Source organism: Verrucomicrobiota bacterium JB022 (assembly GCA_030673845.1).
In the GTDB taxonomy this organism is placed as follows: domain Bacteria; phylum Verrucomicrobiota; class Verrucomicrobiia; order Opitutales; family Oceanipulchritudinaceae; genus WOUP01.
In genome coordinates this window covers 1-48,427 of sequence record JAUTCQ010000023.1, presented here as the reverse complement: position 1 = coordinate 48,427, position 48,427 = coordinate 1, and the positions used below count along the sequence as shown (strand labels likewise).

General features: G+C 61.5%; 51 protein-coding genes and 1 other RNA gene. 12 read left to right on the top strand and 40 right to left on the bottom strand.

The annotated features are described in order from the left end of the window. A partial coding sequence (locus tag Q7P63_17770) for an IS110 family transposase (GenBank protein MDP0501945.1) occupies window positions 1–169 on the top strand: 169 nt, incomplete at its 5' end. Between the two features lie 131 nt (window positions 170–300). Here Q7P63_17770 and Q7P63_17765 read toward each other — a convergent pair. From Q7P63_17765 to Q7P63_17715, 11 genes are all read right to left on the bottom strand, one after another. Further along, complete coding sequence (locus Q7P63_17765; GenBank protein ID MDP0501944.1) at window positions 301–1,545, bottom strand: hypothetical protein; 1,245 nt, start codon at window positions 1,543–1,545, stop codon at window positions 301–303. 6 nt (window positions 1,546–1,551) lie between these two features. Continuing rightward, window positions 1,552–1,980 (bottom strand): hypothetical protein, encoded by a 429-nt coding sequence (locus tag Q7P63_17760; GenBank protein ID MDP0501943.1) that lies wholly within the window; start codon window positions 1,978–1,980, stop codon window positions 1,552–1,554. A gap of 130 nt (window positions 1,981–2,110) precedes the next feature. Continuing rightward, window positions 2,111–3,085, bottom strand: a complete 975-nt coding sequence (locus Q7P63_17755; GenBank protein ID MDP0501942.1) for a DNA/RNA non-specific endonuclease — start codon at window positions 3,083–3,085, stop codon at window positions 2,111–2,113. 801 nt (window positions 3,086–3,886) lie between these two features. Further along, entirely contained in the window at window positions 3,887–4,747 is an 861-nt protein-coding gene (locus Q7P63_17750) for a class I SAM-dependent methyltransferase (GenBank protein MDP0501941.1), read from the bottom strand. A 7-nt stretch (window positions 4,748–4,754) separates the two neighbouring features. Then, on the bottom strand, window positions 4,755–5,258 hold the full coding sequence (locus Q7P63_17745; protein MDP0501940.1) for a peptidylprolyl isomerase: 504 nt from the start codon (window positions 5,256–5,258) through the stop codon (window positions 4,755–4,757). Between the two features lie 379 nt (window positions 5,259–5,637). Beyond that, window positions 5,638–6,528, bottom strand: coding sequence for an SPFH domain-containing protein (locus Q7P63_17740; GenBank protein ID MDP0501939.1), 891 nt, complete (start codon window positions 6,526–6,528; stop codon window positions 5,638–5,640). A 127-nt stretch (window positions 6,529–6,655) separates the two neighbouring features. After that, entirely contained in the window at window positions 6,656–7,837 is a 1,182-nt protein-coding gene (locus Q7P63_17735) for an MFS transporter (protein ID MDP0501938.1), read from the bottom strand. After that, window positions 7,834–8,361, bottom strand: a complete 528-nt coding sequence (locus Q7P63_17730; protein MDP0501937.1) for a TetR/AcrR family transcriptional regulator — start codon at window positions 8,359–8,361, stop codon at window positions 7,834–7,836. Before Q7P63_17730 ends, Q7P63_17735 begins: the two co-directional genes overlap by 4 nt. Window positions 8,362–8,499: 138 nt before the next feature. Then, a complete protein-coding gene (locus Q7P63_17725; GenBank protein ID MDP0501936.1) occupies window positions 8,500–8,874 on the bottom strand; it encodes a hypothetical protein in 375 nt (124 codons plus the stop codon). A gap of 3 nt (window positions 8,875–8,877) precedes the next feature. Then, a complete protein-coding gene (metG, locus tag Q7P63_17720) occupies window positions 8,878–10,425 on the bottom strand; it encodes a methionine--tRNA ligase (protein ID MDP0501935.1) in 1,548 nt (515 codons plus the stop codon). Between the two features lie 76 nt (window positions 10,426–10,501). Further along, window positions 10,502–10,885 carry a hypothetical protein gene (locus Q7P63_17715; GenBank protein MDP0501934.1) on the bottom strand — a complete coding sequence of 128 codons (384 nt, stop codon included), beginning with the start codon at window positions 10,883–10,885 and terminating at the stop codon, window positions 10,502–10,504. Between the two features lie 90 nt (window positions 10,886–10,975). On the opposite strand from Q7P63_17715, the gene Q7P63_17710 reads away from it, so the two are divergent. From Q7P63_17710 to Q7P63_17700, 3 genes are all read left to right on the top strand, one after another. Further along, the gene (locus Q7P63_17710) at window positions 10,976–11,203 is read left to right on the top strand and encodes a type II toxin-antitoxin system RelB/DinJ family antitoxin (protein ID MDP0501933.1); all 228 of its coding nucleotides are present in this window, start codon (window positions 10,976–10,978) and stop codon (window positions 11,201–11,203) included. Window positions 11,204–11,389: 186 nt separating this feature from the next. Beyond that, window positions 11,390–12,286 carry a 4-hydroxy-3-methylbut-2-enyl diphosphate reductase gene (ispH, locus tag Q7P63_17705; protein ID MDP0501932.1) on the top strand — a complete coding sequence of 299 codons (897 nt, stop codon included), beginning with the start codon at window positions 11,390–11,392 and terminating at the stop codon, window positions 12,284–12,286. Between the two features lie 5 nt (window positions 12,287–12,291). After that, entirely contained in the window at window positions 12,292–12,642 is a 351-nt protein-coding gene (locus Q7P63_17700) for a hypothetical protein (protein ID MDP0501931.1), read from the top strand. A 105-nt stretch (window positions 12,643–12,747) separates the two neighbouring features. Here Q7P63_17700 and Q7P63_17695 read toward each other — a convergent pair whose 3' ends face one another. Then, the gene (locus Q7P63_17695; protein ID MDP0501930.1) at window positions 12,748–13,278 is read right to left on the bottom strand and encodes a phosphatidylglycerophosphatase A; all 531 of its coding nucleotides are present in this window, start codon (window positions 13,276–13,278) and stop codon (window positions 12,748–12,750) included. Between the two features lie 8 nt (window positions 13,279–13,286). After that, window positions 13,287–13,865 carry a CDP-diacylglycerol--glycerol-3-phosphate 3-phosphatidyltransferase gene (pgsA, locus tag Q7P63_17690; protein ID MDP0501929.1) on the bottom strand — a complete coding sequence of 193 codons (579 nt, stop codon included), beginning with the start codon at window positions 13,863–13,865 and terminating at the stop codon, window positions 13,287–13,289. A gap of 83 nt (window positions 13,866–13,948) precedes the next feature. On the opposite strand from pgsA, the gene coaD reads away from it, so the two are divergent. Together coaD and Q7P63_17680 are read left to right on the top strand one after the other, a co-directional pair. Then, window positions 13,949–14,431, top strand: a complete 483-nt coding sequence (coaD, locus tag Q7P63_17685; GenBank protein MDP0501928.1) for a pantetheine-phosphate adenylyltransferase — start codon at window positions 13,949–13,951, stop codon at window positions 14,429–14,431. A 93-nt stretch (window positions 14,432–14,524) separates the two neighbouring features. Beyond that, entirely contained in the window at window positions 14,525–15,886 is a 1,362-nt protein-coding gene (locus Q7P63_17680; protein MDP0501927.1) for an MFS transporter, read from the top strand. A 16-nt stretch (window positions 15,887–15,902) separates the two neighbouring features. Here Q7P63_17680 and Q7P63_17675 read toward each other — a convergent pair whose 3' ends face one another. The 7 genes from Q7P63_17675 to Q7P63_17645 all read right to left on the bottom strand — a co-directional run bounded on the left by Q7P63_17675 (window position 15,903) and on the right by Q7P63_17645 (window position 21,944). Then, window positions 15,903–16,322 (bottom strand): secondary thiamine-phosphate synthase enzyme YjbQ, encoded by a 420-nt coding sequence (locus Q7P63_17675; GenBank protein MDP0501926.1) that lies wholly within the window; start codon window positions 16,320–16,322, stop codon window positions 15,903–15,905. Window positions 16,323–16,363: 41 nt separating this feature from the next. Then, window positions 16,364–16,765: a DCC1-like thiol-disulfide oxidoreductase family protein gene (locus Q7P63_17670; GenBank protein ID MDP0501925.1), complete on the bottom strand. Its 402-nt coding sequence runs from the start codon at window positions 16,763–16,765 to the stop codon at window positions 16,364–16,366. 111 nt (window positions 16,766–16,876) lie between these two features. Next, complete coding sequence (locus Q7P63_17665; GenBank protein MDP0501924.1) at window positions 16,877–18,262, bottom strand: class II fumarate hydratase; 1,386 nt, start codon at window positions 18,260–18,262, stop codon at window positions 16,877–16,879. Between the two features lie 114 nt (window positions 18,263–18,376). Continuing rightward, window positions 18,377–19,423: a S1C family serine protease gene (locus Q7P63_17660; GenBank protein MDP0501923.1), complete on the bottom strand. Its 1,047-nt coding sequence runs from the start codon at window positions 19,421–19,423 to the stop codon at window positions 18,377–18,379. A gap of 81 nt (window positions 19,424–19,504) precedes the next feature. Beyond that, window positions 19,505–20,152 carry a hypothetical protein gene (locus tag Q7P63_17655; GenBank protein MDP0501922.1) on the bottom strand — a complete coding sequence of 216 codons (648 nt, stop codon included), beginning with the start codon at window positions 20,150–20,152 and terminating at the stop codon, window positions 19,505–19,507. A gap of 10 nt (window positions 20,153–20,162) precedes the next feature. Continuing rightward, window positions 20,163–20,813, bottom strand: coding sequence for a sigma-70 family RNA polymerase sigma factor (locus Q7P63_17650; GenBank protein MDP0501921.1), 651 nt, complete (start codon window positions 20,811–20,813; stop codon window positions 20,163–20,165). 93 nt (window positions 20,814–20,906) lie between these two features. Beyond that, window positions 20,907–21,944: a polyprenyl synthetase family protein gene (locus Q7P63_17645; protein ID MDP0501920.1), complete on the bottom strand. Its 1,038-nt coding sequence runs from the start codon at window positions 21,942–21,944 to the stop codon at window positions 20,907–20,909. Between the two features lie 78 nt (window positions 21,945–22,022). On the opposite strand from Q7P63_17645, the gene Q7P63_17640 reads away from it, so the two are divergent. After that, the gene (locus tag Q7P63_17640; GenBank protein MDP0501919.1) at window positions 22,023–22,649 is read left to right on the top strand and encodes a CPBP family intramembrane metalloprotease; all 627 of its coding nucleotides are present in this window, start codon (window positions 22,023–22,025) and stop codon (window positions 22,647–22,649) included. Between the two features lie 82 nt (window positions 22,650–22,731). Here Q7P63_17640 and Q7P63_17635 read toward each other — a convergent pair whose 3' ends face one another. The 10 genes from Q7P63_17635 to rnpB form a co-directional block, all read right to left on the bottom strand. Then, a complete protein-coding gene (locus Q7P63_17635) occupies window positions 22,732–27,396 on the bottom strand; it encodes a CARDB domain-containing protein (GenBank protein ID MDP0501918.1) in 4,665 nt (1,554 codons plus the stop codon). Between the two features lie 36 nt (window positions 27,397–27,432). After that, window positions 27,433–29,175: a secretin N-terminal domain-containing protein gene (locus tag Q7P63_17630; protein ID MDP0501917.1), complete on the bottom strand. Its 1,743-nt coding sequence runs from the start codon at window positions 29,173–29,175 to the stop codon at window positions 27,433–27,435. Between the two features lie 43 nt (window positions 29,176–29,218). Then, window positions 29,219–29,773 carry a hypothetical protein gene (locus Q7P63_17625; GenBank protein ID MDP0501916.1) on the bottom strand — a complete coding sequence of 185 codons (555 nt, stop codon included), beginning with the start codon at window positions 29,771–29,773 and terminating at the stop codon, window positions 29,219–29,221. A 3-nt stretch (window positions 29,774–29,776) separates the two neighbouring features. Then, window positions 29,777–30,370, bottom strand: coding sequence for a hypothetical protein (locus Q7P63_17620; GenBank protein ID MDP0501915.1), 594 nt, complete (start codon window positions 30,368–30,370; stop codon window positions 29,777–29,779). 5 nt (window positions 30,371–30,375) lie between these two features. Then, a complete protein-coding gene (locus Q7P63_17615) occupies window positions 30,376–31,026 on the bottom strand; it encodes a hypothetical protein (GenBank protein ID MDP0501914.1) in 651 nt (216 codons plus the stop codon). Further along, the gene (locus Q7P63_17610) at window positions 31,007–32,062 is read right to left on the bottom strand and encodes a hypothetical protein (protein ID MDP0501913.1); all 1,056 of its coding nucleotides are present in this window, start codon (window positions 32,060–32,062) and stop codon (window positions 31,007–31,009) included. The genes Q7P63_17615 and Q7P63_17610 overlap by 20 nt, the downstream gene beginning before the upstream one ends. A gap of 205 nt (window positions 32,063–32,267) precedes the next feature. Then, window positions 32,268–32,366 (bottom strand): AURKAIP1/COX24 domain-containing protein, encoded by a 99-nt coding sequence (locus Q7P63_17605; protein MDP0501912.1) that lies wholly within the window; start codon window positions 32,364–32,366, stop codon window positions 32,268–32,270. A gap of 83 nt (window positions 32,367–32,449) precedes the next feature. Continuing rightward, window positions 32,450–33,268, bottom strand: a complete 819-nt coding sequence (locus tag Q7P63_17600) for a hypothetical protein (GenBank protein MDP0501911.1) — start codon at window positions 33,266–33,268, stop codon at window positions 32,450–32,452. A 27-nt stretch (window positions 33,269–33,295) separates the two neighbouring features. Further along, entirely contained in the window at window positions 33,296–33,547 is a 252-nt protein-coding gene (gene rpsT, locus Q7P63_17595) for a 30S ribosomal protein S20 (protein MDP0501910.1), read from the bottom strand. 112 nt (window positions 33,548–33,659) lie between these two features. Further along, an RNA gene (gene rnpB / locus Q7P63_17590) (RNase P RNA component class A) lies at window positions 33,660–34,026 on the bottom strand. Window positions 34,027–34,160: 134 nt separating this feature from the next. On the opposite strand from rnpB, the gene Q7P63_17585 reads away from it, so the two are divergent. Then, window positions 34,161–35,144, top strand: coding sequence for a hypothetical protein (locus Q7P63_17585; GenBank protein MDP0501909.1), 984 nt, complete (start codon window positions 34,161–34,163; stop codon window positions 35,142–35,144). Between the two features lie 17 nt (window positions 35,145–35,161). Here Q7P63_17585 and Q7P63_17580 read toward each other — a convergent pair whose 3' ends face one another. The 9 genes from Q7P63_17580 to Q7P63_17540 form a co-directional block, all read right to left on the bottom strand. After that, window positions 35,162–36,109: an AraC family transcriptional regulator gene (locus Q7P63_17580; GenBank protein MDP0501908.1), complete on the bottom strand. Its 948-nt coding sequence runs from the start codon at window positions 36,107–36,109 to the stop codon at window positions 35,162–35,164. A gap of 225 nt (window positions 36,110–36,334) precedes the next feature. Further along, window positions 36,335–37,897: a hypothetical protein gene (locus tag Q7P63_17575; protein MDP0501907.1), complete on the bottom strand. Its 1,563-nt coding sequence runs from the start codon at window positions 37,895–37,897 to the stop codon at window positions 36,335–36,337. A gap of 142 nt (window positions 37,898–38,039) precedes the next feature. After that, complete coding sequence (locus tag Q7P63_17570) at window positions 38,040–38,801, bottom strand: hypothetical protein (protein ID MDP0501906.1); 762 nt, start codon at window positions 38,799–38,801, stop codon at window positions 38,040–38,042. Continuing rightward, the gene (locus Q7P63_17565) at window positions 38,798–41,173 is read right to left on the bottom strand and encodes a hypothetical protein (GenBank protein MDP0501905.1); all 2,376 of its coding nucleotides are present in this window, start codon (window positions 41,171–41,173) and stop codon (window positions 38,798–38,800) included. The genes Q7P63_17570 and Q7P63_17565 overlap by 4 nt, the downstream gene beginning before the upstream one ends. Window positions 41,174–41,176: 3 nt before the next feature. Continuing rightward, window positions 41,177–41,989: a prepilin-type N-terminal cleavage/methylation domain-containing protein gene (locus Q7P63_17560; protein ID MDP0501904.1), complete on the bottom strand. Its 813-nt coding sequence runs from the start codon at window positions 41,987–41,989 to the stop codon at window positions 41,177–41,179. Further along, entirely contained in the window at window positions 41,967–42,491 is a 525-nt protein-coding gene (locus tag Q7P63_17555) for a type II secretion system protein (GenBank protein MDP0501903.1), read from the bottom strand. Before Q7P63_17555 ends, Q7P63_17560 begins: the two co-directional genes overlap by 23 nt. A gap of 265 nt (window positions 42,492–42,756) precedes the next feature. Then, the gene (locus Q7P63_17550) at window positions 42,757–43,584 is read right to left on the bottom strand and encodes a ZIP family metal transporter (GenBank protein MDP0501902.1); all 828 of its coding nucleotides are present in this window, start codon (window positions 43,582–43,584) and stop codon (window positions 42,757–42,759) included. A gap of 41 nt (window positions 43,585–43,625) precedes the next feature. Further along, complete coding sequence (locus tag Q7P63_17545) at window positions 43,626–44,144, bottom strand: cob(I)yrinic acid a,c-diamide adenosyltransferase (protein MDP0501901.1); 519 nt, start codon at window positions 44,142–44,144, stop codon at window positions 43,626–43,628. A gap of 88 nt (window positions 44,145–44,232) precedes the next feature. Next, on the bottom strand, window positions 44,233–45,162 hold the full coding sequence (locus Q7P63_17540) for a TlpA disulfide reductase family protein (GenBank protein MDP0501900.1): 930 nt from the start codon (window positions 45,160–45,162) through the stop codon (window positions 44,233–44,235). Window positions 45,163–45,278: 116 nt separating this feature from the next. Between Q7P63_17540 and Q7P63_17535 the strand changes: the two genes are divergently transcribed. After that, on the top strand, window positions 45,279–45,521 hold the full coding sequence (locus tag Q7P63_17535; GenBank protein ID MDP0501899.1) for a type II toxin-antitoxin system prevent-host-death family antitoxin: 243 nt from the start codon (window positions 45,279–45,281) through the stop codon (window positions 45,519–45,521). After that, on the top strand, window positions 45,511–45,891 hold the full coding sequence (locus tag Q7P63_17530) for a type II toxin-antitoxin system VapC family toxin (protein ID MDP0501898.1): 381 nt from the start codon (window positions 45,511–45,513) through the stop codon (window positions 45,889–45,891). The genes Q7P63_17535 and Q7P63_17530 overlap by 11 nt, the downstream gene beginning before the upstream one ends. Here the strand turns inward: Q7P63_17530 and prfB are convergent. Further along, window positions 45,888–47,034 (bottom strand): peptide chain release factor 2 gene (gene prfB / locus Q7P63_17525; protein ID MDP0501897.1). Its coding sequence is split into 2 segments (ribosomal slippage): window positions 45,888–46,949 and window positions 46,951–47,034, totalling 1,146 coding nucleotides; the frame shifts between segments, so codons are not numbered across the junction. The two genes, Q7P63_17530 and prfB, sit on opposite strands and share 4 nt — an antisense overlap. Before the next feature lie 85 nt (window positions 47,035–47,119). On the opposite strand from prfB, the gene recO reads away from it, so the two are divergent. Then, window positions 47,120–47,641, top strand: a complete 522-nt coding sequence (recO, locus tag Q7P63_17520; protein ID MDP0501896.1) for a DNA repair protein RecO — start codon at window positions 47,120–47,122, stop codon at window positions 47,639–47,641. 43 nt (window positions 47,642–47,684) lie between these two features. After that, window positions 47,685–48,427: tetratricopeptide repeat protein (locus Q7P63_17515; GenBank protein ID MDP0501895.1), on the top strand; the 743-nt coding region annotated here is incomplete at its 3' end.

Below are 48,427 nucleotides of genomic sequence, written 5' to 3'. Positions count from 1 at the left end.
GGCCGCCAGAACCGCAGTCATCCACAACCCTGTCCTGAAACCTTACTTCGAGCGCTTACGCGCTCGCGGAAAGCCTTATAAAGTCGCCCTCGTGGCCGTCATGCGAAAACTGCTTCTACACTTGCGCGCAATCCTCATCGCACAAAAACTGCAAACCTCACTTGCATAGAAACACAGTTGCTCAGCGCCTCTGCGTGAGTTCCCCTCATTCCTTCCACCAAAAAGCCCCTCCGGTGCCGGAAGGGCTTTTCGATATACAGGAACTATACTAGCAGTTATGGAACCTAAAGGCGGGCGGGCCTAGTCGAGGTCGGTCGGCTGGAGGTCGCTCCACTGGAGGGTGGAAACGCCGTCGACAAGGCTGCAGGCGTGGGTGGCGAAGCGGTGTTTCAACTCCGGACGGCTGCGCGGGTAGGCGAGCTTGACGGCCTCTTGCAGCGCGGGCACGGCATCCTTGCGGACGAGGGCGCCACTGGCCCCTTTGTCGCCGCCGCCGAGCATGCGCTCGCCGAGCACGCCGGGCACGCTGCGGGCGATGTCGCACATGGTTTCGAGTTCGGGCCCCGAAATCTGGTAATCGTCGCGCAGGGAGACGCCGTCTTTGCGGAAGATCGCTCCGACCGTCTCAATGTCGCCATCGCGCCAGGCCTGCATCATCCGCTCGAAACGCTGCTGGGCACCGAAGAGGTAGCGCAGGCGGGCGCAGAGGTGCGGGTGCGTCTGACCGAAGCGGCTGATGATGCCGTCGTAAAGCTCCTGCTCCTTCACCTCGCCGAGATTCTTGAGGCCAAATTCCGGGCGGCAGAGCTCGACCAGTTGCTCGCACTCGGTGCGGCGGATCTTGTAGGTCGATTTTTCGAGGCCGTGGCGCACGGTGCCGGTGTCGAGGCTCACGAGGCGGAAGGCGTCGGCGTCGCCCCCGAGCGGCACGTGCTGGATCGACTTGTCGGCCGGGTTGAAGCGCGTGCCCATGCCCGCCTTGGCAAAGTAGATCATCACCTGATCGAGGATGCCGCAGGGGGAGCCGATGTAGTCGTTTTCCACGCGCTGGGCCAGCTCGACCACGCGCATACCGCTCTCGAATTCAAAGCCGTTGACCTCCGCCACCGTGAGCAGGAGGTTGATCGCGAGCGAGGCCGAGCGGGACATGCCGCCGCCGGGGATGTTGCCCACCAGGGCGGCGTCGAAGCCCTGACGCACGGGGTAGCCCGCCTCTTGCAGGATCGCCAGTACGCCAGCGGGGAATCGGGCCCAGGAATCCGCCACGCTTTCGCGCTCGGGCAGCGCCAGCGGGTCGATCTCGAGCACGCCGTCGTCCGGGAAATTGGTGCTGAGCAGGCGCAGCTTGCCGGTGTGGTTTTCGGCGTAAGAACACCAGATAAAGCGGTCGGTGCCGACGCCGAACAGCTCGGTGCCGTTATAGTCGCCGTGTTCGATCCCGAGGCAGAAGCGGGAGGAAGTCCGGCGGATTTTCAGCTTTTCGGGCTGGAGCCGGAGGCGTTCAAGGGCTTGTTGGAGATCGGAGTAGCGGGAGGAGGAAGCCATGTAGCTTTAGGAACGATCATAGCCTCGCGCCGGCACGTTGAGGTGGGCGGAGACCGCGTTATCCGGCCCGAGGAGTTGGATCTGGGCCGCGCTGCCGGGCATTAGAAAGCTCATTTCCGTCGTTTTTCCAGCATAAACGGGCTGCGGTTCGCTTTCGGCCAAGACCGCCCCTTGCGCGTCGACCACCAGCAGGCGGTAAATGCCGCCGGAGGCTTCCTGCCCTGCCCGCTCGGGCACTACCTGGATTTGCAGGGTCGCTACACCGTCTTGCAGGTCGCCGCTCATCTGCACCTTGCAGGCCGACTGCTCGGTTACGGCAGGGGCAGCGCTCTCGGCATGCAGGCTGGAGGCCAGAAAAGCGGGGGCGACAACGGACCAGATGGTTAGGGTCGCCCAAGGAAGGCGCCCACCAAAGGAGGGGAAAGAAAAGGTCATGGAGTAGCGGGGGGGGGTAGAGTGAATCGGGACGTGTCCCGTGGGTATATGCAGTTTACTCCTCTTCCCGCTTCAAGCCAGCCTTTTTGTATGAAATCTGCAAAAAAGTAGTGACGCTTGGGCTACGCGATTACCACGCTGCTGCCTTGGCCGACTCCAGCCGGTTCTCGAGGTCGTCCGGCAGCTTGCTCATAAAGTCGTAACCGGTCATGGCTTCGATCTCGTCAATCGAACGCACGTAGTCGCGCCAGTCATCGCGGCGGCCAGCCTCTTGCGGCATGAGGATGCCCATGGCCTGCACGGTATCGGCTTTTTGCCCCACGATGACCTGAAAGAAGGCGTCGGGGATCTCCACGTTGTTCGGGTCTTTGGGGTCGCGCTTGGGTAACATCTCGCGCTCGTGATCGTAAACGGGGCCGGTGATCACATAGACGGCGTCGAAGCGCTCGGTAAAGGTGGTGGCGATCTGCTCCTCCAGCTCGCGCCACGGCCCTTGGTTGAGGTCGGGGTCTTGCGGCACGATGTTGCTCATGAGGAAGGTCTGCTCCTGGGCCTCCGGACCGTAGTAGGTGCAGATGGCAAAATTTGGGGCCATGTGGCCACGGTCGTAGCCGGTGCCGGTGTAGTCGTCGTGGCTCACGCGGACGCGCGTCTCGTCGTCGGTCGAAAAACGGCTGGGACGCTTGGTCGAGGGGAAACGCGGCGGGCCGGCGAGCTTGTAGGCCACCCACGCGGGGTTCTCGCGCCCTTCGTCGTAGGCGACCATGAAGCCTTCGCGCTGGAGGAGCGAGAGGCCGCCGGTGGGCTCCGGGAAGCCGCCGTAGATCAGGCTCGTCTCGTCCGGGACGTAAGTGACCGTGGTGGGGCGGGTCGGTTCGTAGAGGCCGTCGCCGCCCATACCGTCCACGCGCTGCTTGGCTTCGTCGGCGAGCGATTGCAGGCGGTCTTGCATGCCCTCGCGGCTAAAGTCGCGCCCGGCATTCGTCAGGTAGACCCCGAGCCCGACCAGCAACACGATGCAGGCGAAAATCAGCTTGTTGGGCAGCGAAAAGCCTTTGCTGCGCGATCCGGCGGCCTTCTTGGCCCCACCCTTTTTCTTTGCCATAGCTGCTGAAGCTAGGCGGGAACTCGCAGCCCGAAAAGGCGAAAATGCCTCGCTACCAGCGTACATGCAAACGACCGGGCTCTGTAGCCCGGCCGTTTATGAGTTCGCTATCCTGACTGATGATGAATCTAACTGACTGCTTCGTTATATTTTACTCACGTCTCCGGAGTGGTCTAGGCCCCGAAGATCTGATTTGAATATGATACCCATTCTCACTTTGACGCAAGCACTTTTTGAGATTTAGTTTCAAAAAGTTGCACAAGCCGCTGAGCAAGCGGCTCGGGCGGCAGTCGAGCTCCAAGAAAAAGCCTTGTAACAGCCTGAGACGTTATGGAGTGCGGCGCTTGGCGCCGATCTGATTTCGCCAACAGGACCCGGCAGGCATGAAGGCTCCTGATTGTCGCAAGGTCTAGGTGTCCTATTGAGTGGCCCTTTCAGCAGTGGCACCCCGCCAGGGTGCAATCCAGTACGGATACCATCCGGTGGTGTCGGACGCGGAGCGTCCTCAACCACCGGCTATCTAGCTGGCATCCCTCCGGGATGCTGCATCATCAAGCAAGCCAGCGGCTTGCCAGCTCTTAGCGCGGGGTTGAGGTCCGCAATTGTGGACCTCAACCCCGGGTAATATCGGCCACGCAAATGCACTCTGAAAGGGTGCCACCATAGAGATTGACAACGTCCACATGAATAAGCCATGGATCCGTCTTTGTTCGCGCAGCTCCTCGGTTAAAAAACCAAATCTGCGCAGAGCGCAGCACTCAACATTGCATTTGGTTTGGCGGAGGGATTGTCTCCCCTACCCTACTGCGCGGGTTGCCAGCGGCAGAAGAGGGAGAGCGGGAGGCGGCTTTGGCCGTATTTGGGCGTCAGCGCGAGTTCACCGCTGGAGACCTCGCCCGGCGGCAGCATGTCTTGCACGAGGTTGTGCAGCATGATGGACGAGGCTTCGAGGTTGTACATGGTCAGGATGAGGCAGGCAGCCTGATCGCTGAGCAGCTTGCGCAGGTGGTCGAGGAAATCGACGATCTGCTCCTCCACTTTCCAGACTTCGCCCTTGGGGCCACGCCCGAAGCTGGGCGGATCGAGCAGGATGGCCTCATAGGTGTTACCGCGGCGGATTTCGCGCGCGATGAACTTGAAGGCATCGTCCAGCAGCCAGCGCACGGGTGCGTCTTGCAGGCCGGAGATTTCCTGGTTGCGCTTCCCCCACGCGATGGCGGGCTTGGAAGCGTCGACGTGCGTCACGTGCGCCCCGGCCTTGGCGGCGGCGAGCGAGGCCGCGCCGGTGTAGCCGAAGAGGTTGAGCACGCGGGGCTGCGAACGGCCTTTGATCCGCTCCTGCAGCCAGCTCCAGTGCGGCTCCTGCTCGGGGAAGACGCCGACGTGCTTGGACATGTCGGTCAGCTTCACCTCCAGCGTGGTGCCGCAGACGGAGAGGTTCCAACTCGGGTCCAGGTTGCGGCGCAGGAATTTCCATTTGCCGCTGTCCTGGAAAACGGCCTGAGCCCGGCCCCATTGCTCTTCGCCGGTGGCAGTGCGCCACCAGGCCTTGGGCTCGGGCCGGATCAGGATGACATCGCCGAAGCGCTCGAGCTTGCGCCCGCGCCCGCTGTCCAGGAGTTGGTAATCGGGGAAGTCCGCACTAAGGACAAGCGGGCCCATGCTCGGCCTACTGTTCGACGCGGGAGGCGTCTTCGATCACGACAGGCTGGGCGGGCACGTCGTCGTGATAGCCCTTGCTGGTGGTCTGGACCTTGGCGATCGCGTCGACCACTTCCATGCCTTCGACGACCTGGCCGAACACGGCGTAGCCGCCGGTGATGCCGTTGCCGTTGAGGAAGCTGTTGTCCACCAGATTGATGAAGAACTGCGACGTGGCGCTGTCGATGGCGTTGGTGCGGGCCATGGCCAGCGTGCCGCGGTTGTTGGGCACGGAGTTCTTGGCTTCGTTCTTGATCGGAGCGTTGGTGGGCTTCTCGATCATGTTGGCGTCCATACCGCCGCCCTGGATCATGAAGCCCGGGATGACGCGGTGGAAGATGGTGCCGTCGTAGTGGTCGCTGGAGACGTATTCGAGGAAGTTGGCCACCGTGATGGGGGCCTTGTCTTCGAAGAGCGCGATCGTGATGTCGCCTTTGGAGGTCTTGAGCGTGACGCGGGGATATTCAGCCATTGTTTCTGGGTCTATCGATGAGGTGGTTGAAGGGATGGCGGTGGGCGGAGTGTATTGGTCGGCGGTGCGCCAGACCGGCACTTGCCCGGGGCGGTAGAGTTCGAGTTCACGGTCGCTGCCGCAACCGGCCAGCAGGGTTAAGCCCGCGAGGGCGAGGCTGGCCTGGATCCATCGAAATGTCATAAGGGGGTTGAGTAGGGAAAGACGACGCGCGTTTCAAGCCACGAGCGCAACTTTCTTTTCATAAGTCACGCATGTGGGCCCGTTTTGCCAACGAAAAAACTCCCCCTCGTGCAAGGGGGAGCAACCATTGGCATCTAACAGAACAGACAGGATGCTGCTCTTTTGGTTCAAAAGGCGGCTAAAGCAGCGGCGATTATTATTTCAGGCTGTCGCCGATGTTCATGAGGGGCAGCGGCTGAGGACTGTCGCCGTCGAGGAAGTAGATCTTGGTGCTCGGGTCCTTGGCCATCTCCTTGAGGGCTTCCAGCGCCTGGAGCTGCAGGTAGGCCTCGTTGGCGGCCACGGCCTTGTTGATCACCTCGATTTCGTAGGCGCGGGCGTCGGCCAGCACGCGTTGCTGGGCGGCGCGCTCTTCGGCGGCGGCGCGCTGGGCCTGCGCCTGCACCAGCTGTTGCTGCTGCTCGGTACGGAAGCGCTCCAGCTCGGCCTTCTGCTTCTCCACCGCCTGCTCGCGCTCCTTCTTGGACTCGATGGCCTTGGTGATGAAGGGCGGCAGGTCGATGCGGCGGATGAACACCTTGTCGATCAGCAGGCCCTTGGGCTCGAGGTCTTCGCGTAGCGTGAGGAGGATGTAGTCCTGCAGCTGGTCTTGCGTTTCTTCGCGGAAGAAGTCTTCGGCGCGCTCGATCGACTTGCCGGCCTCGCGCAAGGTCGAGCGCAGCGATGGCTTGAGGTGCACTTCCACCACCCGGTCCTTCAGGCCGGTCTCCTTGAGGATCTGGGCGGCAAGCTGGGCGTTGATGCGGTAGCGCACCGTCACGTCGATCTCGGTCTGCAGCTGGTCCTGCGAGGGCACGCGGGCCGACTCGGTCAACTGGTCTTCGCGGGCATCGTAGTCATACCACACGAGCAGGGGGTTGACGGGGAAGTGCAGGCCTTCACCGTAAGGCTCTGCCTGGACTTTGCCGAAGAGCGTGGCCACCGCCACATGGCCGGGCGCAACCGTCTTGACGAAGCGGGCACCAAAGGCGGCGACGATCACGACGATGGCACCGAGCAGAATGAGAAGGACGTGTTGTTTTTTCATGGGAAGCAGCAGGGATGGCAGCGGTGAGCGGATGCCCGTGAGATTATCAAAACACAGAACAGCCGCCAATTAGAATACAGGCCGGCTTTTGGAATCAGCCGGCGTTAATAGCGAAAGGCACCGCGCCCTAATGGTCAAGGCAGGTCGAAGCGCCACCGGTCGGCGCAGGGCGCGATGGCTGGCGGGCACCCCCACCCGCCCGCGCGGAGCCCGCGCCAAGGGCAAGCGCGGCGAACACGATTACCGCCGCATCGGCCGGCAGCCAGCCCATCAGAAGGCCAAAGATCGGAGCACCCACCGTCTGCCCGATGGCCAGCGTCAGAAATCCGATCATCAACCCAGTGGCGGGGCGCGCGGGCAGCGCGACAACCCCCCAAACCAGGTATACGCCGCTGAGCATGATGTAGGCAGCCCCGAAGAGCGCACCACCCACGAAGGTCGCCACAGGCGTCGTGATGCTCGTGCCCACGGCGAGGATCCCCATTGCCATAGCCCCCAGCGAGGCCCAGTGCACCTTGTCGATACCGAAACGTGCCACCAATGCCCCTGCCGCCGCGCCCGCAATCCCCGCCGCGCCGATCACCGTCCAAAGCAGCCCTCCGCCCACGTGGTCCCAATCCAGCCGGAGCGTGACGAGTTGGCTCCCGAACGACCAGATGGCCGTGCTGGACATACCAAGCAGGAAGCTGGCTACGATCAGGCGCTGGATCGCAGGGGTGAAAAGGCTGGCGCTATCTGCGGTCTTTGTGCCCTTGCGAGTGGCACCGGGCACGCTGCGCGCGACGGCAAGCCCCACCACCAGGGCAGCGCCTGCAAACGCGGCGAACGCAAGGCGCCACTGCCCGGCCACCAACAGGGCCGCCGGCCCCGAAAGCACCACGCCCGCACTTGTGCCGGAGTTGATCACAGTATTGATCGCAGCTTGACGGGCAGGCTGAATGACCTCGGCCACAGCCGCCGCCATGGGCGGGGAAGCCAGCCCCGTGCTTGAACCGGCAAACATTACGGCAGCCGCGAGCCACCACGGCGATTCTGCAGTCGCGATGCCCACCATTCCGACTGCGGCGACCAGTGCTGCGCCGATCGCCACCGCCCTCGCGCCCATCCGCTCCGTCAACTGAGCAGAGAGGACAATCGCGATGCAGTAGCCGAAGAACGACCCGCCGGAAATCAGCCCGCTCTGAGTGGGCGAAAGCGACAGCTCGGCGTCGATCTGGGGCAGAAACAGGCCGAAGGCAAAACGGGCAAACCCGTAGCAGACGGCGATCAGCCCAAAGCCTGCCACGCTCAAATAAACCCCGCGGCTCATGATCTTGCCTGCTCCACCAGGGCTTCTGCCATGCGGCAGCCTGTTTTTACCGCAGCTACGCCTCGGTAGACGGCAGCCGCCGTTGCGCCCTCGAAAAGGATGAGGATCTGGTCCGCCAGCTCCGAATTGTCAGCACCGCCAAGCTCCACCGCCAGAATCTCCTGAATCTTCTCGTGGAGGTGCGCCTTGTGGGCGGTGACGGCTGCTGCGATTTCCGGAATATCGCCGCCCGTTTCGCCGTAGGCCCGCAGGAACAGGCAACCGCGACTGCCCTCGACGCGCACCCAATCTTCCAGCGCCTGAAAAAGAGCGCTCACGCTGTTTATTTTAACGGCACTCAGGAACCGGCGATCCCTCTCGGCCAAAACTGCCGTGATGAGGGCGGTCTTGCTGCCCGCGTGTTTGTAGAGCGTGCGGCTCGACATGCCAGCTGCCTGCGTCAGGCGGTCGACCCCGGTGGCAACGAAACCGTGCCGGTAGAACAGTTGCTCGGCCGCAGAGACGATTTTGTCGTGCGTGTCCATCTGCTCAAGGTAAAACGATCACTTTACCCTGTCAAACGGATGCCCGGAAGGGCCCTCGTGAGGCGACAGATACGAAAAAACCGAGGAAGCCCTTGGCGTCCTCGGCTCGATCAAAACCTGGGTGTCTGCGGTTCTGCCTTACTCGCCTGGCGTCTCCGCCAGGGCCAGCACCTCGTCGGCTCGCACGACGACGCGATGGCGACCGCTACGGCTGCCGCCCGTGCCCAGCGTCACCACGAGCAGGTGCTCGACGGGCTCCAGCTTGATCACCGACATGTAGTGCAGTTGCGTGTCGCCACGCACCACCGTGAGACGCACGTTGTTGCGCAGGTCGAGCGAGTCCAGCACCTGGGTCCACGACTTGGCCAGTTCGCGCGCATCGGGGTTGGGCCCGACGTTGATGTCCAGTTTGGACGACGCGGCGGGGTCGATCACGACCCGATTGCTGGCCTGCCCATGGAGAGCAGGCGGCAGCAGGGCGAGGAGCCCGAGGGCGAACAGGCGAAGGGGCATAGGCTAGGCTTCGGGAGTGGGTTGCGGGCGGGGGAAAAGGATCGTCTTTTCGCCCAGCACGCAGCCATCGAGGCGGTTGCCCCACTCCAGGCGGTCGTCCCAGCGATCGACCGACGGCTGGGCCAGCAGCTGCTGAATGCGGTCCGCAATCGTGGGCATGACGGGCTTGAGGAAGACCGTCGACAGGCGCAGGCCTTCGCCCACCACCGCGAGCGAGGTCTTGAACAGCTCCTGATCGGCCGCCTCTTTACTCTTGGCGAGCTTCCACGGCTGGCGCAGCTCCAGGTAGTTGTTCAGCTTGGAGCAGAAGGCCATCACGCGCTCCATCGCGAGGTGGAACTGGAAGTCTTCAAACAGGCGCAGCACTTCCTCACGGGTCGTTTCCCACGCGGCCTTCACGTCTTGCTCGGGCTGCTCGTCGACGGTCGCCGAGGGCAGGCCGTCGGGGCAGCTCTTGCCGGCCATGTTGAGCAGGCGGCTCACGAGGTTGCCGAGGTTGTTGCCGAGGTCGCCATTATAGCGGGCCAGGAACAGCTCGCGGCTGTACTCGCTGTCTTGCGCCACGTTCATCTCGCGCGTGAGGAAGTAGCGGAAAGAGTCGGCACCAAACTCGTCGATGAAGTCGAGCGGGTCGACCGCGTTGCCGGTGCTCTTGCTGATCTTCGAGCCGCCCTTCGCCAGCCACCAGCCGTGCACGAGCAGGTGCTTGGGCAGCGGCACGTTGATCGCCTTGAGCATAATCGGCCAGTAAACGCTGTGGGCGGGCACGAGGATGTCCTTGCCGATCACATGGTAATCGGCAGGCCAATACTTGTCCCAGCCCTCGTTGGGCCAACCGGTGGCGGAAAGGTAGTTGATCAGGGCATCGAACCAGACGTAGGTGACGTAGTTGTCGTCGAAGGGCATGGGGATGCCCCACGCCAAGCGCTCTTTCGGGCGCGTGATACAGAGGTCGTTGATCGGCTCCTTAAGGAACTCCAGCACCTGCTTCTGGCGGAAGCTGGGCAGGATGAAGTCCGGGTTTTGCTGCAGAAAGTCGATCAGCCAGTCCTGATACTTGCTGAGGCGGAAGTAGTAATTCTGCTCCACCAGCTCGACCACTTCGCCGTACAGCTCCGGCCACGAACCGTCTTCATTACGCTCCTTCTCGGCCACAAACTGCTCCTGGCGCACCGAATAGTAGCCCTTGTAGTCGCCGAGGTAGATTTCTCCACGGTCGTAGAGGTCTTGCAGGATGTCCTGCACGACTTGCTTGTGGCGGGGCTGCGTGGTGCGGATAAAGTCGTCGTTGGTGATGTCGAGCTTCTGGATCAGCTCGCCAAACATCACTGCCACCTGATCGACAAAGGCCTGGGGCTCGACGCCCTCACTGGCTGCCTTCTGCTGCACCTTTTGCCCGTGCTCGTCGAGACCGGTCAGGTAGTGGACCGGTTCGCCCATCAGGCGGTGGTAGCGTGCGATGACATCGGTCAGCACCTTTTCGTAGGCGTGGCCGATGTGCAGGCTCCCATTCGCATAGTCGATGGCGGTGGTGATGTAGAAATGTTTCATGGACGCACACAGGTTGGCGACAGGCCGAACCTTTTTCAACCGCGCAATTCAAACAGCAAACACTGGGCTGCCGACTTTACCGGCTGCGACGGGCGCTACTGTCGCCGCCCGTGCCCGATGAGTCCGCCCGGTCGACCTCAAAGCCCTGCACAAACCCATTTTCGTGGTAGACGTAAACGTGGTAGGTCACGGAGCCGTCGATGTAAGGACGATCGACGCGCTTGTAGGTCACAATCTGGTCCGTCCAGCTCTCCAGCTCGAAGGCTTCGCGGAACATCCATTTGGTGACGTTGGCCATTGCCGTGCCGGGTGGAAACTTGCGCTCCAGCTTGCGGGCGAGATCGGCCGGGTATTGGAGCGTGGGCGTCTCCAGCGGCTCCTGCCTGCACCCGGTCATAGCCAAGCCAGCCATGCCCATCCAGCCCAGCCCCACCAACGCCATGATCCACCGTGTGCGCATATCTACAACCTATGAACCGGCGCAAGATTCGCAAGTTGCGCCTTCTCGATGGGGCTTGAGAATCCAGCGTCTTTGGACATCTAATAACCTATGCCACATACGATCGTCCTTCATTTACATGTTGAAGAAGCACGGTATCGCGAGGCTGAAGAGGTCCTCAGTCGCCTCGGCTTGGGGCTGAGCGACGCCATTGACCTTTTCTTCGTGGAAGTGGCCTCGCGGGGAGATTTGCCATTTACCGCTACTTTTCCCAGCGAACGTCTACAGACAGACGAGCAGCTCGGCCATACCTGGAACCACTCTTTAGGTGAATATTGAATCAGATAAAGCCGTAATGGTTTTAGCCGCGGATGAAACGCGGATTGTCGCGGATGGAGACTAGTGCCGTGGCACGAGATTCTGTTCTGCGTTGATCTGCGTAAATCTGCGGCTTGAAAACACGCATCCCCCACCCGTTCGCCAGCGTTGACGCCGGGGGCGGGTTGGCCCATATTAGCAGGCATCATGAAAGTTATTCGGGCCAAGAGCGCTGGTTTTTGCTGGGGCGTCGAGCGGGCGATCAACATTGCACGCGATTTTGCCTCCAAGGGCCGCCACCCCGTCTACACCGACGGGCCGCTGATCCACAACAGCCAGATGATGGAAAAGCTGCAGGCCGAAGGTGTGCGCGAAGTGGGTGACTACCAGAGCCGTTCCGACCTCACGATCGATGCGGAGCAGGACAAGAACGCTGTACTCGTGGTGCGCGCGCACGGCATCTCCCCCGAGCGTCGCTCCTATCTCAAGTCCATCGGGATTGATTTCAAGGACGCCACCTGCCCGGATGTGGGCATCGTAGCGGGCAAGATCAAGCTGCACTCGCGCAAGGGCTTCCACACCGTAATTTTCGGCGACGAGCGCCACCCGGAGGTCATCGGCCTGCTTGGCTACACCGAGGGCCGCGGCCACGTGATCAAGAATACCGACGAGATCGACGCCCTGCCCGAGCTGGGCGACCAGGTGCTGATGGTGTCGCAAACTACCATGTTTACGGACGAGTTTCACCGTCTCGGCGATCACCTGATCTCCCGCTTCCCCAAGGCCGTGATCGTCGACACCATTTGCGGCGCGACGAAGGACCGCCAAGGCGATATCGCGGTGTTGATGGACCAGGGCGTCGAAGCCTTTGTCGTGATCGGCGGCCATCACTCGGCCAACACTCGCAAGCTGGCCCTGCTTGCCCAACGCACCGGCAAGCCGACCTACCACATCGAGACTGCCAAGGAGATCGACGCGGAAGAGATGGCGCAATTCCGCATCGTCGGCGTCACCGCCGGTGCCTCGACCCCAGAATTCCTGATCAGCCGCGTCTGCGAGCAACTCGCCGCCATTGATACGGTGGGCGAAGCGGCTGGCGTGTAGGAGCGATGGCCGTTCGGCAGCTCGAACTGAAGCTTGGGGCGGCACCTGCCACCCCGGCTTTGCTGTTGCGTTGCTTGCGCAGTCACGAGCCAGCCTTGCAAGATTTCCTGCTGGAAGACATGACGCACCTCCACCCTAGCGCGAAGTGCGACGTGTTTGGCTTGCAAGAGGTGGTGGCGGAAAACGACGACGCCTATCACCTCAGCTACCGCTTTGCGTGGTCGGCCACCTACGGCTGCGCCGACCGCGAAGTTTCCGAGACAGAAGTGCAGATGGTGCAGTTTCGCTACGCCAACGGGATGGCGCGTTTTGAACTGCCCATTTTTCCGACTTCAAGTACGGCGGACGAGCTTTGATTCTCAAGCGAACCTCACGCCAAGCCGCAGAGACGCGAAGGAGGGGAGTAGATCGGGATTTTTCTTGGCGTCTTTGCGCCTTGGCGTGAGGCCCAATACCCCGCCCTACTCCACAACCAACGGCAGCAGATAGAAGTGCGCGAGGCCGAGGCAGACGGCGGCGGCAAGGCCGGCCACCAGATCGTCGACCAGCACACCCATGCCGCCGGGGAAGTTCTGCAGGCGTTTGATCCCGAGGGGCTTCAGGATGTCGAAAAAGCGGAAGAGCGCGAACCCGGCAAGGAAGTAGGCCCACGGGTAGTTACTGGCGTGGATGATACTACCGAGGCCGAAAAACGCCAGTTGTTGCCCGGCGACTTCGTCGAGGATCAGCTCGCTCGGGTCTTTGTGACCGAGACGTCGCTCGCCTTCTTCGCACCATAGCAGGCAGAAGATCAGAAACGGTGCCAGCAGGAGGATCTGCAGCGGGAACGGCAGCGGGTAAAAGAGGACGGTGTAAACCAGCACCCCCACTGCGCTGCCCCAGGTGCCCGGCCCCGGTCGCAAGTGGCCGAGCTTGCCCAGCGTCACGACCGGCACCACGGCTGCATCGGGCAGTTGACGCAAGAGCAACTGCACCGCGAGCGGCAACTGCATCTCGCGCCTCACGCCGCACCCCCGTTTTTCAGGAGCGGGCCGTATTTCTTGAGGTAGATCAGGCCGGATTTGATCGTGAGGTAGGCCGAGACGTAAAAGAGGATCCAGCCCACGTAGAGCAACGCCGTCCGCGCTTCCAGCGGCAGGGCAGGCACGGCGAAGATCACGAGCAGGCTGGCCATCTGGGCGGCGGTCTTGATCTTGCCCGTCTTCTCCGCCGCCAGCACGAGGCCCTTTTTGGCGGCCACGAGGCGCATCCAGGTGATGCCAAATTCGCGCACCGCCATCAGCAGCACGACGACGGTCACAAACCACCACGGCACGAGCAGGCCCACGATAATGAGCAGCGCGAAGCCGCCCAGCACCAGCACCTTGTCGATCATGGCGTCGAGCAGCTTACCGAGGTTGGAGGTCCAGTTGAAGCGACGCGCGAGGTAACCGTCGAGGAAGTCCGACGCGACTGCCCAGAGCAGCATCCACCACGCCCAGGCGGCATGATCGTCGCCCGGGACGAGCGTCCAGTAGGCCACGAAAGCCAGCGCGGGGATGCGCGAAAAAGTGATGATGTTGGGGATGTGTCTAAGCACCGCTGCAGAAGGGGTTTGCCATCGTTCCCTACATGGTCCATTCCCAAAGCGGGTTGGTCAAACTCCAACGCAAAGTCTTCGCCATGAAACTCGCCCTTTACCCTGGCACCTTCGATCCCGTCACCAACGGGCACCTCGACATCCTGCACCGCGCCTGCAAGCTGTTCGACCACATTACTGTGGCCGTAGCCAACAACCAGCGCAAGGGCCCCCTCTTCTCCCTCGAAGAGCGCGTGGAGCTGATCCGCGGCAATATTCGCGGCCTCAACGCCAGCGTGGAGCCCTTCCAGGGCCTCGTGGTCGACTTCGCGAAGAAAAAGGGTGCCATCGCCCTGATTCGGGGCCTGCGTGCGGTGTCGGACTTCGAATTCGAATTCCAGATGACGCAGATGAACCGCGACCTCGACCCGGAGGTGGAGACGATCTTCCTCATGCCGGGCTCGCTCTACTACTTCACGAGTTCAACGCTGGTCAAACAGGTCTCCGCCTTCGACCCCGAGCGCGTACAAAAGTTCATCCCGCTGAATGTGGCGGCGGCGCTGAAAAAGAAATACAACCACAGTTAGGCGCCGCAGAACCCCTATTAGTTGCGGAAGACAAGAAATTAGAAATGCGCTCTAGACGCTCCGCCGGGTTCGGTCCATGATCACTTTTTTGTCATGGCAGCAACGGAGCCTTCCCCGCAGAACCAGAAACGAACCCTCGGCGTCATTTTCCTGACCGTCTTCCTCGACCTCGTCGGGTTCTCCATCATCTTCCCGCTCTTCCCCGCCATGCTCCATTACTATCTGGAGCTGGAGGGGCCGAACAGCCTGATCGGCGGCATGGTGGAGCGACTGGCCGCAGTGGTGCCCGACCCGCTCGAAGCGGAGTTCCTGACCACCGTGCTCTTTGGCGGCATCATCGGCTCGCTCTACAGCCTGCTGCAATTCTTCAGTGCGGCCTACTGGGGGCGCACCTCCGACTACAAGGGCCGGCGCCGGGTGCTGCTCCTTACGGTGACGGGCGTGGCCGTCAGCTACCTGCTCTGGTTCTTCTCCGGGCACTTTTGGGCGCTGCTCATCTCGCGCGCTCTCGGGGGTCTGATGGCGGGCAATATCGCCGTCGCCACCGCAGCCATCGCCGACGTGACGGACGAGAAGGGGCGCGGCAAGGGCATGGCGCTGATCGGTGTCGCCTTCGGCCTCGGCTTCATCCTCGGGCCGGCCATCGGCGCGGTGAGTGCCACCTATTTCAACCCCCTGCACATTTGGCCCTCGCTGGAAGGCATCGGCCTGCATCCGTTCTCCGGTGCGGCGCTGGTGGCCCTGCTGCTCTCGCTCGTCAACCTCGTGTGGGTCTGGCGCTCGTTCCCCGAGACGCTGGCGGTGAAGAAGGCCAAGCCCACACTCGAAGAGGGCCAGAAGCGCCCCAACCGCCTCGCCGAGATCTTTATCGTCAAGTCGCAGGTGGTGCAGCTCGTGATCTTCGTCTACCTGATCTTCGTGATCGCCTTTGCGGGCATGGAGTTTTCGCTGACCTTCCTGGCTCGCGAGCGTCTGCTCTACTCTCCGCTGGCGATGACGAAAATCTTCGTCTTCATCGGCCTGATGCTCCTGATCAGCCAAGGCATGGTGGTGCGCCGCCTGAGCCCCAAGATTGGGGAAATGCCGCTGATCTTCGTCGGCTTCCTCATGGTGTTTCTGGCGCTCGTCTGCCTCGGCGCGGCTCTGCAGGCGCCCCTCTTTTACACCGGGCTCGGCCTGCTGGGCTTTGGGGCCGGTCTCGTCAGCCCTTCCCTGACCGCGGCCGCCTCGCGCTTTTCCCCCGCCGATGAACAGGGCACCAACCTCGGTGCCTTCCGCTCCGCCGGTGCCTTGGCGCGCGCCATCGGCCCGCTCGCGGGTGCGCTGATCTACTACAAGTTCGGCTCCGACTTTGCCTACTATGCCGCCGCCGGCCTCGTGCTGGTCTCGCTCGCGATGAGCTTTACCCTGCCCAAGCTGCCCCCGGGCGAGAAGGTGGCAAAGCAGAAGGCTTAGGCTATCTGCCCAAGCCCTACTCTCCCATCACGGTGATGAAGATGCGGCGGCGGTGGGAAGAGCGGCGGTGCTCCCAGAGGAATACGCCTTGCCAGGTGCCGAGCTGGAGCTGGCCGTCGTGCAGCGGGAGCGTCTCACTGGTGCGGGTGAGCGCCATCTTGATGTGGCTGGGCATGTCGTCGGGCCCTTCCAGCGTGTGCTGGAAGTAGGGCACGTTTTCCGGCACGAGGCGGTTCAGCCATTCTTCCAGATCGCGGCGGGCGGTGGGGTCGGCATTCTCCATGATGACGAGACTGCAACTGGTGTGCTGGCAGAACACGTGCACGAGGCCGTTGCGCACGCCGCTCTGGCGCACCTCGCGCTCGATATCGTGCGTGAACTCGGTGGTGCCTTGCCCGCGGGCGGAAACGCTGATCGTCGCCTGATGGATCTTCATGCGCGCAAGATACGGCAGCGGCCTGGAAAGGGAAAGAGCGTTTAATCGAGGAAACGGGCGCGCTCTTCAGGAGTCGGCAACCGGCAGCTCTCCTTTTGGCCGAACCAGCGATAGCGGCGGGCGGCGACATAACGGTATAAAGCATCGAGCCAGGCCCGGGGCAAAATACGAAAGGCGCGCAGCCAGCACCACGGGGCGCGCAGGTAAGCGGCCAGTGCGAAGGCCCCGGCACTGCGCTGATACACCCTGCCCGCTTCGTACAGCACGAGGCTGTCGAGCGCCTCCGGGTCGATCCCCAGCGGGGGCAGGAGGCGGCGGGCGTGCTCCCCTTGTAGCGGGGCGAAGCGCAGCCGTGGCTCCCGCTCGTGCCGGAGGATGAAGTCGACCGTGTGGTTGCAGAGGTTGCACACCCCGTCGAAGAAGAGGATCGGCGGCTCGTCCACGAAGGCGAAGCTTGAGGCCTCAAGGGGGCGGCGGCAGCCAAAAAAGAACCGGGCGGAAGCAGGCGCTTCCGTCCGGTCGTAGAAATCACGTTAAACGCGGCAGAATGGCCCTTAGGCCTGCGGCGTCACCATCGTGCTGGGGTCGAGTGCCTCGTCGAGCTTGTCGGCTTCCATCAGGCCCATTTCGAGCACCACTTCGCGGAGGGTCTTGTTCTCGGCGAAGGCCTTCTTGGCCACCTTGGCGGCATTGTCGTAGCCGATGTAGGGGTTGAGGGCGGTGACGAGCATGAGGCTCTTCTTCACCAGCTCGTCGCAGCGGTCGCGGTTGCACTCGATGCCAGCCACGCAGCGGTCGGCGAAGGTGCGGGCGCCGTTGGCGAGCACGGTGATGGATTCGAGCAGGCTGTAGGCGATCAGCGGGATCGTCACGTTGAGCTCGAAGTGACCGTCGCGGCCGCAGATGGCCACGCTGGTGCAGAGGCCCTGCGTGTAAATGGCGGACTGGATCAGCATTTCGCTCATCACCGGGTTGACCTTGCCCGGCATGATCGAGCTGCCCGGCTGGGTGGAGGGCAGATTGATCTCGAAGATGCCGCTGCGGGGGCCGCTGCCGAGCAGGCGGATGTCGTTGGCGACCTTGGTGAGGCTGGCAGCGATGGTGCTGAGGTAGCCCGCAACTTCCACGGAGTCGTCGCGACCGCCCTGGGCTTCGAAGTGGTTGTCGGCTTCGCGGAACTTCAGGCCCGTCTTTTCGCTGAGCAGGCGGGCCACGCGGGCGCTGAACTCAGGGTGCGTGTTGATGCCGGTGCCGACTGCGGTGCCGCCGATAGCGAGTTCTTCGAGGGCTTCGATGCCCTTCTTCGCGCGCACGATCGACTTCTTGACCTGCTGGGCGTAACCGCTGAATTCCTGGCCGAGCGTGAGCGGCGTGGCGTCCATCAAGTGGGTGCGGCCGATCTTCACCACGTCGTCGAAGGACTTGGCCTTTTCGTCGAGCTTGGCGTGGAGGTGCTCCAGGGCGGGGATCAGCTTGTCCTTCAGCGCGAGGGCCACCGCGACGTGCAGGGTGGTCGGCATCGTGTCGTTGGAGGACTGACCGAGGTTGCAATCGTCGTTGGGGTGGATGGGCTTCTTGGAGCCGACGGCCTCACCGGTGGCGAGGCTGCACAGGTTGGCGATCACCTCGTTCGCATTCATGTTGCTGGAGGTGGCGCTGCCCGTCTGGAAGACGTCGACCGGGAACTGGTCGTTGTGCTTGCCGGCGTAAATCTCGAGCGAGGCCGCGCGGATCAAGTCGGCCTTGTCCTTCGAAATGCGGCTCAGCTCTTCATTGGCCGATACGCAGGCCCACTTGAGCAGGCCGAGGGCCTGGACGAAGTCGGCAGGCATCCCGCGCCCACTGATGGGGAAGTTCAGGACGGCCCGCTGGGTAGAGGCGCCGTAGAGAGCGGAATCGGGCACTTGCATTTCGCCCATCGAGTCGCGTTCAGTTCTCATGATAAAACCGTGGAAAGGGAGGATTTAGATAAGACGTGCTTATCTACCGCAGCCCTAAGGCGGTGAACTGGTTATGTCAATGCCCTTCGCCCGCCTTTTTGTGCGGCCCCGGTTTTACTGGCCTTCCGCCGGCATCATGGGGAGCGGCATTTCGGCGCTGAAGGGCAGGATCATCGAATCTTCGGGCGGCTCACTGGGGCGGCGGATGGGCGAGACTTCGCCGTCGAGCCGGGGCATGCGGGTCACGATCTCCAGCGGCTCGTTTTTGGGCCGCTTGGCCACTTGCACGGAAAATTCCTTCACGACATCGCCCCGGCGCACCTTGATGTCGGTAAACGTGCCTACGCGGGAGTAGAACATGGCGTTGCGTAGATCGTCGAGCGTATGGATCTCATAGCCGCCGATCTCGATCAGCACGTCGTCGGGCTCAAGGCCGGAGTTGGTAGCGGGCGTCTCAGGCACGAGCTTATCGATCACCAGGCGTGCGCCGCGCTCGCGGTCGCTCTCGATGCGGATCTCGAAGCCGATCCAGCCATAACCGATCTCTCCGTTGAAAAGCAGGTCGTCCCGCAGGCGCAGGGCCGCCCGGGCCGGCAGGGCATAGGTGGCGCCCATCTCAGGCAAGGAAAAGGTCTGCATGCCCACCAGGCGACCGCTGAGGTCGATATAGGCGGCACCACCCTCGCCCGGGCCGGCTGGCAGGGAGGTGCGCATAAACTTGCAGGGGAAAAAGCGTTGGGCGAACCGCGATTCGTAGCCGGTAACGAGGCCCAGGCTGGGCGACGGCCCAAACTCCAACGGCATACTGATCCGGACGAGGATGGTGCCCACCGGCGGCAGCTCCGGCGTATCGGCCAAGTGGAAGAAATTGAAGCGGGGCGGCAGGTCGCGGACCTTGAGCAGCGCCAGGTTGCTGCTTTCGTCGATGCCCACCACATCGGCGGCATAGGAGACGCCGTTTTGCTCGACCCAGGCGCGCTCGGGCTTTTGCACCACGGTGGCATTGGTCAGCACATGGCCTTCGCGGGAAATGAAGAAGCCCGTGCCGATCAGCACGCGTGGGGTGTCGTCGGGCCCGGAAGACGGATAGGCGGCCTTGACGCGGACGATGGAGTGCGAGTGCTGCTCATACAGCTCCACCATGCGGCGCTGGAGCGCCATAAAATCCTGGGCAAACAAGGGCGACCCTGAACCAACTCCCCAAAGAGCGGCTATCATCATCAAGAGCCACCGCATACGCTGCTAGAAAAGTTCCGAACTGCGGTGTGCCCTGGTGTCCACCTCGTTGGAGGTCAACGGCTCCGCCACATACTGGTAGCTGGGCCGTGGTTCGGATACCAGCGAGGTGGGGGCCATGATCTTGCGGAAGCTGCCCGTAGTGGCGTCTTCACCGGAAAGCGCATCGTTGGCAAACGACACAAAAGACGACATCAAGTCGATCCGGTTGCTGGCGCTCGGGGTAGCCAGCTCGGCGGGGCGCTCGCGCGAAGGCGTCGGCAGATCCATCGCCAGCGCAGTCACCGCCGGGCCGAAGGACGAAGCCTGCAGGGGCTGACCAGCCGGGCGGGGCGCGGAGGCCGTCGCTCCTTCATCGGTCTGCCCGGGCGTGCCGGACGGGTTGAAGGCGGTGACAGGCAACTGCAGGATGCCGAAGCCAAACAAAAAGGCGGTGGCGGCGGCGGGTGTGCCAGCCAGGAAGCTCCAGCGGATCCAGCCCCGTGCCCACCCTGCGGTGGGGTCCTCGCGATCCATCAAGAGGCGGAGGCGGCGTTCCTGGAGCTGACGATCGAAATCCTGCCAGAAAGCCTGATCAGGCTTTTCGGCTCGCTTGAGCTGGAGCAGGTCTTCGACCGCGATACGAGGTTGTGGCTTGTTTTCCGGCATGAGCATCAGAGGACGGTCAGCGGATATAGTCCTGCAGGTAGGCCTGGAGCTGTTGCTTGGCATAATGCAAGCGTGAGCGGACCGTCCCGACAGAACATCCCATGATCTCCGAAATCTCTTGGTGGCTAAGACCCTCGATTTCGAAAAGGACCACGACCGTTCTATGCTTAGGAGACAGCTTCTGAAGCGCTTCGTTCAATTTTTCCTGCAGCTCGCTGGCCAAACTGCGACGCTCCGCCTTGCCGCCCTCGGAGAGGGTTTCGACAATCTCCGAAGAAGTGGCTTCGTCGTGCAGGTTTTCCAGGCTGAAGAAGCGGCGCAAGCGGTGCTTTTTCAGCTGGCTGAGGGTGGTATTGACGGCGATGCGGTAAAGCCACGTGAAGAACGAGGACTTGCCGCGGAAGCGCTTGATGGACGAAAAGGCCTTGATAAAGGCTTCCTGCGTCAGGTCGGCAGCGTCCTCCCGGTTCGACGTCATGTTGTAGACGATCGAAAAGAGACGCTCCCGGTACTTGGTGACGAGGAAATCAAAGGCCGCCACATCGCCGGCCTGCACTCGCTCCACGTACGACCAATCCTCGTCCGCACTGGTCACAGGTGCAGATGAAGTAGTCGCCGCCTTGTCGAGTGTGCCGGTCAAAGCCATTGAGGAGCTGAAAGATGCCATAATAGGACAGCAGTTTCAACCGCAAATGCGGTAGATTTAACGGTTTTAACCCCAACTGCCCGGTAGAGTTGCACCGGGCCAGACCGCCCGGTCTTACTCCTGATAGCCGATCTGGGCGAGCAGCTTGGCGCAGGCGGCCTCCACGAAACCGAGCAGGCGGGGAAGCCTCTGGGCCGCCGGCAGCTCCTGATAGGGCTCGAGGGCCTCGGTGGCCAAGCGCAGCTCGTGGCGGAAGGCGTCGACCACCTTGGGCAGGATGCCGGCCTGCTCCCACTCCGCCCGCAGCTCCAGCACCGCATCGGGGTGGGTGTTGATACGGCGGATCCACTCCTGCTGCTGCGCATCGGTCAACGTGGGGAACCAGAGCAGGAACGGCAGGGTGAACTTGCCGCTCGCGAGGTCGGTCCCCAGCGTTTTGCCCGCCTTGTCTTCCGAGGAAAAGAGGTCGGCCAGGTCGTCGAAGATCTGGTAAGCGATGCCGAGGCGGCGCGCGAACTCCGCTGCCGCTTCGGGGAAGCCCGAGGCCGGGTGCGTCAAGGTAGCGCCCAACAGGGCCGACACGCGAAACAGCTCCGCCGTCTTCAAGTCGATCATCCGGTAGTAGGCCGGCAGAGAGAGGTCGGCGCGCCCACGGGCAAAGGTCTGCGCGATCTCGCCTGAGCAGACTTGCCGGGTGGCCTGCGCCACTTCGCGGCAGACGAAGGTGGTCGGGAAGTCCGCCGCCAGCTTCAGCGCGTGGGCAAACACAGCATCGCCCAACAGCACCGCCGCATGGGCCCCGTAGCGGTGGGCCACCGTGGGGGTGCGGTGCCGCAGGTCGGCATTGTCCAGGATATCGTCGTGCACCAGCGTGGCGAGGTGGACGAGCTCCACGATGGCGGCGGCGCGGATGAGATCGGTCGGCGGCTCCTCGCCCTCGCCTGTCCAGCCGCTGTAAAATACGAGGATGGGCCGGATCTTCTTGCCACTGTGCTGGAAGGTGTAGCGCACCAGCTCCTGCACCTCCGGCTCAAAGGAAGACACCTCGTCCAGCAAGTACCGCTCAAGCGCCTGCAGGTGCGCTTCGATCGGGGCGGTGATGCTGCCGATGCCCTCGGGCCGGGGCGTGCTGGGACCACTGGATGCTACCATTTGGGGGACCTTAGGCAGTGAGGGTTGCAAAATCAAGCGGGTTCACTTGGCTGGCAAAAACCAAAACTGATCGCTGCAATGAACGAATCTCCTCTCATCATGTTACTGGTGGCTGCCGGGGCCGCCTATCTGGGCAAGCTTTGGTGGGCCGACTTGCAGGCCCACCGCCGGGGGGAGCCCAACCCCAAAGCCTTCCCTGGCGCCGTGCCCTCCCCTCTCCTGCCCATCTGGATCGCCATCGGCGGCGCGCTCGCGCTCGTCGCGCTGGAGACCGGCGGCGAATACGCGCTCGGCGTAAGTGCCGACCAGAGCGACATCTCGTGGCTCTACCTGCTGCCCATGCTCGCAGCCGGTTTTGGCGAAGAGCTGATCTTCCGCGGCTATCTCGTAGTCACGAAAAAAGGCAAGGCGGTCCTCTGGGCCAGCATCGTCGGGTTTTCGCTGCTCTTTGCCCTCGCCCACTACCAGTATTATACCGAGCAGGCCGAAGGCGCCGCCTGGTATCAGTTTAGCTGGGCGCTGGACAAGCAGGCTGCCTGGGCCCTGCTGCTGCTTTTCCTCAACTCGCTCTGGTTTTACACCGTGCGCTTCTGGAGCCTCAACCCCGACCGCTCCCTGCTGCCCTGCATCGCGGCCCACATGTCGAGCAACCTGGCCGTCTTCCTCGTCAAGCTCGCCCAAGGCCACGTGACCTCCCTCGCCTGATCGGGCAGACAAAAAGAGGCCCGACCGGCTTTTGACACCGATCGGGCCTTGGACAAGACAGGTTGAGAGAAAAGTCCCCCGCCTATTCGCTGGCGCCCTCGTTGAAGGGCGTCTTGTCAGCGAACTCCGAGTCCGGGATGTAATAGGCCATCACCTTGATAAAGCGCGCCTGAGTCAGGTTGCCGCTGGCGTCCTTGCCAAGAGCCTCCACATCGCGCACCGTAATCCGGTAGCTGTAGCCGTTGTGGATGACGGCCTGGACGGCAGGGCGCAAGGTGCGCAGATGCTCCGCATTATCAGCGTTTCCACCGGCCCGCGGGTCGTAATGCAGCAAACGGACCGTATTGGTAGCAGCATCCTCCTCGAAGCCATTGAAGCGAGCGGAGTCCGAAGCCCAAACTTCGTAGATAAAGCTGGAATTGGAATAATCCGACAGGGCATTGAACGTGACCTGGAGGTATTCTGCGGAAGTCCCGTTTTGGTCTTCCACCACCAGATCGGTCGCCACCAGAGCTCCCGGCAGATCGGCTTTCAACGGATTGGCCACGAAGGCCCACTCAGCCGCATTCGTATAGCCGTCTCCATCGGGATCCAGAGCAAGGATTTCTGCAATGCTCGAAGCGCCTTGGCCCACATAGTCGAGGCCGATACCCGAGCTGAGAGGCACCGTAAAGTTGTCGAGCAAGCCCAACCCTTCATCATTGTTGGCAAATGCGGCAGATTCCTGACGAAGGAAGTCGGGCATCTCCCGCTGGATATTCCAGAAAGTCTGCCATTGACGCAGGGTCTGCCTTGGGGGCGTCACATCAACGAAGATGCCGGCCGTAAACGTCAACTGAAGTTCATCGACTGCCAGCGGCACATTGGCGGTAATCGTGAAGCGGGGCGCAAACGCGGCCGGCTCTCGCGTAAAGAACAGCGAATAAGGGCTGCCTCCGACCAATGCGTTAGACGGGAAGAAGAACATTGGCCAACGAAGTACGTTCGGATCGACGAAGTTCTGATTGCCGTCCAATCGCCAAGGAGCCTGATCCCCGGGGATCGTATCGGTAATTCCAATGGTTGACAGCGGCAGGTAGCTAATCGGCTCTCCTTCTTCTTCCGGGCGGCTGACGGAGAAGGCTGGGAAAACGGGAGGAATGTAGGTTTCGTCCGGGTTCGGTTCGATGCCGGCATAAGACGAAACGGCAGCCTCATTGTATTTGGGGATGCGCAGGCTGCTGCGGAAGGGCGCGGAGGTGCCTCGCGGCAGGCCTCGAACATCCCGTACCGTCGCAACGACGCGGTCCAAACTCCCGTTCCCTGTAAATGTGGTTGCCGGAATGGTAGAACTGCCTTCGACCGATTCTCGAGCAGTGTCATAGCCAGCCAGAGAGATTTCCAGAGTGGCCTCCGAGCCCGGCAGGAAGTCTTTACAACCTGAGTTCTCGAGGTTGAAGGTAAAGGCCCACTCGCTCTCGCGGTAGTAAATACCGGGTCGGTAAACAAGGTCATTTACTTCGAGATACGGGCGCCCTTCGATCACGATGTCGGGCTCGTCGGAAAACCAGATGTTGTTGTTCGTCTCCGGAGCGTAGCGAAGTCGCACACCATTGATCGAGCTCGCCAATGTGCCCGTATAGCGGTTCGCGATCTGCACAAAGGTGTTGCCGTCGAAGGGATTGACGATGCCCCAAGCCCCGTTGCGCTGTTCCGTATTCAGGTTGGTAATCTGACCTGTCTCCTCATCGGTATAGGCATACAAAGGCCACCCGGCGGTATTACGCAGGATTTCATCTGCCGTCTCGTCGTTGATTTCGCGATAGCGACGGGTGCTATCCACGTAGACAGCGAGGTAATATTCGCCGTCGGGCATACAGAAGTTCATGTCGAAGTCCTGCCCGTATATAAAGCGCCCGTTACCGTCGAGATCCTGCAACTCTTCAAGCACGCCGAGAATGACGTCGTCGGAGTTGCCCCACACTTTGTCTCGCGAAAGGCGAACCTCCGTATCGAAGAAGTGGGAACCTCCAGCGGGTTCCATCGCTGCCCCGGCATTGATGCCGTTGATGACGACATCAAGGTATTGATGGCTCTTCAGGATGAACAGCTCGATGTTCTGCGAGTTGTACTCGACCGATTCGACCGTCAAGTCGGGGCGGAGCTCTTCGCGCACGACGATGCGGTCAACAAAGGCGTAGGCTGCCGGGCTGCCGGTGCCGCGAGTGTAAGTCCAGCGCAGCTTGCGCGGGGTCGCGCCTTTTTCAACCAGCTGGCGGTAAGCGGTCCACCCTTGATTGCCTGAAATTACCGCCTGATCTTCAAAGCCGAAGGGGGCAGCGCCGTCGATCGTGAAGGTGATCGAATCGTTGAAATTGTCGATCCCTGCTTCGGTGGCAGCCAGGCCCCAGACGAACTCCACGACAAAGGGCCCGGTGACTTCGATTTCGAAGGAGGCACTCTGACCTGCGACCAACCCGGGCTGAGGAATCAGCGCGTTATCACCTTCGGGCGTGTAAGGCTGCACCTCATTGTTGGGCTCGTTCTGGATCGCGTCGAGAGCAGTGGTGTTCTGCCACTGAGCCCCCGCCGCCGGGTTGAACCGGATGGTATTGGGGTTCAGGTAACGCAACTGCCCGTCCTCACTCGTCGGTGCCGGCTGGACCGTAAAATCGGCCCCTTCCTTCAAGTTATTGCTCCCATCGTTCGACAGCAGGACTTGCACGTAGCGGCCCGGGCGGTTGTCCGTCGACTCGTTGTTGACCTCGCTGATCTCCTCGACCTGGTTCGCCGGATCGACGAAGATGCCAAAGCGGTAGTTGCCCGCGCTGATGCTGGGCAGGACCAAGTTGAGCGTCCCCGTCGTCGAGCTATTGGGCAAGATGGGCCCTTCCACCGCTTGGATTGGCCCCACCGCTACCTTGTCAGCCGTGGTGGAAGTGCCGGTCGCCGTGCCGAGATACTGGTAGAAAGCCTGCAGGGTCGTGCCTTCGACCACCTGAGCGGTCCCGCCATTCGCCAACGTGTAGTTGAGCGCGATGGTTTCGCCGACATTTACCGGCGCATCGGGCACCGTGAGGGTGGCGACAACCGAAAGGTCGGGCGTGAAGCTCAGGGGCTCTTCAACCTGGAAGGTGTTGTTGTCCAGGTTGGCCTCCAGCGTCGTCCCCTCTCCATTCACATCGACAAAGAGGTAATAAGTGCCCGCGCGGAGACGATCGGCAGGCAGACCGACCGAAGCGGTCAACACACGCTGGTTGCTGCCCGCGAGCGAGTTGTTGTAGACGATCTCGTTGCCAAGCTCCTGCATCGGGCGGTCCGCCCCCAGGGCCACCGGCAGGCGCACATCCGTATCGCGGGAGAAGTTGGGATCTTCGCTCAGGTAAAGGGCGATTTCGAGGCCGGAATTGCTCGGCAGGGGCCCGGAGCCGATGTTCGACAAGGTCAGGCTGAGATCGAAAGTGCCACTGATGTAGGGCGTTTCGTTGGCCGAGAGACTTGCTTCCGCGACCATATCCGGAATGCCGAGAGGGACGCGCAGGAAGACGTTGCTGCCGCCTGCTCCGAGGCCGGTGCCGAGCTGGTTCGCTGCGTTGCTGCCCGTGGCGTAGAGCTGGCTAGCCCCCGCCCGCAACAGCGTAAATTCATCGCCCATCGCAACTTCAGTAAAGTCGAGCTGGGCCACGTTTTCGACGAATACCGCCTTGTCCACCAGCTTTTGCGGGCTGGAGAACTGCATATTGGCCGAGATCACCCGGTCGTAGTCGTCGTACAGGTCGACGCCCAACTGGCCGAAAGCGGGGGTATTGGCGCCCCAGGCATAGACGTCGCCTTCCGTGCTGATCGCAACCACATGGGTAGGGGTCGCGCGGTCCATCTTGATGCTCTTGATCTGGACGCCCGCCGGGAAGGGAACCCGGGTCGGCGTAGAAGCCGTCGAGGTGCCTCCGAGGCCAAGGCTACCAAGAGTGCCGTAGCCGAAAGCATAGACCTGGCCTTGGTTGTCGAGGGCGAACGACTGCACGGCGCCTGCCTCGACCGACACCCACTTGGGATCGGTGCTGATGACTTGCACCGACTGGCTCGGCAGCGCCGGCAGGCCGGGGATGCCGAGCTGGCCGGAAGCGTTCAAGCCCCACCCCAGCAGACGGCCTTCGCTGTCGACGGCGAGCACGTGGTTTACCCCGGCCGACATGGCGGTGATCTTTACCCCCGACAGTGAGTTGCGGGAATCGTTCAGGATCAGGGGCGAGAGCTGACGCGGAAAAGTCGACGGGCTGCGCAGGAGCTGTGCGTTGTTATTGCTGCCCCAGCCGTAGAGGACGCCATTGGACTTCAGGGCCAGCGTGTAGCTGCCCGTCGCGTCGACGTCTTTCCAGTCGTTGTCGTAGCCAATGCGTTGTGGCACACGTCGGTCGTCGGTGCCCCCGGTGCCCAGCTGGCCGCTGGCATTGCTGCCCCAGGCCCACAGCGAGCCGTCGGCCGCGATCGCCACCGTGTGGTCGGCCCCGATGGCGACATCGAGCCATTCACGGTCGCCCAGCACGCGCGTCGGGTTGATCGCCGTGGTCGCGGTGTCGAGGCCCAAGCCTCCGGTGGCACTGGTCCCCCAGGTCCAGAGCTCGCCGGACTCGGTGATGACCATGACGTAGTTGTCGCCGGCTTCGAGGGTATCGGCCTGCACGACCGGGAGCAGAGGTGCGGCAAGGCTGCACCCCAGCATGCCCACAAGGCTCCGGTGCTGGAGCTTGGGTAGATGCAAATTCATGATGGTGTTCTCCGCAGGAGTTGGAGGTGCGCCCGATTAGGGTTGGTTGCGGCGCGGGACTTCGCGCTCCAGCTCGGAGGAGCTGTCGGCGGCGGCCTTTTCTTGCAGCTTGCGCTCTTGCTCGCTCAGCTCTTCGAGCTGCTTTTGGAGGCGGGTCTCGGCATCCATGCGCTCGAGCGTTTCGGCGCGCTCCTGGATGGAGTCAAAGAGGGCGTCTTCGGCCGCCGGTGGCTGGTAGCCGGGCAAGTCGCGCTGGTTGATCCCCATCTCCCACAGGCGGCGTTGCGAGAAGACGTCGCGGTAGGTGGCCCCGCTGGCGCTCAGCACCTTGGCGGTGATGAAGATCACGAGGTTGCGGCGCTCGGAGTCACCCGTGTCGTTGCGGAAGAGGCGGCCGAGCACGGGCACTTTGCCGAGCACGGGGACGCGGGTGTTGCCGTCTTGTTCGCGGCGTTCGATCAGGCCGCCGAGGGCGAGGGTGTAACCGTCCTTGATCGTGACGACGCTGCGGGTGCGGCGGGTGGAAATGATCGGGTAGCTCGCGCTCAGCTGCGTGACGGTGCCGTCGAGGCTGGAGACTTCGGGCTCGACGTTGAGGGTGATGAAGCCGGCCGAGTTGACGCTCGGCGTCACCATCATCTGGATACCGATGTTCTTGTATTCCGCTTCGTCGGCCTCGTAGGTGCCGGTTTGCGGGTTGAAGCGGGTCGAGACGACGGGGTATTCCTGGCCGACGAGGATCTCCGCCGGCTGGTTGTTCATCGTCACAACGGTCGGGTTGGAAACCAGCTCCACCCCGGAGTTGCTTTGCAGCGCCCCGACCACCACTCGGAAGGCGTCCGCCGAGAATACCGCCGTATCGCTCCAGGTGTCGGTATCCGTCCGCCCCAACACAGACTCGGACGTCTGCGCGTCGGAGGTGTTGTAATTGAAATTGCCGTTGTTGATCGTATTGGTCGACTGGCTGGTGCTTTCGTTGGTCGAGCCACGTTCGCGCTCGTATTCGCTTTCGTAGGTGCGGTTGAAGGGCCCGGCGGTAAAGCCGGTGGAGCCACCGAGTGCGCCCGACCAGTCGATGCCGATGTTCTTTTGGTCGCGCCCGGAGATTTCCACGAACTTGGACTCGATCATCACCTGGTTGTTGGGGCGGTCGAGCAAGTCGATGATCTCCTGGATCTCGTCCATCTTGCTGGGGCGCTCCGTCACAACCAAGGCGTTATTGCGCTGGTCGACTTGCATGCGTCCGCCGGCTTCGGTTTGCACCAGCGGGTCGATCGTGGCCTTGAGGGCCGTGGCGTCGGCAAAGGAGATGACGAAGACGCGGGTCACGGTCGGCTCGGCTTCAATGTCGCTGAAGCTCTTGACCATGATGATGTTGTCTTCGATCACGTAGGTGTAATCGAGCGGGCGCAGGATCACGTCGAAGACCTGGCGCCAGGTGACGTTGCGCAGGCGGAGGCTCACGCGCCCCGTCAGCTCTTCGGGGATGACGACGTTGAGCTCATAAAGCTCGGCGACGTTGCGGATGATGTTGCGCACGTCTTCATCCGGGAAATCGACGGAGATCGTTTCCGCTTCCCGGTTCATGCTTTGAACGGGCTGCCCAGCGGGCGGCAAATCGAGGTAGACCTCGTCGGTCGGGATGTCGACCGACTGCTCTGGCAGGGCCGGCGCGGCCGGCGTGCGGGTGACAGAACCGGCATCGGGTGCCTGGGCAACCAGCGACTGCACGGTCGCAAACGAGGCTGCAGACAGGATAACATAAGGCAGAAACTTCATGGCGCAGGAATCAGAAAGGAAGGAATGCAGAGGTGCGTAGGGATTATTCAGCAGAGGTAGCAGGATCGACCGAGCGCTTGATGCGTTGAGGGTCGGTAATGGAAGTGATTGGGCGCGTGACACTAGCGGAACCCAAACGAAGGGTATAGGAGCTCATCGTGACTTCAGCAAGGATGACTTCATAGGCTTGTCCCTGGATAGTTGCACTGATGGTTTTACCCTCTTCTAGGCGACGGTTATTATCTAGCAGCAAAAATGCGCGCCCCAAACCAACGGTGCTTCCGTTAGGCTGGAGCGTATCGGCTACGGCCACGACAGCCACGGAATCAGCGAGGCGTGGCGGGGGGGCCGCAGGCTTGGCCTCCGCAGCAGCGGCCTGTGGCGCTGCCGCCTGAAAGACCGGAACGGCAGGCGGGGCAAAGGGGTTGCTCAACTCGAGTTCGCCCTTGGCCGGAGCTTCATGCACGGCAAAGGCTTTCTCCAGGTTGCCCATCAGCTCGCTGCGGCTGCTGTAGGGGGTGACGGAGCCCGTGACGGCCGCCTCCGCCGAGGCGAGCATGATGCAGAGGGCCAGAACGGAGGTGAAGCAGACTTTCATGTATTATTTTGCGGGTTCGGGTGGCCGGATGCCGAGCATGTCGATCTGCACACTCGCGCGGACTTTCGAGCGATCGGTGGGATCGTTCAATTGGCTGATCGACAGCTCGCCGATCTGTATAAAGTAACGGCTACCTTCGAGAAATTTAAGCCAACGAACGATGGATGAATAAGATCCCTCAGCCGTGACGGAGAAACGCACGATGTCGAAATCCTTCAACTCCGGCAGGTAGGGAGGGGGCGACGCCATCGAGGTGCCCCCGATCTGAGAGAGCCCGGTCATCTTGAGCTCGAAGCGGCGCTCCTGCTCATAAAAGAGGTTGATGTTGCGCGTGAGGTCGCGCCGGTCGATCAGGCGCCCGGTCAGTTCCTCGTTCAGGCGCTTTGCGGTCTCGATCTGCGCTTCCAGCTCCCGCGCATTATTGATGTCGCGGTTCATCACGAGCACGTCTCGCTCGGCCTCCTCGGCCTGGCTCTCCAAGGTCTGGATCTCGCCACCACGAAAATAGATGACGAGGCCGGCCGCCAGAGACAGGACGAGGCATACCACGACCAAGGGGTACTGCTTGAGCAGGGCAATGAGGCGTTGGGTGTCCATGACGGCTACGACTTGGCGGGCGGCGTGAGCAGGAAGCGCCCGGTAAAGGTGGAGGTGTTGGTCGCCACGTTGCGGTTAAAGCTGTCTTGCGTCCAACGGGGCTGGTAAGGCGCCAGCAGCTCGCTGTCGGCGATGCTGCTGCGAAACTCTTCCAGCAGCTCTACCGCGCGGTCGCGGTCGAGGATGGTGCCATCGAAGACAAGCTCGTAGGTGATGGTGCGTTTGGCGCTGCGACCGCGCCCGGTGGTGGCGACGATGGGGCGGAAGCTGAAGGAGTTGAGCACGATGTCTTCCAGGCCTTGCTCCGCCAGCACCACGAGGAGCTCGGAACGGCTGAGCGAGTCTTGTGAAAAATCCGCGACCTGCTGCAGCTTTTCGCTCTCTTTGCGGAACTCGGTGCTTTGGCGTACGCCGCGCAGGTGAGTGGTGTGGAGGCGGTCGACTTCCTGCTGGTTGGAGGCCACCGCCTGCTTTGCCACCTGGATGCGAAACTCGTTGAAGACCGCAAAGGAGAGCAGGCACACCAGCAGCGCGATCGCTCCAAAGTTGTAGAGGAAGTTGGTGCGGACTACCTTGGTGTCGGGCAGCGCCGCCTCGTTGACGAAGCTGGGCCGCCAGGCCGGGTGCAGGTCTTCTTTAACCTTCTTGGTTGCCATGGCCCTTGGTGGTGGAAAGGTTGCCGATCATCGAGAGCAGGCCCAGCCAGCGCGGGTCTTGCGGGTCGAGGCTGATGCCGGGCGCCACTTCGATCTGCCGCGAAGCCAGCCAGCCGGCGTAGTCGAACGACAGCGCGCGCAGGCCGAGATCGCGCGTGAGCACGTCGCGGATCCACGTGAGGTTGCGGGGCAGGAGCGTGAGCACGAAGGCACCGATGCTCTGCCCGGTCTGCACCTCGTAAAAGCCGGTAGAGGCCTGCAACTCCTTGAGCATCTTGCGCATCAGCGCGGGGCCCATTTCGGTAAAGTCGAAGGTGTTGGAGAAGAAGAGCTTCTTCGCGCTTTCCTCGTCCTTGAGGCCCAATTCCTTCTGCACGATGGGGAACATCGCGTTGAGGCCGTAGGGGATCGGGCGGCAGAGGTCGACCAGGCCGTTGTTGACGACGAAGAGGTTGGAGTTTTGCGGCGTGATCTCCAGTAGCAGCACGGGCTGATCGGCCCGCGACCAGCGAAGGTAGTCCATTACGCCGCCCAGGCTGGCCAGGGTGCCGAGCTCCAGGGTTTCAGGGACTACTTGGCGCGAGACAAAGCTCTCTTGCAGGCGGGAAAAATCTTCGTTGGAAGCGCCTGCGATCAAAACTTCCTTTTGCGCCGTCATCGGCTTGTCGGCGCTGAAGGACTCCCCGGTGGTCGCAAGCAGCACGGCGGCCATGTGCTTGGAGGGCTCGATGCGGAACTGCTGCTGCAGCACATCGGGGAAATAGCGGGGGTCTTTTGCCTTCGCCGAGCTTTCCAGCGTATGGCGACGGAAAAAGCGGGAAACGGGATACGCCGCGCAGCGCGCAGTGACGAAGCGGCTGCCTTTGCCGGGCACCATGCGCTCAACCTGAGCGCGGAACTCCGGAGCATCCAGATCACCCTGATATTCGTGAACCGCCTCCAGGGTCAAAGGGGTGTCGTATTGGGAGGTCGTGGCAGTCAGCACCGAAAAGCTGCTGACTTCAACGAAGAGACCTTTCGACTTTTTAGACAGCATGGCAGGACAGGGGCCAGTCGTTACCCAGGGAAAAGCAGGCGGTAACGGTGGGCTTGGATGGGTTGTAAAAAAATAATCGCGACCCCGCCTTTACAAGACAAAAAGAAGCTCCGCAGGCCGAATGAGGCGCTGCGGAGCGATGTAAACCAAAGAACGTAAATTTGTTAGCGGTGATTGGGTGCTTACCGTAAGCACCCTTGGGTGATCAACCCCAAGTCCGCTTCTTATGGCGATTGGCGCGGCTGCGCTTGCGGCGCTTGTGTTGCGAGATTTTGCGGCGGCGTTTTTTACGAAGATTGCCCATAAGCTTTGCTGTAACTAAAAAGGGATTAAAACTTAGAGAATGCCAGACCGTCCGGCAACGTAAAGAATTAAATCAAAAATTCCTTAGCTGTAACGGCCCAGCGTTTGCAAGAGGCGCTGCCAGGCTTTGCTGGCTGGCAGTTCGAGGCGGGGTATCCCGAGCTCTTTCGGCCCTTCCAGCTCTTTCAGCCGCATGGCTGGGCCGTGCCAGAGGGGCAGTTCTTCGCGACGGCCGGGACGGTAGTCGCGCTTGAGGTCGGAAAGCATCGGCACGAGGCTGCGCGCATAGCGCTCATCGCCCAAGACCCTCAAGCCGCGCTCATAGGCGTGCAGGCAGATGTGGTCGAGGCGGTAAAAGCGCGTTTCGGCGATCCACAGGCTGTAGCGGCCGACCTTGGCCACGCGGTCAAAGCGCGTTTCGGTCTTCTTGCCGCTGGTGTGGGAGACGATCGCCTGGGCGTGCTGCCAGTGGCGGGCGACCGGGAGGTCGCAAAAAATGCTGCTTTCGCGGGGTTCCGAGACCGCCAGCAACTCAAAACGCAGCGTCCACTGCTCCGAGCCGTAGCTGTTGCGCAGCTCTTCAGCTTTCGCGTGGGTCTTGGACCACACAACGGCTCCTTCGGCCGACGGCGGGAGGATGTAGGTAGGCCGCAGCCCATCTTCCTCGATGCCAAGGCGCTGAAGCTCGGGCTTGCCGAGAACCAGCTGCGAGGCAATGGCCTCCGAGAGGCTGGGCACCCGCTGAAACCAGGGGTCGGGCTGGACCAGGATGCCGCCGGGCTTGGCCAAAACAAAGAATCCCGGAGCGTCATGCCAGATGGGCAAGCGTACCGAACGCTCACCCAGGCTGCCTTCCGGGAAACCAATGTAGCCTTGTGCCGGCTCTGACGCGCTCCACGTCATACTTGCGCGCCTGCGAGGGGGCTAAGATTAAGCACGCACTTTGGCCTGCAGGCCGCCCGTGGCCATCTTGCTCTTTTCGCGGCTCACCTTGTTGCTGTGAATCACGTTGGACTTGGCAGCCTTGTCGAGGGCGGACATGTAGGCGGCGCGATTCTCGTCGGTCGGCTCAGCAACGACCTTCTTGCGGAGGGTCTTGAGGCGGCTGACAATGCGGCGGTTACGCTCGGTGCGGCGCTCGATACGACGGACGTCTTTCTTGGAGGACTTGAGGTTGGCCATCTGAAAATTCGCTGGGAAAATGAAAAGCGAGAAAATTCACAGCAGTGGGGGCCGCTGTCAAGACCCATCGACCTGCCATTCACAAAAAGATGAGGCGACCGCCCCCGGCGGGGGCTCTTTAGCGTCATAAGCCGGATTCTGTCGCGCGCGCACGTTGCCCTGCCTGCGCTGGCCTCCATTTATCTAAGCGACTCACCCGGGATCGTAAGGCGGGCCACCTGATCCCCTATTTGGTCTTGCACCGGAATGGGTTTACCGTGCCCCGAGGCCGTTACCGGTCGGGCGGTGGGCTCTTACCCCACCCTTTCACCCTTACCGGCTGGCGTGGGCCAACCGGCGGTTTGCTTTCTGTTGCACTGGCCGTCACGGCGGCGTCTCCCCCGCCGTGCCCCGGCTTTCACCGGGAATCCTGCCCTATGGTGTCCGGACTTTCCTCCCCGACCCACCGAAGCGGGCGGAGCGGAGGCCTGACGCTAAAGAACCGCCGCCATGAGAGGGCATCGCACCCTCCCTGACAAGTAAATCCCGCGCTCCAGCGGCCCCGCCGGTTCACAAAATCCTGCTTGGCGGTTGCACTTGGCCGTCCGCCTGTTCCTATAATGCCCGTTTCCCCATGGATGCTCTGTTTATCTCCCTCTACGAGCAGGTGGGCCACTTCGGCTTTCTCTGTATCGTAATCGCTATCAGCCTGTTTCTTTGCTTTGCGGCCATCCCCTTCACGACCGACTGGATGGTCGACTCGGCAGCGGGGCTGGCGGGCAAATACTGGGGGGCCAACCAGCGCACTCTCGTCATCAACGCTTCGACGAACAACCCGGAGCTGTTCTCGATGTTGACGGCGTTCGCGCTGCTGCAGTTGGGCGGGATCGCCAATCCGCTGGGGAGCAACTTTGCCAATATCTACCTGATGTATTTGATCGCCCCCCTCTTCGTAATGCTGAGGTGGGTGCTGACCGGCAAGGGCAGCCGCGTGAAGGCTCTGATCCAGCTGGCGGGGCGGGAAAAGCGCCTCGTAGCCTGGCATGCGGGGGTCAGCATCATGCTGTTTCTCTTTTCCTCCTTTGCCTACTGGTGCCTCACCGGCACCGACCAATTCAACCTGCTGCCGCCCTCGGAAGGGTATCGCGGTGCGCCGTGGCTATTGCTGGCGGCGGGAGTGTGCGGCATCGGGATCGGCATCTTCATGGTGCTCGAGCGTGGGCTGAAGCGGAAGCGGCCGGAGTTGTTCGACGAGATCAACAGCGAGCGGCACGACCCGAGCTGGCTCAAGTTCACGCTCGGCACCGTTGGCCTGGTCGCCAGCACCTTCCTGATGAATGGGGTCTTTCTCGCTGTCTCCCAGATCTACCATGCGGCGCTCGTGGGGATCTTCGGCAGCGCGATCTTTGCTGGCATCCACTATTTTGTCGCCAGCATCCTCACCTCGCTACCCGAGACCAAGGTGGCGACGGACAACCTCCAGCACGGGACTTCCGCCGATCTCAATACCGCTCTGGCTGCCTGCAGCTACTCCAGCGGGGTCAACCTCGCCCTGGGCGTGCTCGGTTGCCTCATCGCGGGCATCATGCTGCTGCTGGGGGTTCAATACAGCGTCTAGGCACCGCTGGCTCTCCGCTATTCGGCGGCGAGCATCTCCCCCACCCCTTTGACGCTAATGCGTTCGCGCAGAGTGCGCTCTTGCTTGCGGTAAGCGTGGGGGCTGCAGCCGATGTATTGCCGGAAGACGCGCGCGAAGTAGTTGGGGTCGCTGAAGCCGCAGATGCGAGCCACGTCCTTGACGGAGCGGTCCGTCTCGATCAGGGCGTTCATGGCGTAGCGCAGGCGCGTCTTGGTGATGTAGTCGGTCAGTTTCTCGCCGGCCTTCTGGTGGAAGAGGCGCGAGAGATAGTTGGGGTTACAGCCGAGCTGCTCGCTGAGGAAGCCGACGCTGAGGTCGGAATTCGACAGGTTTTCGCTGATGATCCACTTGCTCTGCACCACCTTGGCCGAGTCGCTGGCCTCGGTAAACGATTCCGTCTCCAACACGTCGACAAGCAGGCAGAGCACCCCTTGCATCAGGCCGCGCACCGATTGGCGGGAGCGCGAAGTGGCGGCCTGCTGCAGCACAGCGATCAGCTCGAGGTTTTGCACCAGCGCGCTGAAGCGGTCCGTCCAGAACAGGAAGCGCTCTGCCACTGCGGGTACGCCCGGGGCCGACTCTTGCCCGAGGTGGACCGAGACGTTGCCGTTAAAGAAGCCGACCACAAGGTTGCCGAATGGGCGCTCTGCCTCGTGGGCAATCGTCTCCGCATGGGGCACCCCGGCAGGCACGAGCGCAATCTCACCGGGGCCGACGGAAACACTGCCGCCCGGGGTATCGAAAACCGTAGTGCCCTGCACCTGGAGGAACAGTTCGGGCTGGAAATGGAAAACGCGGGAAGCGGTGGCTTCCAGCCGTTGGGCCGCCGCACAGTCCGGCACCCGCAAGATCACTTCCTGCGCCGTCCATCGCTGCAGATAGTCCTGAAAGATGGCGCGAAAACAGTCGAGACCAACCGGGGTCGACGAAGGTAGACCTTTCATGGGGTAGGAGTGGAAATGTTGGGGTAAGGAGCCCTTGATGGTGGGGCGTTGGAACGGATTCTCTTACGTAAAGGTAACAAATGGGTAACAGCATACATAGCCCTGTTTTATCGGAGGGCCAGCGTTTTCGGCTTCACCTGCACACAATCGTAAGGATTTGAGACCACAAAAAAGCCTCCCACGATGGGGAGGCTGTAAAGCAGGGGCGCAGGGGCTGGCGCAGCGTTATTCAATCGGCGCGCGCGGGCTCGCCAAGCGCACGAAGACGGCAGCGTCGCCAGTGCCCACGGTCTCGAAGCTGAGGTTGCCGTCCTGGTCGGGGCGCACGCGGGCATCTTCGGACCAGTCCTGGAGATTGGTAGAGATTTCCACCGGGTAATCGGCGAGCGGCACCTGCACATCGGCCGTCCACTGCACCTTGCCTTCGCCCAGCAGCGCCGGCGAGAGCTTCGCTTGAGAAACGACGGTTTCCGGCGTCGGCTCCATCAGCGTGCGGCGGAAATAGCTGTTCATGGCGTTGAGGATGTTATGCTCCAACGGCATACGGTGGGCCAACGGCTCGACATCGTCTTCGTAGTATTCGAACTCGACGCCCAGATCCGTCAGGCGCTCGCGCAGCACGTCCATCTGGTGCCAGGCGTGCTCGTCGTCCTTGTTGATCGTGAGGAAAAGCGGGATGCCGGGGTCTCCTTCAAGGTAGTCGATCGCGCCTTGGTCCTTCCAGCGCTCGAGGTTGGTCTCGATCGGCCCCCAGTTCTGCGTGTAGAGGCCACCCGGAGCAGCCTTGCCATCGGATTCCAAGAGGTCGATGTAAGTGAAACGGCCCGACATGATGACGGCCCCTTGGACGTGGCGGTCGACGTCAGGGTGCTTCGATTTGGTGATCTGCTCGTAAGAAAAGGTCAGCTTGGAGGTCGCGCTGAGATAGACATCCCACTCCGTCTCATCCGCCGTAGTTACCCCCATGAGGGCGACACCACTTCCCCGAGAAAAGCCCATCGTGGCAATGCGGCCATTGAGAGGCAGATTCTCTGCTTGCGCACGGAAGGTCTGGATCGACGCCAACACAGCCAGAGCGCTTTGCGGCATGGGATCAAGACCACTGTAGCCCCCCACCACTGGGTGGTCGGCCATCGCGACGGCAAAGCCTTCGCTGGCCTGGGCCGGGAGGATTGTGTCGTGGCAGAAGGCGAGCGAGAAGTTGCCCATGCGGTTCACGTTGTCGGCCGAGTACTCGATGATGCCGCCCACCGGCATGGCAGGATCCGACGGGTAGATGATGTCCATCGCGCGACCCTCGGTATCATATTCCACATCACGCAAGAGGCGGCAGCCTTCGGGCACGATAAAGATATGGGCGTGGTCGAGCGCGTGAGGCGTCGGGAACTGGTGCTGGCTAGGGTCGCTTTGGCTGGAGTCGGCGAGGATTTGATCGCGGATGTTGAAGAGGTCGCGATTGAAGAAGGGAACGCGCGCCTTGGCGTGGTCGGCGTAATCCAACGTGATGACCGCCATCCCTTGATCGAGAAAACTCTCGATAATCGTCTCGTCGGCTTCGCGTCCAACGCGCGGGGCGGACAGGTTTTGCAGGTAGATGACGGTGGCCAGAGTTGCATTGGCGGCGGTGCCGTCGGGCACGATCTCGGTGCGGGCGATCATCTGCCCGGTCACCTCGCTTTGCCAAGGCTCAATCTCCGTCACCACGGCGGCAGAGAGTTGAGCGGCAAAGGCCAGGGTAGCAGCCGTCCACGAAAACAAACGGGAAATAGAAACTGGGGAGTTTTTCATGAAATAGGATGAGGCTTCACCATAGGACAAATCTCAGCTGCTGACCAGATTTTTATCGACGTAGCCAAATGATAAAAATGCGGAAGCTTCACATTAACAATCATTTGTAGCTACGCCCACCTAACGTTCGGACTCGACAGGTCTACTCCTCAAGCCACTTTGCTTCGTTGAGCAACGCGGCCCGCTCCCCCGGGGTAACGCGGCGGCAGTCGAGGGGGTATTCCACGTAGAGCGGCTTGAGCGCGCCCATCGCGAGGGTCCGAAAGGCTTCGTAGTGGACGGCGGGCGCTTCGACTCGGATCAGGAAGGCGTAGCGCTCGTTGAACGTGATGTAGTCGCACACCATGCGCTGGAGCTGGCCCCCTTGCGGAGTATCCACAAAGCCGTATTCGAAGAACTGGGCCGGATTGCTGAGGAAGGTGGTCGACTCCACCTTGCCGTCCATCGGGCCGTTGATGACGACGAGGTAGCTGTCCTTGGCTTGGGTGACGACCGTCTTGGCGTGGGCAAACAAGGTGCCGAGCAGGTCTCCCCGCGCCACCTTGTCCACCGGGTAGGCGGCGAGCCGCAGACGCGAATCAGGGTAAGACGGGAGGGTGCATTGCCAGGACCACGCACCTCCGCCGGGCTGGAACTGCAATGGGGTGCGCAGCGCGCCGAGATCCATCAAAAGACGGTATTCCGGCAGGCTGCCAACCAGCATGCGGGCGGGATAGCCATCCAGCTCTCGCTCTTCCTGCGTGATCGGGATGGCCAGGGCCTGCGCCGGCCACGCGAGGGCTGGGGCGCTGATCTCACGATATTCCTTCACCACGGCGGGGTCGTAGGCCGGGGCCTCGGCCGTGAGCTGCAAGGCGGCCCCAAAGGCCAGCCCGGCGATCAACAAGTGCTTCTTGAGGCTCATAATCCAGTCCTGATCGCGGCCACCTCGTCGGCCCAGAGGCGGGGTGCGATTTCGCGGTAAAAGGCTGGGCCGGACACCGGGGTGATGGGCGTCAGCGGAGGCATGCGCGTATTGAACATGGTGTTGTAACCAAAGAGGCGGTCCGGCGGCCAGTAGACGTTGGAATTACCATGCCAGTGCTCTTCGGCCACCTCGGAGTCGAAGAGGCAGACTTGGGAGCCGCGGATCGCGAGGTCTCGGTGGTCGGACAAATAGTAGCCCCAGTCTTCGAGGTAGCGGATGAAGTTGGCCATCGACCCACTGTAGCCGGAGCCGGTCGAGGTCTCGCGGTAAGAGGGCGCGAAGCCCGTCAGGATCGCGGCAGAGATTTCGGTATGCGCGGCGGGGCGATCCTGGTGAGCCTTCTTGCTCCGGTAGGCGTTGTTGTTCGCCTCCCAGTTACTGGAAAGGATCGTCACCGCGTCGGCCACGAGGGAGGCGGGGGCTTCCGTCGTGCGGTCGGGCTTGCTGTTGGAATCGGCGGTAATGGTGCCGTTGGCGTTAAAGTGGCCCGCCACATACATGGCGTTGTTGGTGGCAATGGTCAGCCCTTCCTTCGGCAGATACTCGCCGTTATGGACATACAGGCCGTAGTTTTTGATCGAGGGCTGCACGCCGTCCGCCGCCGGCCCCGAGGAGCCGGTGCGCGGGTTGGTCTTGGCCACGGGAAACTCGACATAGACGCCGCCGTTCCACCAGCCGTTGTTGTCCGTGAGGCTACTCGCCCCCGGGTCCTGGGTAAATTTGGTGCCACTGGCCGAGGCATGGCCGTCCGTCAATTCCCGGAGGCGACCGACGTTGAGCTTGACCAGATTGACGCCTTCTTCGCGGCGGTTGTCGTAGAGGCCAGAGGTCACATAACCGGTTTCCTGAGTCACCCATTTGCCGTTTTTCTTTACGGTCTGCGTCTCAGGGGTGTAGGGGACGACTTCCACCAGGCCGCTGGGCAGGCCGACCGAGGTGAGCTTGGGCGTGCCGTCGCCATTGTAAACGAGGTTGCCGTTGCTGTCGCGGGCAGGCGTCCAGTAGCTCACCTTCATGTTGGTGGGGTCGACTTCGTAGGTGGTGTTGGCCCCTACCGTTTTTTCCTCCAGCTTGATGATGAGGTTGGCCTTGTAGGAGTATTTGTTCTGTTCGCGCACGCGGTTCTTCTGCGCAAGCTCTGCATTGGTCGCCGAATTGAAGGCCGGGTCGTTATTATTACGCAGCGGCTGGATGATCTGGTAGGCGGTGTTGACGTATTGGTCGGACTTCGGGTTCTTGACGAAATTGTAGGTGTCCATCCCCGGAACGCTCATCTGCTGCACATTGTGCGCCTGCGTCTTGAGCATGCCGTCCCAGTTATACAGCGAGATGTTGTACCAGTCCTTGTCGTTCTCGTTGTATTTGCGATCCATCCAGGAGAGGTAGCCCTCCGCGTTATCGGTAAAGGTGTCGCGAGAATTCTGAAGCGACGCGTAGCTGCGGGCATTGCCGTAGATATCGGTCGGGATCTTCAAGGCGTTCGTCTTGTAGGTCGTACCAGCGATCGTCTTGGTGTAGTTGTCCTTCGTCGTATTGTAAAAGACGCCTTTGGCATTGGGAAACGCCACATAACCGCCCCAGGTGTCGCCATAGTAATCGTCGTCGAGGAAGCGACCCCGCACCAGCGTCATGGGAGCGTAAATGTGCAGCGAGCCCAAGTCGCCACGCGTGGACTGCATGAAGTCGCCGTTGATGTAAATCGGCGCACCGATCACCGTAAGGTCTGCACCGGCGGAGGACTCCATCTTCTGGTTGAAAAACATGGAGAACCCGAACAGCGGCGAAGCGAGCAGCTCGTAGCTGGCCTCGGCGTAGACGGTCACCTTGGTGTCCATCGGCCCCACCAGTGTTACCTTGGCGTAGATGGGGACGTCTTGCGCCGAGACGGTGCTGCCGAGCAACTGGCGCGTTTCCCGGCCGGGAATATCGGGGTCGATAAAGTGAAAAACGGGCGCTTTCAGCCGGTCGATCACCACCTCGGTTTCGGCTCGCACGAGCGTGGCGCGCAGGTGAGGGTCGAGGCACTTCTCCAGCTCTTCGTAAGGCACGGTGACAGAGGGTGACGTGCCCGGGAGCGTGTTGATACCGTTCTCGAAAAAGGCCGACAACTGCAGGCTGGCCATGCGGACGAGGGACTCGTTGATCAGGCGGGCCTGATTGCGCATGATCTGCTGCTGGTTGAGCACCATCTGGTGCCGCTGAATCGCCAGCGCATTCCAGATGAGGCTCCCAAATATCCCGGCAAAAATCAGCACCAGGATGTAGATCGAGCCGCGACGGCGGCGAAAGGAGAAGCGTTTGGACGGCATCGGTTAACCTTGGCGCTGGAATGAGTAGTTAAAGGTATTCGAGACGATATCGTGCCCCCCAAACTTGGAGGCCGTCTGCTGCAGACCGGAGCTGTGGATAACGCCAAAGGCCATCGTGACGACTCCGTTGGCGCGTAAAATGAATGCATGGTCGATCGAAAAGTCCGAATTGGCGTCGATGGTCACGACCACCCGAGGGTTGGGGTCCTTGAGCACTTCAGCCACATAGTCGATCGTCTGCGTAAAGCGGGCGGGCTGCTCGATCTCGGAAGCCGGGGAGAAATTTTTTACCGCCGGGTTGCGCAGCCAGACTTCCTTGGAGGTTGCGCCGGGCTCAGGGGCCGGGGGCGCCTCGACTTCGTAGCGCAGCACGTTGTAGGCGACGACCTCCCCCGCATCGTTCTTCAAGGGGTTTTCGCGATCCACGCCATAGGCCACCAGTCGGGTGATGGCGAGGTGCGCCGGGGTCGTGGTGTAGCGCGGCTCGACATGCATCAACACGAGGAAGCTGCCTCCTTTGTCGAGCGACAGCTTGTCATTATCTTCATCCCGGTCGGCTGTGAGCATCGACGGGAAGAGATACAGGGCGTGCGTGCTCGAAATGTCCCTCCCCAGCCCTTCTGCCAGCTCTTGCGCGCTTTGCGAAAAGTTGGAGCGGGCCGTACTCGCATAGTAGATCGACGTCACCTCCACCAGAAAAGTACCGACCATAACCGAAAGGAGCGCGAAAAGGCCCCCGGCGACCAGTATCTCCAGTAGCGTAAAGCCTTTGCGGGAAGTCCGGCGGGCAGGATCAGGGTTCAGCGGATTTTTCATCGACGGTGCGTATGGTGCTGATCGAACTCTGCTTTTCCTCACCGGTGTAAGCCGAGTCGTAGGTGTAAAAGATCGTGACGCGGATCGCGGAATAGCCGGGAACAAGCTCGGCCTGCATGCTAAGGTTCACCTCGTTTTCGGCCTCTGACACGCGGCTGCCGCTACGAGTGATCGTTACAAAAGAAGCGGTCACAACGGAGCCGTCGTTTTGAAACGAGAAGGTGTTGCCCTGGGAATCGTAAGCCAGCAGCACGACCTCGGGGTTACCTGTCGCCGTCAAAAGCTGATCGTAGGGATAGGACGAGACCTGCTGGAGCACACTCATGGCGAGGGAATTGGCAGCCATGGCGCGCGACTGCTCCTCCGTGCCCTTGAAATATTCCATGGCCGAAAGCGTCACGCCAAGCGCCAGCACGGCAAAGACGGCAAAGCCGATCGCTACCTCGACCAAGGTAAAAGCGCGGCGGGAGTGGGTAATGCCAGCAGGGATTCGCAGGTGCATGGATCAGCAACGGAAATAACACTCAGCAGGGGCCTGAATACACCCGGTTTTGCAACCCGGGGACAGCCTAAGGACAAGGCCTTCACCTTGTATATATCGACCAAAAGGAGCAAGAGCTAAAGGCTCGTGTCGATCCCTCATGCCAAGGCTTCAAAAAACTGCATCCCACTGATGTGCAACCCCTAGAACGTCGCCCAGCTGTCACGACCTCGTAGCAAAGATATCGCTACGTGAAGATACTTTCCTTCGATCCCCTTGCGTGGAATCAGCCCAGTGCGACATCGAGCAACATCATCAGCGCAAAGCCTCCCAGCGCGCCCAATGTCGCCAAATCGGTATTGCCGTGCGCCTGAGATTCGGGGATCAGCTCTTCCACCACCACAAACACCATGGCCCCGGCGGCAAAGGCCAGCGCGTAGGGCAAGACTGGGCTCACGGCCACTACAGCCACAGCGCCAAGGACTGCAGCCACTGGCTCCACGACGCCTGAAAGCTGACCATACCAGAAGCTCTTGCCTCGCGACATCCCCTCCCCGCGCAAGGGCATGGCCACCGAGGTGCCTTCGGGGAAGTTTTGCAGGCCGATGCCCAAGGCCAGCGCGAGGGCTGTTCCCAACGAGTTACCGAGCACGGTGCCCCCCTCTTGTGCGACGGAGCCAAACGCCACCCCTACCGCCAGACCCTCCGGGATGTTGTGTAGCGTGATTGCCGTGACCAGTAAAGTAGCGCGCCGCCAGGAAACGGAGGGCCCCTCGGGGGTTTTCGAACCGATGTGCAAGTGGGGCAAGAGGCTATCGCCAATGCGCAGGAAGGCCCCGCCCAGCAGGAAGCCAACCACGGCGGGCAACCACCCGGGGACGCCCTGCCCCTCCGCAATCTCGATCGCCGGGGCCAGCAGCGACCAAAAGCTGGCCGCCAGCATCACGCCCGCGGCAAAGCCCATCATCGCGTCGAGCAGGCGCTGGTTGACGCCGCGAAAGAGAAAGACGAGCGACGCCCCCAGAGCAGTGATCGACCATGTGAACAGCCCCGCCAGGAGCGCTTGCCACACCGGGCTCAAGTCGCGAAACCACTCTGCGAGGCTCGTCCACATGCCCCACCTTAACCGGGGACGCGCAGAATGCCAGCGGCAGGCTACATCTCGATGCCGACGCGCGCCGGCACCTTTTGCTGGTAATAGTGCTTCACCTCGCGCATCTCCGTCACCAGATCGGCGCGCTCGATGACCACCGGATCGACGTTGCGGCCGCTCATCACCAGCTCCGTCCCCAGCGGTTTCACGTCGAAGAGCTCCAGTTGCTGCTCGACGCTCAGCAGCTCGAACCACACGGCCATGTTGATCTCATCGAGGATCACGAGGTCGTACTCCCCACTGGTGAGCGCCGCGCGGCCCTTGGCATACCCGGCTTGGGCAAGAGCGCGCTGCTCGTCGGTCTGCTTGCCCTTGCGGCACCAGCCCGGGTCGCCGTATTGCTCCAGCTTTACCCCGGGCAGGTATTGGACCGACTTCAGCTCGCCGTAATCCTGGCCCTTCATGAACTGGCCGATGTAGACGCGCATCCCGCGCCCGCAGGCCCGTAAGGTCAAGCCCAGGCAAGCGGTGGTCTTCCCTTTGCCATTGCCGGTGTAGATTTGCACATAGCCTCGTTCCATAAAGGCGATGCTATAAATCTACCTTATCCAAGAAAAGGATAATATAAGAAAATCGCCGCTCCATAAAAAGAAGCGGCGAGAGGAGAAATCAGTCTTCGAGCGTGACGCCCAGCTTGGCGAGCGCATCACCGAGGGCCTCATCCATCGGGTGCCCGTTGTAGAGCACCTTACCCTCGGGGCTCAGCAGCACCATGCGGGGGATCGAGTCGATATACAGTTCTCCGCTCAGCTCCGGTACTTCGGCCTCGACCAGCCACGGCATGTCCATCCCGTGCTGCTCCTGGGTCTGCTTGGCCTTGTTCAGGGGGTCTTCCTCGTCGGTGTTCATACCGGCGACGTAGATGCCTTGGGCGGAGAGGCTGGCCGCGCGCTGCTTCAGCTCGGGCATCAGGCGGATGCAGGGGCCACACCAGCTGGCCCAGAAGTCGAGCAATACCGCCTTCTTGCCTTCGGCCAGGCTGGCAAGGCTCACGGGGTTGCCCTCCAGATCGCGGACCTCGTAGCTCATGTCGATGCTGAGGTTTTCCATCGCGGCCTTCTGAATGTCTTCAAAGCGCATTTGCAGCACGATCTGGTCGATGCCAAAGCTCGTGACCCACTGCGGCCAGAGCCAGAACGACTTCTTCGTGTGCGTCTCGAAGGCCTCCATGTCGCTGTCGCGGTAGGCGCGGAAAGCCTTCAGCGCCTCGATCAAGCCTTCCAGCTGATCGCGCGAGGCAAAGCTGGACTGCGGACTGTATTCGATCTCGTCCATCGCCGCCTCCAAGTCGCCCAACATCGCCAGCAGGCCGTTGGCGTCGCCTTGGCGCATCAGGTAGAGCACACGGGCCGCCGCCAGCTCACCCTTGGCCACCCCGGCCTCTTGCGCTGCATCGTAGGCGCTCATGAAGTCGCCCTCCGGGTTGCTCGCCGCTTCACGCAGCGTCTCAAGGGCCTCGACCGTCGGCTGATCCTGCGCCACCAGAAAAGCGGGTGTCGCCGCCGCCAACAAAAAGAAGGGTATCAATCGCTTGGACATGCCCCGCAGCCTGCGTCAGGACTCAGCGCAGCGCAATGGCGAAAGTGGGGGAGCTTGCAGCCTGATTGACAATGCTGAAGATGTAATGCACAGTTGTTGTGCACACCTGAGACCTGATGGAAGCAAATCTGATGGACCTGCGCCGCCATCCCGGCAAAATTCTCGACGCCCTAAAACGTCGCGAGCGCGTCATCCTCTCCAAAAGAGGAGAGCCTGTCGGTGAGATCATTCCAATTGACAGTGCCAAACAGGAAGTGGAAGTAACCGAACATCCTGCCTTTGGTATGTGGAAAGACCAAGAGCAGCCGGTAGAAGAAGTCGTGCGGAAGATGCGCAAAAGCCGCTTCAATGATCTTTGATACCGACGTCCTGATCTGGTGCTTCCGAGGTAATTCAAAAGCGGCTGAAGCTATCCGTGCGGCAACCTCCCGCGCAATTTCCGCCGTTACGTTGATGGAGTTGCACCAAGGTGCCCGCAACAAGCAAGAACAGAAGCAGATTGGCAAATTTCTCCGCGAACTGTCTTTCTCTGTTCTACCTTTGTCGGAGAATATCAGCCATCGCGCGTGTATATACGTCGAGGAGTATTCGCTATCAGACTCTCTCGAAATGGCCGATGCTCTCATCGCCGCGACCGCCGTTGAATACCGTCACACCGTTTTGACGGGAAACGGCAAACACTATCGGATGATCACAGAAATAGACCTCGAAGTGTTCCGTAAGGATTAATCCTCGATCTGGATATCCTTGTTGCGGCGGACGGGGCAGCCGGCGCGGAGCCAGGCGTGGATGAAGCGGTTGATGTCGCCGTCCATCACGTCCTGGATGTTGGAGGTGTCGACGCCAGTGCGGAGGTCCTTGACCATCTGGTAGGGTTGGAAAACGTAGGAGCGGATCTGGTTTCCCCAGCCGATTTCCCCTTTTTCGGAGTAAGTGCGGTCGGCGTCGGCCTTCTGCTTGTCTTCTTCGATCTGGTAGAGTTTGGCTTTGAGTAATTCCCAGGCGAGCTCGCGGTTGCGGAGTTGGGAACGTTCCTGTGTCGAGCGAATGACGATGCCGGTCGGCTTGTGCTTCAGGATGACGGCCGTTTCCACTTTATTGACGTTCTGGCCACCGGCACCTCCGGAGCGGGCGGTCTGGATCTCGACGTCGGAGTCGGGAACTTCGATTTTAATGTCGTTCGAGATTTCCGGCGTGACGTCGATGGCGGCAAAGGAGGTGTGCCGCTTGCCGGCGGAGTCGAAGGGCGAAATGCGCACGAGTCGGTGGACGCCGCGCTCGGCCTTGAGGTAGCCGTAGGCGTAAGGGCCTTCGATCTTCAGGGAGGCGTAGGAAATGCCCGCGCCCTCACCCTCGGCGTAGTCCGTGGTGGTGACGGTGAAGTCGTTTTGCTCGGCCCAGCGCGTGTACATCCGCAGCAGCATCGAAGCCCAGTCGCAGGCCTCCGTTCCCCCCGCGCCGGCCTGGATCGTGAGGTAGGCGTTGTTGGGGTCGGATTGGCCGTCAAGTAGGGTGAGGAGCTCGAAGGCTTCGAGGTCTTTCGAGACTTTCTGATAGAGCGCGTTCGCTTCCTGGGCGGAATCGAGGTCGTCGAATTCCTGGGCCAGCTCGATGGCGGCCGTGAGGTTCCCGAAGCGTTTTTCGAGATCGAGAAAGGGGTTGAGCTTGCGCTTGATGGCGTTGGCCTCGCCGACGACGCCCTGGGCTTTTTCCGAATCATCCCAGAAGCTGGGTTCGGTCATTTTGGCTTCCAGAGCTTCCAGCTCGCTGGTGATGGTGGGGACGTCAAAGATACCTCCTGAGTTCCGACAGGCGACTCTTGAGAGAGTCGGTGTCGACCGCCAGGAGGTCCGCGATAGTTTGATCTGACATGTGGAGACGAGGCATAGGGGCGGGCGCGGGCGGGGTCAATTTTTTTGTGATGAAATTCGCGGAGAATTAGCGTGGAATGCACGGTATGGAAGCCGACCGGGGAACGATCATTCGCTTGCGCAAGCTGACGGATAGCAGCTTGATCGTGAGTTGGTTGACAGAGGGGGCGGGCCTGGTGCGCATGGTTGCCAAGGGGGCGCGGCGGACGCGGGGGCCCTTCGCCGGGAAGCTGGATTTGTTTGTCGAGGCCGATGTGCAGTGGGCGCGGGCGCGGCGCGGGGATTTGCACTACCTGCGGGAGGTCGCGGTGCGGGATTACCGCTTGCCTTTGCGGAATCGCTACCGGGCGACGCTGGTGGCGAGTTATTTCGGCTTTTTGGTCGAGGAAATGGTCGAAGAGGATTTTCCGGTGCCGGAGGTGGCGGATTTACTGGGGCGGGCGCTGGACTTTTTACAGGAGAAGGATGCGGGGATGAAGGAACTGCTCTTTTTTGAAAGTGAGCTTGCCAAAATCGCGGGATCTGATGGATTTAAGGCACAGGAGGTCAAGGACTTGGGTGAGAAATCAGGCTTTCGGGCGCGCTGCGTGAAAATGCTTGCCGAGTGATTTCTTACTGGATATATCCGTAACTACAACGTAACTTCATCACATGTTCAACGCACACAGCAAGGAATCGGGCACCACGAACTTACTCCATATGTTGGAAAGTCGGGTCGAATCTCTCATCGAAAAAGGCCGCTTCGAGGAAGCCCGGGAAACGGCGGAGGCCGCGGTGAGTAAAGCGCGTTCCTTGCATGCGTCGGGCGATAACGGGATCGTGGAACTGGCTCTCTCTCTGGAGGTCATGGGGGATTTGCTGCGCCAGTCCGGAGACTATCACGAAGGGCGCGAAGCCTACGAAGAGGCCTTGGAATTGCTGCGCAAACAACGGGCGAACCACGAGCAGCGCGGCCGCGTGAGCGCGAGCCTGGCCGTTTTGAATGACCTTGATGACATGCCGGCCGAGGCCAAGCGATTTTACGAACGGGCCATTGCCCACTTCCGCCGTCTTGACCCGCCCGCTTTGCTGGATATCGCGGATTTGAGCAACAACCTGGCGTTTTTTTACGACGCTGAAGGGAATTTCGAAGAGGCGGAAGGCCTCCTGCTCGAAGCTTTGAAAATCTCTCACGAAGAGCTGGGCAGTGAGCACGAACAGACCGGACTCGTCTGTAACAATTTGGGGGGGCTTTACTACCGTTATGGTCAGTTTGAGCAAGCGCGTGAGATGCACATGATGGCGCTCGATGCCCGTTTGGCTTCGCTCGGCGAAAAACATGCCGATACCGCGCAGTCCTATGCCAACCTCGCTTTGGTGCATGCCACGATGGAAAATCGCGAACGGGCGCAGAA

Excerpts from the sequence above, each read along its gene's own strand:
- rpsT (MDP0501910.1), bottom strand. The coding sequence starts at position 33,547 with ATGGCCAACCTCAAGTCCTCCAAGAAAGACGTCCGTCGTATCGAGCGC.
- Q7P63_17530 (MDP0501898.1), top strand. The coding sequence starts at position 45,511 with ATGATCTTTGATACCGACGTCCTGATCTGGTGCTTCCGAGGTAATTCA.
- Q7P63_17665 (MDP0501924.1), bottom strand. The coding sequence starts at position 18,262 with ATGAGAACTGAACGCGACTCGATGGGCGAAATGCAAGTGCCCGATTCC.
- Q7P63_17550 (MDP0501902.1), bottom strand. The coding sequence starts at position 43,584 with ATGTGGACGAGCCTCGCAGAGTGGTTTCGCGACTTGAGCCCGGTGTGG.
- Q7P63_17625 (MDP0501916.1), bottom strand. The coding sequence starts at position 29,773 with ATGAAAGTCTGCTTCACCTCCGTTCTGGCCCTCTGCATCATGCTCGCC.
- Q7P63_17615 (MDP0501914.1), bottom strand. The coding sequence starts at position 31,026 with ATGGCAACCAAGAAGGTTAAAGAAGACCTGCACCCGGCCTGGCGGCCC.
- Q7P63_17600 (MDP0501911.1), bottom strand. The coding sequence starts at position 33,268 with ATGACGTGGAGCGCGTCAGAGCCGGCACAAGGCTACATTGGTTTCCCG.
- Q7P63_17635 (MDP0501918.1), bottom strand. The coding sequence starts at position 27,396 with ATGAATTTGCATCTACCCAAGCTCCAGCACCGGAGCCTTGTGGGCATG.
- coaD (MDP0501928.1), top strand. The coding sequence starts at position 13,949 with ATGAAACTCGCCCTTTACCCTGGCACCTTCGATCCCGTCACCAACGGG.
- Q7P63_17580 (MDP0501908.1), bottom strand. The coding sequence starts at position 36,109 with ATGAAAGGTCTACCTTCGTCGACCCCGGTTGGTCTCGACTGTTTTCGC.
- Q7P63_17765 (MDP0501944.1), bottom strand. The coding sequence starts at position 1,545 with ATGGCTTCCTCCTCCCGCTACTCCGATCTCCAACAAGCCCTTGAACGC.
- Q7P63_17555 (MDP0501903.1), bottom strand. The coding sequence starts at position 42,491 with ATGCACCTGCGAATCCCTGCTGGCATTACCCACTCCCGCCGCGCTTTT.
- Q7P63_17660 (MDP0501923.1), bottom strand. The coding sequence starts at position 19,423 with ATGGCGCTCCAGCGCCGCATGGTGGAGCTGTATGAGCAGCACTCGCAC.
- Q7P63_17745 (MDP0501940.1), bottom strand. The coding sequence starts at position 5,258 with ATGGCTGAATATCCCCGCGTCACGCTCAAGACCTCCAAAGGCGACATC.
- Q7P63_17620 (MDP0501915.1), bottom strand. The coding sequence starts at position 30,370 with ATGGACACCCAACGCCTCATTGCCCTGCTCAAGCAGTACCCCTTGGTC.
- Q7P63_17645 (MDP0501920.1), bottom strand. The coding sequence starts at position 21,944 with ATGGTAGCATCCAGTGGTCCCAGCACGCCCCGGCCCGAGGGCATCGGC.
- Q7P63_17640 (MDP0501919.1), top strand. The coding sequence starts at position 22,023 with ATGAACGAATCTCCTCTCATCATGTTACTGGTGGCTGCCGGGGCCGCC.
- Q7P63_17650 (MDP0501921.1), bottom strand. The coding sequence starts at position 20,813 with ATGGCATCTTTCAGCTCCTCAATGGCTTTGACCGGCACACTCGACAAG.
- Q7P63_17585 (MDP0501909.1), top strand. The coding sequence starts at position 34,161 with ATGGATGCTCTGTTTATCTCCCTCTACGAGCAGGTGGGCCACTTCGGC.
- Q7P63_17695 (MDP0501930.1), bottom strand. The coding sequence starts at position 13,278 with ATGCAGTTGCCGCTCGCGGTGCAGTTGCTCTTGCGTCAACTGCCCGAT.
- Q7P63_17750 (MDP0501941.1), bottom strand. The coding sequence starts at position 4,747 with ATGGGCCCGCTTGTCCTTAGTGCGGACTTCCCCGATTACCAACTCCTG.
- Q7P63_17655 (MDP0501922.1), bottom strand. The coding sequence starts at position 20,152 with ATGCTCATGCCGGAAAACAAGCCACAACCTCGTATCGCGGTCGAAGAC.
- Q7P63_17680 (MDP0501927.1), top strand. The coding sequence starts at position 14,525 with ATGGCAGCAACGGAGCCTTCCCCGCAGAACCAGAAACGAACCCTCGGC.
- Q7P63_17710 (MDP0501933.1), top strand. The coding sequence starts at position 10,976 with ATGCCACATACGATCGTCCTTCATTTACATGTTGAAGAAGCACGGTAT.
- Q7P63_17610 (MDP0501913.1), bottom strand. The coding sequence starts at position 32,062 with ATGCTGTCTAAAAAGTCGAAAGGTCTCTTCGTTGAAGTCAGCAGCTTT.
- Q7P63_17700 (MDP0501931.1), top strand. The coding sequence starts at position 12,292 with ATGGCCGTTCGGCAGCTCGAACTGAAGCTTGGGGCGGCACCTGCCACC.
- Q7P63_17575 (MDP0501907.1), bottom strand. The coding sequence starts at position 37,897 with ATGAAAAACTCCCCAGTTTCTATTTCCCGTTTGTTTTCGTGGACGGCT.
- Q7P63_17605 (MDP0501912.1), bottom strand. The coding sequence starts at position 32,366 with ATGGGCAATCTTCGTAAAAAACGCCGCCGCAAAATCTCGCAACACAAG.
- Q7P63_17735 (MDP0501938.1), bottom strand. The coding sequence starts at position 7,837 with ATGAGCCGCGGGGTTTATTTGAGCGTGGCAGGCTTTGGGCTGATCGCC.
- Q7P63_17570 (MDP0501906.1), bottom strand. The coding sequence starts at position 38,801 with ATGAGCCTCAAGAAGCACTTGTTGATCGCCGGGCTGGCCTTTGGGGCC.
- Q7P63_17535 (MDP0501899.1), top strand. The coding sequence starts at position 45,279 with ATGGAAGCAAATCTGATGGACCTGCGCCGCCATCCCGGCAAAATTCTC.
- Q7P63_17540 (MDP0501900.1), bottom strand. The coding sequence starts at position 45,162 with ATGTCCAAGCGATTGATACCCTTCTTTTTGTTGGCGGCGGCGACACCC.
- Q7P63_17545 (MDP0501901.1), bottom strand. The coding sequence starts at position 44,144 with ATGGAACGAGGCTATGTGCAAATCTACACCGGCAATGGCAAAGGGAAG.
- Q7P63_17740 (MDP0501939.1), bottom strand. The coding sequence starts at position 6,528 with ATGAAAAAACAACACGTCCTTCTCATTCTGCTCGGTGCCATCGTCGTG.
- Q7P63_17755 (MDP0501942.1), bottom strand. The coding sequence starts at position 3,085 with ATGGCAAAGAAAAAGGGTGGGGCCAAGAAGGCCGCCGGATCGCGCAGC.
- Q7P63_17715 (MDP0501934.1), bottom strand. The coding sequence starts at position 10,885 with ATGCGCACACGGTGGATCATGGCGTTGGTGGGGCTGGGCTGGATGGGC.
- Q7P63_17760 (MDP0501943.1), bottom strand. The coding sequence starts at position 1,980 with ATGACCTTTTCTTTCCCCTCCTTTGGTGGGCGCCTTCCTTGGGCGACC.
- metG (MDP0501935.1), bottom strand. The coding sequence starts at position 10,425 with ATGAAACATTTCTACATCACCACCGCCATCGACTATGCGAATGGGAGC.
- Q7P63_17675 (MDP0501926.1), bottom strand. The coding sequence starts at position 16,322 with ATGAAGATCCATCAGGCGACGATCAGCGTTTCCGCCCGCGGGCAAGGC.
- Q7P63_17725 (MDP0501936.1), bottom strand. The coding sequence starts at position 8,874 with ATGCCCCTTCGCCTGTTCGCCCTCGGGCTCCTCGCCCTGCTGCCGCCT.
- Q7P63_17730 (MDP0501937.1), bottom strand. The coding sequence starts at position 8,361 with ATGGACACGCACGACAAAATCGTCTCTGCGGCCGAGCAACTGTTCTAC.
- Q7P63_17560 (MDP0501904.1), bottom strand. The coding sequence starts at position 41,989 with ATGAAAAATCCGCTGAACCCTGATCCTGCCCGCCGGACTTCCCGCAAA.
- ispH (MDP0501932.1), top strand. The coding sequence starts at position 11,390 with ATGAAAGTTATTCGGGCCAAGAGCGCTGGTTTTTGCTGGGGCGTCGAG.
- recO (MDP0501896.1), top strand. The coding sequence starts at position 47,120 with ATGGAAGCCGACCGGGGAACGATCATTCGCTTGCGCAAGCTGACGGAT.
- Q7P63_17630 (MDP0501917.1), bottom strand. The coding sequence starts at position 29,175 with ATGAAGTTTCTGCCTTATGTTATCCTGTCTGCAGCCTCGTTTGCGACC.
- Q7P63_17565 (MDP0501905.1), bottom strand. The coding sequence starts at position 41,173 with ATGCCGTCCAAACGCTTCTCCTTTCGCCGCCGTCGCGGCTCGATCTAC.